This window comes from Fulvivirga sp. M361, from assembly GCF_007097395.1.
Lineage (GTDB): Bacteria > Bacteroidota > Bacteroidia > Cytophagales > Cyclobacteriaceae > Fulvivirga.
The window spans coordinates 115,343-173,013 of record NZ_VKDC01000010.1; the positions used below are offsets into that span (position 1 = coordinate 115,343).

The 57,671-nt window shown below is 41.6% G+C and carries 52 protein-coding genes (2 of these 52 running past the window's edge); 25 read left to right on the top strand and 27 right to left on the bottom strand.

Annotated elements, in window-relative coordinates:
- A protein-coding gene (locus tag FNH22_RS13830) for an arylsulfatase (RefSeq protein ID WP_255518053.1) crosses the window boundary here: on the bottom strand, positions 1-140 show its start. 1,369 nt of this gene lie to the left of the window's left edge; the window shows 140 of its 1,509 coding nt (coding positions 1-140); the start codon lies at positions 138-140; its stop codon lies beyond the left edge, outside the window.
- A 250-nt stretch (positions 141-390) separates the two neighbouring features.
- Complete coding sequence (locus FNH22_RS13835; protein ID WP_221420272.1) at positions 391-1,938, bottom strand: arylsulfatase; 1,548 nt, start codon at positions 1,936-1,938, stop codon at positions 391-393.
- A gap of 356 nt (positions 1,939-2,294) precedes the next feature.
- Between FNH22_RS13835 and FNH22_RS13840 the strand changes: the two genes are divergently transcribed.
- The 13 genes from FNH22_RS13840 (at position 2,295) to FNH22_RS13900 (ending at position 13,264) form a co-directional block, all read left to right on the top strand.
- On the top strand, positions 2,295-2,474 hold the full coding sequence (locus FNH22_RS13840; protein WP_143398992.1) for a hypothetical protein: 180 nt from the start codon (positions 2,295-2,297) through the stop codon (positions 2,472-2,474).
- A 6-nt stretch (positions 2,475-2,480) separates the two neighbouring features.
- Positions 2,481-2,807, top strand: a complete 327-nt coding sequence (locus FNH22_RS13845) for a DUF6686 family protein (protein WP_143398993.1) — start codon at positions 2,481-2,483, stop codon at positions 2,805-2,807.
- Between the two features lie 123 nt (positions 2,808-2,930).
- On the top strand, positions 2,931-5,183 hold the full coding sequence (locus tag FNH22_RS13850; protein WP_143398994.1) for a TonB-dependent siderophore receptor: 2,253 nt from the start codon (positions 2,931-2,933) through the stop codon (positions 5,181-5,183).
- Positions 5,184-5,204: 21 nt separating this feature from the next.
- Positions 5,205-6,575, top strand: a complete 1,371-nt coding sequence (locus FNH22_RS13855; RefSeq protein ID WP_143398995.1) for an HmuY family protein — start codon at positions 5,205-5,207, stop codon at positions 6,573-6,575.
- Positions 6,576-6,583: 8 nt separating this feature from the next.
- Positions 6,584-7,021 (top strand): DoxX family protein, encoded by a 438-nt coding sequence (locus FNH22_RS13860; RefSeq protein ID WP_143398996.1) that lies wholly within the window; start codon positions 6,584-6,586, stop codon positions 7,019-7,021.
- A complete protein-coding gene (locus FNH22_RS13865) occupies positions 7,018-7,953 on the top strand; it encodes a DUF6607 family protein (protein WP_143398997.1) in 936 nt (311 codons plus the stop codon). Before FNH22_RS13860 ends, FNH22_RS13865 begins: the two co-directional genes overlap by 4 nt.
- Positions 7,954-8,301: 348 nt before the next feature.
- A complete protein-coding gene (locus FNH22_RS13870; protein WP_143398998.1) occupies positions 8,302-8,937 on the top strand; it encodes a hypothetical protein in 636 nt (211 codons plus the stop codon).
- Positions 8,938-9,070: 133 nt separating this feature from the next.
- Positions 9,071-9,832, top strand: a complete 762-nt coding sequence (locus FNH22_RS13875) for a helix-turn-helix transcriptional regulator (protein WP_185154223.1) — start codon at positions 9,071-9,073, stop codon at positions 9,830-9,832.
- Positions 9,833-9,872: 40 nt separating this feature from the next.
- Entirely contained in the window at positions 9,873-10,343 is a 471-nt protein-coding gene (locus tag FNH22_RS13880) for a GNAT family N-acetyltransferase (protein WP_143399000.1), read from the top strand.
- Positions 10,344-10,679: 336 nt separating this feature from the next.
- On the top strand, positions 10,680-11,159 hold the full coding sequence (locus FNH22_RS13885) for a hypothetical protein (RefSeq protein WP_143399001.1): 480 nt from the start codon (positions 10,680-10,682) through the stop codon (positions 11,157-11,159).
- 13 nt (positions 11,160-11,172) lie between these two features.
- Positions 11,173-11,826 carry a hypothetical protein gene (locus FNH22_RS13890; RefSeq protein WP_143399002.1) on the top strand — a complete coding sequence of 218 codons (654 nt, stop codon included), beginning with the start codon at positions 11,173-11,175 and terminating at the stop codon, positions 11,824-11,826.
- A gap of 61 nt (positions 11,827-11,887) precedes the next feature.
- Positions 11,888-12,331: a GNAT family N-acetyltransferase gene (locus tag FNH22_RS13895; RefSeq protein WP_143399003.1), complete on the top strand. Its 444-nt coding sequence runs from the start codon at positions 11,888-11,890 to the stop codon at positions 12,329-12,331.
- A gap of 231 nt (positions 12,332-12,562) precedes the next feature.
- Entirely contained in the window at positions 12,563-13,264 is a 702-nt protein-coding gene (locus tag FNH22_RS13900; protein ID WP_143399004.1) for a hypothetical protein, read from the top strand.
- A gap of 159 nt (positions 13,265-13,423) precedes the next feature.
- Here FNH22_RS13900 and FNH22_RS13905 read toward each other — a convergent pair whose 3' ends face one another.
- Positions 13,424-14,410, bottom strand: a complete 987-nt coding sequence (locus tag FNH22_RS13905) for a hypothetical protein (protein ID WP_143399005.1) — start codon at positions 14,408-14,410, stop codon at positions 13,424-13,426.
- Between the two features lie 310 nt (positions 14,411-14,720).
- On the opposite strand from FNH22_RS13905, the gene FNH22_RS13910 reads away from it, so the two are divergent.
- A complete protein-coding gene (locus tag FNH22_RS13910) occupies positions 14,721-15,221 on the top strand; it encodes a DinB family protein (RefSeq protein ID WP_143399006.1) in 501 nt (166 codons plus the stop codon).
- Positions 15,222-16,020: 799 nt separating this feature from the next.
- On the opposite strand, the gene FNH22_RS13915 is transcribed toward FNH22_RS13910, so the two are convergent.
- From FNH22_RS13915 to FNH22_RS13930, 4 genes are read right to left on the bottom strand one after another with little or no spacing between them, the layout of a single operon-like run.
- Positions 16,021-17,355, bottom strand: a complete 1,335-nt coding sequence (locus FNH22_RS13915) for a Gfo/Idh/MocA family protein (protein ID WP_143399007.1) — start codon at positions 17,353-17,355, stop codon at positions 16,021-16,023.
- Positions 17,356-17,415: 60 nt separating this feature from the next.
- Positions 17,416-18,363: an SUMF1/EgtB/PvdO family nonheme iron enzyme gene (locus FNH22_RS13920; protein WP_185154224.1), complete on the bottom strand. Its 948-nt coding sequence runs from the start codon at positions 18,361-18,363 to the stop codon at positions 17,416-17,418.
- 12 nt (positions 18,364-18,375) lie between these two features.
- Positions 18,376-19,005 (bottom strand): YceI family protein, encoded by a 630-nt coding sequence (locus tag FNH22_RS13925; protein ID WP_143399009.1) that lies wholly within the window; start codon positions 19,003-19,005, stop codon positions 18,376-18,378.
- Between the two features lie 4 nt (positions 19,006-19,009).
- Entirely contained in the window at positions 19,010-20,035 is a 1,026-nt protein-coding gene (locus tag FNH22_RS13930) for an FAD:protein FMN transferase (protein ID WP_143399010.1), read from the bottom strand.
- Positions 20,036-20,309: 274 nt separating this feature from the next.
- Here FNH22_RS13930 and FNH22_RS13935 point away from each other — a divergent pair, with 274 nt between their 5' ends.
- Positions 20,310-22,811 carry a LamG domain-containing protein gene (locus FNH22_RS13935; RefSeq protein ID WP_143399011.1) on the top strand — a complete coding sequence of 834 codons (2,502 nt, stop codon included), beginning with the start codon at positions 20,310-20,312 and terminating at the stop codon, positions 22,809-22,811.
- 234 nt (positions 22,812-23,045) lie between these two features.
- On the opposite strand, the gene FNH22_RS13940 is transcribed toward FNH22_RS13935, so the two are convergent.
- Positions 23,046-23,792: a LytTR family DNA-binding domain-containing protein gene (locus tag FNH22_RS13940; RefSeq protein WP_143399012.1), complete on the bottom strand. Its 747-nt coding sequence runs from the start codon at positions 23,790-23,792 to the stop codon at positions 23,046-23,048.
- 66 nt (positions 23,793-23,858) lie between these two features.
- On the opposite strand from FNH22_RS13940, the gene FNH22_RS13945 reads away from it, so the two are divergent.
- The 3 genes from FNH22_RS13945 to FNH22_RS13955 all read left to right on the top strand — a co-directional run bounded on the left by FNH22_RS13945 (position 23,859) and on the right by FNH22_RS13955 (position 27,814).
- Positions 23,859-25,742 (top strand): histidine kinase, encoded by a 1,884-nt coding sequence (locus tag FNH22_RS13945; RefSeq protein ID WP_143399013.1) that lies wholly within the window; start codon positions 23,859-23,861, stop codon positions 25,740-25,742.
- Positions 25,743-26,116: 374 nt separating this feature from the next.
- Positions 26,117-26,473 (top strand): hypothetical protein, encoded by a 357-nt coding sequence (locus tag FNH22_RS13950; protein ID WP_143399014.1) that lies wholly within the window; start codon positions 26,117-26,119, stop codon positions 26,471-26,473.
- A gap of 621 nt (positions 26,474-27,094) precedes the next feature.
- Positions 27,095-27,814 carry a hypothetical protein gene (locus FNH22_RS13955; RefSeq protein ID WP_143399015.1) on the top strand — a complete coding sequence of 240 codons (720 nt, stop codon included), beginning with the start codon at positions 27,095-27,097 and terminating at the stop codon, positions 27,812-27,814.
- A gap of 438 nt (positions 27,815-28,252) precedes the next feature.
- Here FNH22_RS13955 and FNH22_RS13960 read toward each other — a convergent pair whose 3' ends face one another.
- Positions 28,253-28,627, bottom strand: coding sequence for a helix-turn-helix domain-containing protein (locus FNH22_RS13960; RefSeq protein ID WP_143399016.1), 375 nt, complete (start codon positions 28,625-28,627; stop codon positions 28,253-28,255).
- An 86-nt stretch (positions 28,628-28,713) separates the two neighbouring features.
- Between FNH22_RS13960 and FNH22_RS13965 the strand changes: the two genes are divergently transcribed.
- A complete protein-coding gene (locus tag FNH22_RS13965) occupies positions 28,714-29,433 on the top strand; it encodes an SDR family oxidoreductase (RefSeq protein ID WP_143399017.1) in 720 nt (239 codons plus the stop codon).
- An 11-nt stretch (positions 29,434-29,444) separates the two neighbouring features.
- Positions 29,445-30,116 (top strand): SDR family oxidoreductase, encoded by a 672-nt coding sequence (locus FNH22_RS13970; RefSeq protein ID WP_143399018.1) that lies wholly within the window; start codon positions 29,445-29,447, stop codon positions 30,114-30,116.
- A 534-nt stretch (positions 30,117-30,650) separates the two neighbouring features.
- Here FNH22_RS13970 and FNH22_RS13975 read toward each other — a convergent pair.
- The 12 genes from FNH22_RS13975 to FNH22_RS14030 form a co-directional block, all read right to left on the bottom strand.
- Positions 30,651-31,406 (bottom strand): sulfite exporter TauE/SafE family protein, encoded by a 756-nt coding sequence (locus tag FNH22_RS13975; RefSeq protein ID WP_143399019.1) that lies wholly within the window; start codon positions 31,404-31,406, stop codon positions 30,651-30,653.
- The gene (locus tag FNH22_RS13980; protein ID WP_143399020.1) at positions 31,390-32,241 is read right to left on the bottom strand and encodes an endonuclease/exonuclease/phosphatase family protein; all 852 of its coding nucleotides are present in this window, start codon (positions 32,239-32,241) and stop codon (positions 31,390-31,392) included. Before FNH22_RS13980 ends, FNH22_RS13975 begins: the two co-directional genes overlap by 17 nt.
- A 26-nt stretch (positions 32,242-32,267) precedes the next feature.
- On the bottom strand, positions 32,268-33,770 hold the full coding sequence (locus tag FNH22_RS13985; RefSeq protein ID WP_143399021.1) for a sulfatase: 1,503 nt from the start codon (positions 33,768-33,770) through the stop codon (positions 32,268-32,270).
- Between the two features lie 179 nt (positions 33,771-33,949).
- Positions 33,950-36,097: a glycoside hydrolase family 3 N-terminal domain-containing protein gene (locus FNH22_RS13990; RefSeq protein WP_255518054.1), complete on the bottom strand. Its 2,148-nt coding sequence runs from the start codon at positions 36,095-36,097 to the stop codon at positions 33,950-33,952.
- Between the two features lie 125 nt (positions 36,098-36,222).
- Entirely contained in the window at positions 36,223-37,008 is a 786-nt protein-coding gene (locus tag FNH22_RS13995) for a prolyl oligopeptidase family serine peptidase (RefSeq protein ID WP_143399022.1), read from the bottom strand.
- Positions 37,001-38,368, bottom strand: a complete 1,368-nt coding sequence (locus tag FNH22_RS14000) for a glucoamylase family protein (RefSeq protein ID WP_221420274.1) — start codon at positions 38,366-38,368, stop codon at positions 37,001-37,003. The genes FNH22_RS13995 and FNH22_RS14000 overlap by 8 nt, the downstream gene beginning before the upstream one ends.
- 21 nt (positions 38,369-38,389) lie before the next feature.
- A complete protein-coding gene (locus tag FNH22_RS14005) occupies positions 38,390-40,393 on the bottom strand; it encodes a glucoamylase family protein (protein WP_255518055.1) in 2,004 nt (667 codons plus the stop codon).
- Between the two features lie 88 nt (positions 40,394-40,481).
- Positions 40,482-41,603: a LamG-like jellyroll fold domain-containing protein gene (locus FNH22_RS14010; protein ID WP_255518056.1), complete on the bottom strand. Its 1,122-nt coding sequence runs from the start codon at positions 41,601-41,603 to the stop codon at positions 40,482-40,484.
- A gap of 24 nt (positions 41,604-41,627) precedes the next feature.
- Complete coding sequence (locus FNH22_RS14015) at positions 41,628-43,118, bottom strand: RagB/SusD family nutrient uptake outer membrane protein (protein ID WP_143399023.1); 1,491 nt, start codon at positions 43,116-43,118, stop codon at positions 41,628-41,630.
- A gap of 11 nt (positions 43,119-43,129) precedes the next feature.
- The gene (locus FNH22_RS14020; RefSeq protein WP_143399024.1) at positions 43,130-46,144 is read right to left on the bottom strand and encodes a TonB-dependent receptor; all 3,015 of its coding nucleotides are present in this window, start codon (positions 46,142-46,144) and stop codon (positions 43,130-43,132) included.
- A 266-nt stretch (positions 46,145-46,410) separates the two neighbouring features.
- Positions 46,411-48,261, bottom strand: a complete 1,851-nt coding sequence (locus tag FNH22_RS14025) for a 7TM diverse intracellular signaling domain-containing protein (protein WP_143399025.1) — start codon at positions 48,259-48,261, stop codon at positions 46,411-46,413.
- Between the two features lie 154 nt (positions 48,262-48,415).
- On the bottom strand, positions 48,416-49,864 hold the full coding sequence (locus FNH22_RS14030; RefSeq protein ID WP_143399026.1) for a hypothetical protein: 1,449 nt from the start codon (positions 49,862-49,864) through the stop codon (positions 48,416-48,418).
- Positions 49,865-50,089: 225 nt separating this feature from the next.
- Between FNH22_RS14030 and FNH22_RS14035 the strand changes: the two genes are divergently transcribed.
- From FNH22_RS14035 to FNH22_RS14050, 4 genes are all read left to right on the top strand, one after another.
- Positions 50,090-50,458 carry a VOC family protein gene (locus tag FNH22_RS14035; RefSeq protein WP_143399027.1) on the top strand — a complete coding sequence of 123 codons (369 nt, stop codon included), beginning with the start codon at positions 50,090-50,092 and terminating at the stop codon, positions 50,456-50,458.
- A 24-nt stretch (positions 50,459-50,482) separates the two neighbouring features.
- Positions 50,483-50,851, top strand: a complete 369-nt coding sequence (locus FNH22_RS14040) for a VOC family protein (protein ID WP_143399028.1) — start codon at positions 50,483-50,485, stop codon at positions 50,849-50,851.
- 64 nt (positions 50,852-50,915) lie between these two features.
- Positions 50,916-51,587, top strand: a complete 672-nt coding sequence (locus tag FNH22_RS14045) for a DUF2461 domain-containing protein (RefSeq protein WP_143399029.1) — start codon at positions 50,916-50,918, stop codon at positions 51,585-51,587.
- On the top strand, positions 51,588-51,935 hold the full coding sequence (locus tag FNH22_RS14050; protein ID WP_143399030.1) for a TfoX/Sxy family protein: 348 nt from the start codon (positions 51,588-51,590) through the stop codon (positions 51,933-51,935).
- Between the two features lie 33 nt (positions 51,936-51,968).
- Here the strand turns inward: FNH22_RS14050 and FNH22_RS14055 are convergent, their stop codons facing one another.
- The 5 genes from FNH22_RS14055 to FNH22_RS14075 all read right to left on the bottom strand — a co-directional run bounded on the left by FNH22_RS14055 (position 51,969) and on the right by FNH22_RS14075 (position 55,312).
- Positions 51,969-52,844 (bottom strand): ATP-binding cassette domain-containing protein, encoded by an 876-nt coding sequence (locus tag FNH22_RS14055; RefSeq protein ID WP_143399031.1) that lies wholly within the window; start codon positions 52,842-52,844, stop codon positions 51,969-51,971.
- Positions 52,841-53,515: a molybdate ABC transporter permease subunit gene (gene modB, locus FNH22_RS14060; protein ID WP_143399032.1), complete on the bottom strand. Its 675-nt coding sequence runs from the start codon at positions 53,513-53,515 to the stop codon at positions 52,841-52,843. Before modB ends, FNH22_RS14055 begins: the two co-directional genes overlap by 4 nt.
- Positions 53,512-53,910 carry a molybdopterin-binding protein gene (locus FNH22_RS14065; RefSeq protein ID WP_143399033.1) on the bottom strand — a complete coding sequence of 133 codons (399 nt, stop codon included), beginning with the start codon at positions 53,908-53,910 and terminating at the stop codon, positions 53,512-53,514. The genes modB and FNH22_RS14065 overlap by 4 nt, the downstream gene beginning before the upstream one ends.
- 8 nt (positions 53,911-53,918) lie before the next feature.
- The gene (modA, locus tag FNH22_RS14070; protein ID WP_143399034.1) at positions 53,919-54,698 is read right to left on the bottom strand and encodes a molybdate ABC transporter substrate-binding protein; all 780 of its coding nucleotides are present in this window, start codon (positions 54,696-54,698) and stop codon (positions 53,919-53,921) included.
- Between the two features lie 101 nt (positions 54,699-54,799).
- On the bottom strand, positions 54,800-55,312 hold the full coding sequence (locus FNH22_RS14075) for a hypothetical protein (RefSeq protein ID WP_143399035.1): 513 nt from the start codon (positions 55,310-55,312) through the stop codon (positions 54,800-54,802).
- Between the two features lie 100 nt (positions 55,313-55,412).
- Between FNH22_RS14075 and FNH22_RS32925 the strand changes: the two genes are divergently transcribed.
- Complete coding sequence (locus tag FNH22_RS32925; RefSeq protein ID WP_143399036.1) at positions 55,413-55,694, top strand: 2TM domain-containing protein; 282 nt, start codon at positions 55,413-55,415, stop codon at positions 55,692-55,694.
- Positions 55,695-55,721: 27 nt separating this feature from the next.
- Here FNH22_RS32925 and FNH22_RS14085 read toward each other — a convergent pair whose 3' ends face one another.
- Positions 55,722-57,671, bottom strand: partial view of a GAF domain-containing protein gene (locus FNH22_RS14085; RefSeq protein WP_143399037.1) — the 3' portion only. The gene runs 441 nt beyond the window's last position; only the last 1,950 of its 2,391 coding nucleotides appear in the window; its start codon lies off the right edge, out of view; it ends in the stop codon at positions 55,722-55,724.

Genomic DNA, 57,671 nt, shown 5'->3' on the forward strand with positions numbered 1-57,671 from the left:
ACTCTGATAGCGCCATAGGCACCGACATCACCATAACCAAGGTCATCGGTATAAAGCAGAATGATGTTAGGGTATCTTCGGTTTTCTTCCTTTATATGACTGCAAGAGCACCCAATAAAAAGAAATAAAATACAGGGCAACCATTGATAACAGGGCAACAGTATATCGGTGTCTCTTGAATTAATAGCTCTGAAGTTGTTTCTATAGTGTATAAGGAGAAAAACACTATAATGACACCTATCAAAAACCAAAAAATATAAATTTCTAGTTTGGACAGTATAAGTTAGTGACAAGAAGTGCCTTTAAGTACCTTAAAAAATCAATCTGCTGTTTTGCAAGGCTTTTCAAGGTACCTTGCATCCAAAGGCGATGTTTAACCTTGTAACTGTCTTAACGGTTCATTTTCTTTTGCCAATTATCGAATAATCGAACAAGTTCTTTGACTATCTCAGGGCGCTGTTCTGCCAGGTTATTGGCTTCCGTAGGGTCGATTTCAAGATTATACAGGTCCCATTCCTGGTTGTTGTGGGATACCGCCTTCCAGTGATCTTTTCTTACTGCTTTACCATCACCCCATTCCCAAAATACAGGTCGGTCCCGCCTGACCTCTCTTTTATGAAGAATATTTGCGAAGCTTGTTCCGGCAGGTGGTAAAATAGGTTCTCCTTTATATTCTTCAGGATAGGTAATAGCTGCTACTTCCAGTAACGTCGGCATAATGTCAATAAAATGCCCATAAAAATCATCGACAACACCAGGTGTTTTTATGGTTACGGGCCAATTAACTATCATCGGTGTATTGATACCTCCTTCATAGCTATAGTTTTTGTAGTACCTGAAAGGAGTATTGCTCACATTCGCCCAGTCCGCTCCTAAAGAGGTCCAACGACCCATGGTTCCTATTTCCCCTGTTCCTTCCAGGTTGACTACCTCGGCAGAACTTCCGTTATCAGACAAAAAGATAATTAACGTATTCTCTCTTTGACCCATGGCCGACAGCTTTCCCAGTACTTTACCGATATTCTGATCCATGCGATCTACCATGGCCGCATAAACAGCCATTTTAAGATCTTCCTCGTCCCGTTGGACTTCACTGAGCTGGTCCCAACTTTCATACGTCGCTTCCGGTAACTGGTAATTGTCCCCGATCAGGCCGATCTTTTTCTGTTTTTCAAACCTGTTTTTTCTGATCACTTCGTAGCCGGCACTATATTTCCCCCGGTACTTTTTGATGTCATCCGGCCAGGCCATCAATGGATCATGAGGTGCAGTATAGGCGAGGTAAAGAAAGAACGGAGCCTTTTCATCCTTATATTCTTCGAGCCACTGTAAGGCGTACCTGGTATATTCATCCGTAGAGTAAAAATCTTTGTTGGGGGGTGTGAAGGGTTGGTAGCGTGTACTGTCAATGTACCAGGTCCGGACCCTTTTTTGGGCGGGCTTCACTTCACCTTCCCGCTGAAGTCCCGGATTAAAATGATTAGCCGCTCCATCTCTTAAACCAAAATAGCGGTCAAAACCTCGGTCAGTAGGTCGTTCATTGCCATGGTGCTTGCCAGACCATAACGTGCGATATCCACCTAATTTCAGCGCCTCCCCAAGTGTGATCCCATTCACAATAGGGTTTTTGAACGTGGTACCATAGCCTACTTGCTGCGCATAAAGCCCTGTAAGTAAAGCTGCACGGGAAGGGAAACACTTGGAGGTATTGTAAAATTGTGTAAAACGCATGCCTGTGTTCGCCAACCGGTCCAGGTTAGGCGTATTGATCTCACTGCCATAACACCCTAAATCAGACCACCCCAGATCATCGGCAAGTATCACGATGATGTTAGGCTGGCTTTCTTCGGACCCCGGATGTTCCTCCCTGGAACAGGATGACATATAAAGAAGAATGATAAAGAAAACGGCATGTAACCTCATACTATATGATTTCATGGTTAGATCTTATGTATACAAATTTTCCTTCCGGTTTTCATTGCACAGGCATATAACAATGACTCTTAACAATGGTGAAGCATGTACACGCCAACAAACTTATATAGAATTTCCCAGGACATACAAAAGGCAACCTTGGGTAAAACGCTTTTCTGTTGGCTTTTAGAAGCCTGATTCATTAGAACTAGTGAGTCAAATTTCACTATTCATAGCTATTGACAGAAAGGAAAGATGTAGGGACATTTGTATTATTTAGAATTAATCTAAATAGTTAATGCAAGTCCTGACTAGCCCCGGAGGGTTAATACCAAGAGTCGATCCAGCTCCGGGGCTAGTGGGCACTAAAGTTCAGTACTATGGAAATCGAAACTTACGATGAGGTCATGCATCTACTGGATAAAGAACTTGCCAGCGAAAGACCCGATACACAGAAAATGAAGGAGCTGATCAAAAATTCTGAATGTCCATACCTTCAAAAGCTGATCTCCACAAAAATTCAACAATCAGCCAAACATTGTGCTGATCTAACCATCTGATCATTCATGAACTGTAAACCTGAAATCATTCTCGAGAGTGAGCATTATAATGTAGCCCGTTGCGCAAGTTGCGGCCGGATAGGATTGTACTATAAAAATATACTGCTGGGATTCAATCCGGCAGATTTCCATGCATTTACTAAGTCCATCCACTCAGTAGCATTTGATCAATCCGCCGTAGACTTTCCAGACGGGCAAAAGCATTTGGTGATGAATACCTGCCATAAAGACATTCAATTCACTTTTACCCGGAAGGAATTTGAAGAATTACAGGACCTGCTACAGCAGGCTGTTCTATTGCTAGAAACTAAAGTCATTTTAGGTAACTGTTGAAGAAGCATCACTAATTGTAGTGATGCATTCCATAGTACTAGTGATACCAAATTACCTATCTCTAGCGATTGACAGCAGTGGTTTGTACAACGACCTTTGTATTGTTTAGAATAAATCTAAATAATGAAACAAGCGATCACTACTTCCTTACTTTTATTGCTGGCATTGAATGTTCCAGCACAGGTTACACTCCAATTGCGGGATGTAACTACTCAAGAGCCTATTCAGGGAGCGCAAGTGACCTGGCAGGGGCCAAAAGATCGTACATCCCACGTTTCTATTAGTAATGAGTTTGGCATAGTAGAGTTCTCAGCAATTCCAATAAAGTATGAAATTAGCCATATCTCCTTCAATACTATTCAAGATTCATTGTTTACACGCGCTAAAGAAGTGTTACTAACACCAATCGTAGTTGCGCTCAATGAGGTGGTAGTTACCGGGCAATATGCTCCACAATCTGCAAAAAATGCCATCTACAAAGTTAGAACTATCACACGCGAACGGATCAATGGTCAGGGAGCCACCACACTCCGGGATGTCCTGTCGAATGAGTTGAACATCCGGTTCTCAAGAGACAATGCGCTGGGTACTTCAGGGATCAGCATGCAGGGCATCTCCGGGCAAAATGTGAAAGTCCTTATCGACGGGGTACCCGTAACCGGGCGAAGTGGTGTGGCCAATGAAATTGATATTAACCAACTCAATGTAAACAGTATTGACCGTATCGAAATTGTAGAAGGCCCCATGGCGGTTAACTATGGAGCAGACGCACTTGCGGGAGTGATCAACATCATCACCAAAAAAGATGCTGCCGGAAAAGTAAATGCATTGTTATCACTACACGAAGAGACCGTAGAAAATGAGTATACATTTTTCGATGAAGGCATACATAACCCTTCACTTTCACTAGGGTTCAGACCTTCGCAAAAATGGTATCTCCAGGGAGAAGGGCGAATGAATACGTTTGGCGGATGGACAGGGAACGGAACGGACCGCAACCGGCAATGGTATCCCAAAGAACAATACTTCGGCAGTAGTTTGGTTCGTTATGATAATGACGACTTCACCATCTATTATCGTCTCGACTTCCTGGATGAAACGATCGAAAATCTTGGTAGCGTTAATGATACTAATCCATTGCGCGATCCTTTTGCCATCGATGAAGAGTACAAGACCCAACGATGGATGCACCAGGTCCAGGCTGAAGTTGAATTAGGCAGCTTATCCGTCAATCCTGTGCTGGCTTACACAGACTATCAGCGCATCACACGTCAGTTCAACAAGAACCTTGTGACCGATGATGAAACCCCAACTGTGGACAGTGAACAGGACACGATATACTTCAAGACATTATTCTTTCGCAACACCCTTGATGGCATTAAGGGCAATTGGGGAAGTCTTCAATTAGGGGTGGACGGCAACTATGAAAGGGCAGCCGGCACTACGCTCAACGACGGGGAGAAAACCGCTACTGACATTGCGCTGTTTGCATCTGCAGAAATCAAACTATCGGACCAACTTACCTTACGCCCCGGCATACGGTATGGGTACAACAGCATATTTGAGGTTCAGCCTACCCCCTCTGTGAACCTCAAATATAACCTGTCTGCCCGCACCCAGCTACGCGCCGGATATGCCAGGGGCTTTCGGGTACCCTCATTAAGAGAACTTTACCACGAATTCATTGATGCCAATCATAACATAGTGGGCAACGAAGACCTTACTCCCGAATACTCTCATAATTTCAACGCCGACCTCTCCCATGAATTCAATGACCTTAATTTGAAAGCTTCTTTATCCGGTTTTTACAATTATATTGATAATCGCATCACCTTCTTCACACCGGAAGAAAGCAACCAGGCCACATCTTATGTCAACCTGCTCAAGTTCAAAACCACCGGAGTTCGCCTTACCGGACGGTGGGAATGGAATAACTTTTCGCTGAATTCCGGCGCTGCCTATACGGGCAGGTTTCAACGTCTCAGTGATGAATTAGGAGAGGTACCGGCATTTATTTTTGGATGGGAAGCAAATGCCTCTCTTAACTATCACTGGGAAAAACCGGGCCTTAAGTTTGCCACTTTTTATAAATACAATGGGCCATTTAAAGATTATCGTCTCGTAACCTCTGACGGACAAACCGACCCGGAACTTCAACAATTAGATGGCTTCCATCTTATGGACCTCACCATTACAAAATCAATCCGTGAATGGATCACTGTATCTCTCGGCACAAGAAATTTACTCAATATCAATTCAGTCAATAACACATTCAACGGAGGTGGCGCCCATTCCGGAGGTAGCGGGTCTACATCTGTGGCTTACGGGCGCTCCTACTTTCTTACTATGAACATTCGACTTGAATCCAATAAATAATCAAACCTAAATCATTAAACAATGAACCGAGTATATACCTTACTATTTTTATACATATGTCTTTCACTGACAGCATGTAGTGATGACGATAGCGATCCGATCCCCTTTGGTGTGAATTTTAACAATACGGAGTTAGGAATCACCGGCACTGGTACTGAAATAGAGGCCACCATCGTATTTTCCAGACCTGCAACTGCATCCGGAAGTTTGTCCCTTTCTATTGCTCCCGGTAGCATGTCATATGGTGAGACTAACCAGTTTTACACCAAGCCCGAAGCCCAAAACAATAGAGTAATATTGAATTTTGAGCAGGGGGCCGAATCGGTTAATTTTAAGATCTCAGCCGGTAAATCTTTAAATATTAAGCAAGATGAGAGCATTTCCATCAGGCTTGAAGAGAGTGATAACACCATTTTCACATTGGGTACAAACATACAGCTTAACGTACTCTTCACAGAAAACTTTACTTCTCCTGGAGCTACAATAGAATTGGATGCGGGAGGCAGTGATTTCACTAAGCAGGCTTTTGTAGATCTGAGTAAATCCTCTCAAACTACAGTCAATAAATATAGCTGGGATCTTGGTTTTTTCAACGGTGAAGGTCATTTCGTAATTATTAATAATGTTGCTGCAGCCATGGCCAGGCCCCTTGATAAAACGGATCTCACGCAAGTATCAGCAGCTGACACATTGGGGTTTGCCACTTCAATGGTTACCAACGGGTTTAGCCCGAATGCCAATGCTAATTGGGTGGATTCACCTGATGGTAGCCTTGAGAATACTGCGCTGGGACCTATTCAACCGACAGCCACTGACAATAAGGTTTTTATCTTAAAACGAACCGGTTCGGATGAGCATTGGAAAAAAATAAGAATACTGCAATCAGGTTCTAATTATACCATTCAGCACGCTGACATCGAGGACACGGAGTTCTCAACACTTGAAGTCGTTAAAAATACCACGCACAATTTCACATTTATCGATTTGGACAATGGTATGGTGCCTGTAGAGCCCGAAAAGGACCTGTGGGACATTCAATATGGTAGCTATACTAATGTACTGGGAGGCACAATTCCTTACAATTTCAAAGATTATATTATAATAAACAGAAATAGCACCTCCGCTGCTATGGTCATCATAGAGGGGGACATAAATTTTGAAAACTTCACTTTAGCCCAGGCTCAGCAACTTGAATTCTCTAACGAAATTAACAGCATCGGCTCTTCCTGGCGACAGGGTGGAGGCCCGGGCACTCCCCCGTCATTATTTGAAGATAGGTTCTATGTAATCATTGACAGTAAGGGTAATTATTACAGGCTGAAGTTTAATCGACTCTTCAGGTCAGACAACGAACGGGGGTTTCCCGAATTCTCATATGAATTGCTTCAATAAGGAGAAAAATGAGTTTTTTAAAAATAGCTATTGTCGTTATCCGATTTTCACTAGGGACACTCTTTGTCTTTGGCGGCGTCCAAAAATTTGTTCCTAAATCACCTCGCCAAAAAACTGAGGTTGTTCAACAGCTGCCTGACCATGTCATAAAGATCAAAGCTTTTATTGGAGGTCTAAAGCAAACCGGTTACTTCTGGCCCATGCTGGGTGTAGTAGAAATTCTCTGCGGAATACTATTGGTCAGTCAGTACCTGGCACTTTTAGGTGCCATAGTACTCCTGCCAATAACGATAAATATTTTTTTATTCCACCTGTTTTTGGAACCTCACGAACCGGGTGAGCTGCTACTTACCGCACTCTACCTGTTGGCCAATGTAGTGATCATAAGTTATCACTATCCAAAATTAAAAAAGACTTTTCTAACTTTTAACTCGATATATACATGAAACGAATAGTGATACTTATGCTATGTCTGGCTGCTTTTACTTCCCAGGCCCAGAAGAAAAAAAAGCAGGATATTGAAGCCATTAAAGCGATGTGTGGCTGCTATGAAGTGAAGTTTAATTTTGCAGAGACTTTCGCCACTGCTAAAGACTATACTTTTCATGATAACTACCGGTCGGGTGCATTGGAATATGTTTTCCCTGTAGAAGAAACAAAGGATAAAATAGCGTTACAACATCTCCTGGTGATCGGTGACACCATGATCATTAAGCATTGGAGACAGGACTGGGTCTATGAAAACACAGACCTGTATGTGTATGACAAGGATAACTCCTGGAAGTACAAAAACCTGCCGAAAGAAAGCGTAAAGGGTCAATGGACCCAGAAAGTATACCAGGTGGATGACGGCCTGAGGTATGAAGGTTCTTCTTCCTGGGTGCACGTGGATGGACGACATTTCTGGGAGAATACGGCTGATGCCCCTCTTCCCCGCCGTGAGTTCAGCCAACGTGATGATTATAATGTGATGGTACGCAGAAACCGCCAGGAAATCACCGGCACCGGCTGGGTCCATGAACAGGACAATGGTAAAGTACTTCGTAAAGGAAATACTGCAGACCATCTGCTGGCCCGAGAAAAAGGCTGGAATACGTATGATAAAGTGGAAGAATCAAAATGCCGGCTTGCGCAGAATTGGTGGGCAGAAAAACAAGCCTATTGGGCGGATGTACGATACGTTTGGGATGAGCTGTTTGCCTCTAAAAAGACCCTGACATTTAAGAAAAAGGTAGACGACAAGGTACTATTTATGAAGCTCTTTGCCTTACAGGATGAAACACTAAACGGAGATTATGATACCAGTACAGCCAGGAAAAGAATCGCTGAAACCATTCAATCTTATTTAACCTCAAAAGTGACACTGGCAGCACGCTAACACAAATTAAACTTTGAAGTTAACAGATTAAAGGCTGTCCCCCACAGGACGGCCTTTCTTGTATGGGACTAAAAGTTAAGCCCGGCATAAGGTTCCAAACCAGGCATCTGTTAAGCTACTTGATTTTGTTAGGTTTCTAAGGCCGGTTTTATTCGAAAATACGCTTAGGTCCGGGTAGACTGAGCTGCCTATTTATTGGTGTAACACCCCATTCTTTTCATGTCTTTCATTGAAATTGTCAAATAAAGAAGCTTGCACTTTTGACAGGTATTGAGCACATTCATGTATTAATTTGAGATTTCAGGGCAGATAAATGCCACATTTCATCTGTATAATAAATAAGAAAGGATGGATAACATTGACGAAATAAAAAAGAATTACGCACAATTTTCAACAGACAAATTGCTCCTTATCGTAAAGGACATCGATAGTTTAAGGCCTGAGTTGATACCTGTCTTACAGTCTGAACTTATCAAAAGAGGTGAAACAGAGGCTACCATGAAAATCACAGAACACCTGGTCAACGAGAAGGAAAAAAGTGATTATTTGAATTCTTTCGATGTAGAAAAATTCGTTCAGGAACAGCTGGATTCCGGGGAAACCATTGAAAACATCAAATTACGCCTGGATGATTTAGGCGTTAATATGCACGAGATACTAGATCAGGAGCAAAAATCTCAAGAATTAATTTTGGATTATATTACCACCAAAAAGGAAGAAGGAACCAGTAAAGAAAATATTGAAAAAGACCTGAAAGAAAATTTCAATGTAGACGCTCCTACCAGTCAGCTGTTAGATGCAAAATTGAGAAGAAAGGGTAAAATGAACCTGGTGGTAGGTTATACTTTGGTAATAACCATGTCCATTTTTGTAGTTCTCGCCCTGGCTGCTGAAGCACGGATCGGGTTTGGCGCTCTTATATTAGCTGGAATTGGCGTATGGAAAATTAGTGAAGGTATGAAGCAAAGGAAGAAGGTTGAATGACTTTTTCCAATTGTGCAAATGGAGTACGATAGTACTTAAACCCAACTATTTTCAAGCGATATCAAACAATTATAGCTCAATTATATCGACCGGGAGCTAAAATCGTTTGTCTCACTTGTACATGGCCACTCAGATGAAGAAATGGCTTTTCTTAAAATTGGCAACCGCATTGGAAGACATCATGAAAGTATTGGAATTTGACTTAAAAAAGGGAATTTACCGTTTCGAGATCAATGATTTGAATTCAGAAAACCATTCTCATCCGGTGGTAGAAATTATTGCCGCACTGGAAGGCACTTTTTTATTGGAAACTAATGGTAAGAAAGAAAGAAATGTAGTTTTTGCTATTATTGATTCCAACATAGCGCATAAAGTGACTTCTCAGAATTGTACCGCGGCACTAACAATGATAGAAAGCCATAATTCATTATTGAACACTTTTTTTGACCAACTTGGTATTCCACTCACTAATGGTGTATTTGTTACGAAAGTGAATACTCATTTTACTCACTCGCCGGATAAAATAAGATCATTTGCGCTCAGAAGAAATTTAATACACGTAGAAGATGAAAGGATAAACAAATGCCTGCAAATAATTGAAAATGAAGGCATAGAATATGACAAAATGGTGGCGATGCTAACTTCAAAGGTATTTCTGTCCAAAAGTCGACTATCGCATTTATTCAAAGAGCATATAGGCATTTCCATAAAGAAATACCTTGTGTGGAGCAGATTGAAAAAGGCTACGAACCTTGTTCTAAGAGAAGGAATAAACTTAACCCAGGCTTCCGTGCAAAGTGGTTTCTTTGACCAGGCCCACCTGAGTAATGCATTTAAAAACATTTTAGGCATTACTCCTGCCAAAGCATATAACAGCAGAACCTTACAATTCTAAGAGGCTTTATCACAATACTTTTGTCTTCTAATAATCAGATATGGAACAACGGATTAGAAAAGTCAAAAAAGAAGATATACAAGCGCTGAAATCAGTAGTAGACTCAAGCGAATTATTTCCTTCAGATCTGCTGGACGAAATGATCCACGACTATTTAACGAACAGTTCTTCAAAAGATATTTGGTTTACAACTACAGAAAATGGAGTGCCAATATCCATGGGATACTGTGCACCGGAAAGACTTACGGAAGGAACCTACAATCTTTACGCAATTGCTGTTCATAAAGACCATCAGGGTAAAGGAGTGGGTAAAGACATGATGAAGTATATAGAAAACTTACTGCGAGAAAATGGCAATAGAATCCTTATCGTGGAGACATCCGGGAATCCTGAATTTAAACTTACCAGGGCTTTCTACAACAAGTGTAACTATACAAAAGAAGCAACTATAAGAGAGTTTTATACCGAGGGTGAAGATAAAGTGGTGTTTTGGAAGAAACTGGACAGTTAAAAAAATACTTGTAACAACAGATAGCGCCCTACGTACAGTGCAAACCGCTTTCATATGATTTAGTGGCATTCGGTTCAAAATATCTTGCAGGGATCAATAAACTTCTAAAGGCTATTGCGAAAATACTCATCGGGTTAATTGTACTTGTACTTATCGTCATATTTGGCTTCACACTTTATAGGTTTGGCATAAGTCATACCTCAACAACCTTGATTCCAGGTATCGGGATAGGGGCTTTGATCGCCGGAATAACATTGATGTTCATTTTAAGAATGAAAGAAATAATATTAAATTAAAACCGCCGCCTACAATGGCAAACACTGAAAAGGAAAGAAAATGGAGTACTTCACTTTTGCCCGCGTCATTCACGTAATTGCTGTCATTTTGTGGATAGGAGGCGTAGCCATGGTTACCACGGTCATTATTCCTGCTGTTAAAAGGTTAAAATCAAAAGAAGAACAGATAAAAACCTTTGAACAAATAGAAGGAAGGTTTGCGTTACAGGCCAAAATCACAACACTGTTGACAGGTGTAACAGGGTTTTACATGCTACATGTGCTGGAGGGTTGGGAGAGATACTTTGATTACAGGTTCTGGTGGATCCATGCCATGACCTTAGTATGGGTTTTGTTTACCTTGGTGTTATATGTATTAGAACCCTTTGTACTGCATAAATTATTCAGAAAATATGCCGGGGAAAATCCAGCCAGGACATTTTCATTCATGCATAGGGCACATTGGTTTTTATTATTATTGAGTTTGATCACTACAGCAGGGGCGGTGGCAGGAAGTCATGGGTGGTTCATTATAAATTAGTACAACACAAAAAATGGAAATAGACAGGACCAAATACAAGGTTTGGGATAAGACAAATTTCAGCTCAATCCACTGGATACTTAACCCGGGGCTTGCCATTAATGAATTGATCTTAGGCCAGCGTGTTCCAAAGATCACACTCATTGACCAAACTTCGGATAGGCCATTGATGGAAAGAACTTACATTCCTTGCCCTCACTGCAGCACACTACATGAAGCACAAACATGGTCTGTTCAAAACAAAACTGCCTTTAAAAACTGGTTTGGATTGTTCTGCCCAAACTGCCGGGAACTGATTCCATGCCTACGAAATCTTACCTCTGGCCTGGTCCTGTTGGTGACCTATCCGTTCTGGTTTTGGTGGATCAACCAATGGAAACAAAAATGGCTGAAAAGTCAGCCGTCACGTTATTCCAACCTTAATCTCCAGCCTATTGAACACAAAAATGTGAACTGGGTTAAAATGGGCCTGGGTTGGGGGGTTATTATGTTCATTATCATGTCACTATTCATGCCCGTTTTAAATGGTACTGATCATAGCTGGACAGCAATTCTGATTAACTTTCCAATATGGGTTGTGGGAGGCCTATGTTTCGGATACGTCATGAAATGGTGGATGGGGAAACGGTTAAAGAAGGCCAAGACTCCCACTCGTCCTCTTTTATGAGAGCACTAAAAAAAACAATCCTGCAGGGCGGTTGCAAGATCACCAAATTTGACATTTTTTTATGAGTAACCTGATTAGACCCGTACAAGAAAAGGACTTTGAAGCCCTCATTGAATTGTTCAGAGAGTTTGCCCTGTTCGAAAAACTTCCGGAAAAAATGACCAACTCGGTTGAACAGATGATGAAAGAAAAAGAATTTTTCAACGGTTATGTTGCAGAAAGTGAAGAGAAGAAGATCATAGGATATGCCACCTACTTTTTTTCATACCATACCTGGACAGGAAAGTCTCTTTATATGGATGACCTTTATGTTAAAGAGGCCCATCGCCATAAGGGAATTGGAAAAAAATTGTTAGGTGCGGTCATTGAATTTGCCCGAAAAGAAAAATGCCATGAACTGCGATGGCAAGTATCTAACTGGAATAAACATGCCCGTAAATTCTACAAAAAAATCGGGGCTACCATTGACGATGTTGAACTTAATTGTGTACTGTCTTTAAAGTAAAGCCGATCCGGCACCTTTTTATAAAATGTGCCCATTTTCAAAGCGTATAATCATAAAATAGATGTTTCCCATCCAATGCATTTTTAATATAGGTTTTAGTCACCCTATATTTTAACTTTAAAGAAAAGGCGGACTGACCTTTAAATAAGGGGTTATAAACGCTTTAAACTGCAGTAATTAATAGTTAGAGTATCATCACTGATACAGCCGTCCATTGAATCAGAATTTTAAATGAAGAAAATTGTCTTATCGATTTTAGATGAAATAACCTTTTTAAGTATTGAAAAGGACTTAGACGAATTGGGGGTAACATACACTCAAAGGCCACTATCTGACAGCAGTTTCGTTTCCCTTAATGAACTTCAGAGCTTTGGCGAAATCATAATTAAAACGGACAATACAGAAAGCATTCAAAAATTACTGGTAAACCCAGCATATAAGGGGCGACTACAAGTTTCATCATCAGAAATTAAAGTATCTGAGCGACCAAATTATATACAAAGAGGTTTAATCGTCTATTCGATACTCATCACCGTATTTTTTGCCAAGTACTGGCATATCGACTACATAAATAGCTCGGACAAGAACTTCAATATCCATTGGAATTATAGTAATACAAGACTCGATTATGTGGATAAGAAAAGTAAAAAAGTAGTTCATTCATTCTTTGATGCTAATTATGATTTGAATTATGAACTACAGTATGAATACAATCAAGGAAAAGGGCCTGTTTCAATTAGATACGATAACGATGAAAATGGATATTATGAAAAAGTCGAGTTGTTTACATTGAATGGGGAATATTCAGGGGTGTATTTCGATTCTAATCAAAATGGACTGTACGAGTTTAGCCTAACCATTCTTGAAAATGGTGATACACTTAAATTAAGGGATACAAATGAAGATGGATTCATGAAAATAGATGAAAGGTGATAATGACTCCCTAAAGTGGATAAAAAACTTACTACCTTTTTTGCAAAGTCGGCCGAAAGAAAATTCCGCACCTAGAGGCCAGGCATTTTTAATGCGTGATTATGGTGGAATACAGGTTTAGTTTTGTTAGCTCCATAATTGAATGGTTTGGAATCGAGGCTATGTTAGCCATTCGATAAGTAATCCACTTATTACCGGCGCCAGGATACTAAGAGAGAGTTCAAAAGACTCTCTTACTGAAAATGCTGCTGAAGGTTTTTGGCCTTCACTTGTAGCTTCTTCTTTCTTCTTAGCGATCAGTTCTCCCAGCAAAACGTTTGCCGGGCCATAAAATATGAGCAGAAAAAAGGTGAAGGACAGTGAATAGGCAAGAACAAATTCAAAAGGAAATAAGTAATCATGTGCCGGACCTGCTGCCGTTAAGATCGATTCTCTCAATAAGGATGATGTAACAATACCCATCACCAACATTACTGAAGAAGCTGTAAGCAACCAGAACGAATGTCTTTTCAACTTCAAAAGCTTCTTTAAAGAAGCTCTCTTTTTACTGACATAGTATCGTGTAAGTACATTGGTGATCATAAAATTCCCTGCTAAGGCAAATAATGAGGGGATCAAATAAATGGAAACAAGCAATTGTAGTATCCAATCATTAGAGTAAAATAGAAGTCTGCCAAGTGTCATGATCCTTGGAGGTAAAAGTGATAAATTGGACGTACTGTAGTGCGCAAAGTAAAAAACTACGGATATACTTAAGAACGATGCCAAAAGAGCCAGCCATTTTTTGTTGTTTTTCATCTGTAAGAAATAATGAAGTAAATGTGGTAGCATAGCCAATGCAAAAGCTATTCCCACAGCCATGAAACCAATCCATAGGAGTAACTTAGGATTATGGTTAAAATAAAACTCCGTATATAAAGCCAGTTGCCCATGCCTCGTTTCCAGTTGTCTTCCTGTTGTTTGACTTACTTCCTGGAGTCTGAACTTTAGGGGTTTATTGCTAAAAATAAGTGTATCTACATATTTAATAGCAAGAGAATCATTGACCACATAAACTGGCCTGTTCACCGGAGGGTTGACATTCAATAATTCAGGGATTAGCATTACCGAAGTAGCAAAGCCTACTACTGATAGTAATATACTCAAGGGTAGCCTTAAAATCATGGTCTCTTAGTGTTCCGGGTTTGAGTAATACGGATGGTCTATAATCCTGAATAAGTTACATAATTAATTTCAATTATTCTGAAACAGAAAATGCCTTCTGCTTGATAATCAGAGTTCTTTTAGATTGGCCAAGACAAAATAATAGTATTAATCTAACCGGTTGGATTTCGGGGCATAATTCTATAGATAATCCTACAACGAAATGACAGCCGAGATCGTTGGCAATAACTGTGGTAGCAACATCAAAAACCAAAAGAGAATTTCAAGATAACTTCATGTAACAAATAATCACATGCAAAGCACTACATATACACCGGAAGACGGTTTCCCATATTATTTTGACCTGGCAAAGAGCGACGACTTGCCTACCTTGTTTTCTTCATTGACCTCCTATATATTTCTGAATTCACTGGATGAAGAAAAAGCGGCGCATCGTTATGCTCCTGATAAATGGAGCATTAAGCAAATTGTGGGGCACATTACCGATCATGAAAGAATAAAAATGTTCAGAGCATTTCAGTTGAGTAGAAACCAGATGATCCAATTATGGGGTTATGATCAGAATTCCCTGATCGAAAATAGTCGTTTTGATGAGCTGACAATGCAACAAATAGTTAAGGACTTCTATAATGTAAGAAAGGCATCTTTAAGTTTTATAGACACCTTATCTGAAGATCAATTGAAAACAAAAGGTTGGGCCCGGAAATATGAAATTACACTGGAAGATTTTCTCAGATCAATTATTGGTCATGAGATGCACCATGTTAATATCATTAAAGAAAAATACCTGTAATGCTTACTTAGAGTATAAAAAAAAATTAACCCTTCTCGAGCGCATTTAGCAAAGTGTAATGCGTTCCCATTTTCTTTTAAGATGAACATTCCGCATTTGTAATGCGAATATTCTTGATAAACTTATTTTTATTAGCTCTTATGGTAAAATGTTGAGGTATCATACCCAAAAAAAGCTGCCTTTAATGTACACCCGGAATACAAACCCTATTTTTAAATCAGTACACATGGCGCTATCGCTATATGCGGGCCGGGAGGATGTCCACAAAACAAAAAAGCCCTGAACTGGTCTTTAAAACTATTTAATGCAGGTTTCACGCTGGTCGTAGGATGTCCTACGACCTATTATTGGCTTAGGGCGTCCGCCCGGTTGGTATGAAGAGGTTTAGGTTATATCGGAATGGACATAGCAAACTTTTGCTTTCCAGTTTCCCCTCTCTGGCCGTGAATTAACCCTGCCACACTACCTCGTTATTACCAAGAGCATTCGTTAAGGCTACCTGATAACGGACAGGCATTATTGAAATAAGTGAATCTCCAATGCATACCTATAGCGATCTCATTCCCGACATACTATCTGCTTAGAGAGGTGCTAGAATATTGACCAAAGTCCATAGGATACAAAATATAGTAATGATTAAAGCCCGAGCGGACGCTCTATCCTATTGTAGGTCGTTGGAGCGCTGCGCTTAACCGACGACCAGAGTGTGTAGACTAAGTTAATGTCAGCTTTAAAGCTTTTTACCATTCAATTGCATTCTTTCTTCTTCCAAATTTTTGATTGCGGCGTCCTTTTGAAGTTAAACTTTTGTTTTTCCGGGAATGGGTACCGGGTAATATTCGGATTTGTCAGGTAGAATTGGGGGAGCGCTATTGAAGTTGGTTTCGTCGGTATAGTCGAAAAGCTTTATTTCCGATTGAACAGCGTCCTCCCAGTTTAATCGCTTACCTGACCAGGCCGACATTCGACCAAATATACCGGTCATGGATGAATGGGCGGCATAAAATGCATCATTGATATAATTGTCGTTATCAGCAATTGCCTTCAGCAAGGTTTTTTGAACTTCAGGATGAGCATTATGGAAAGGGTTTAAGTCTTCCATTTTCTTTTGGAGATCTAACATTACCTTTCCTTTATGGTTGTAAGCAATAGCGTTATTTCCCTTGATCTCAAACCGGCCTTTTGTACCAAAGAAGATTTCTCCATGCTTATTTGAACAGTTGGGTAGATTCCTGCTAAAGCTGTAAACGGGCACATTGTTTTCATACATAAAATGTGAGCTTACGGTATCAAAACCCCCTAACGAACCTGAATAAAGCTTCTCTGCTACTTTACCACCCGAAGCCAATACCGTTTGCGGATGCTCCTGTTTCAACGCCCAGTTGATGACATCCAGGTTATGTATGTGATATTCTATAATATTTCCGCCACCGACCCATGCAAAAGAACGCCAATGCCTGTTTTGAAACTCCATTTCCGTCCATTCATCTTTACGCGGACGGCTTAAATCACCAATAGGACCACCAAACCAGTAACATTCGGCAGAGGTAATATTACCAATAATTCCATCATGGAGGTAATCAATAACAGCCTGGTATTCTTTACCATACCTGCGTTGAAGTCCCCCGGCCACGTATAGCCTGTTCGTCTTGGCAATTGCCGCCGCTTCCAATACTTTCTTATATCCAAAAGCATCTACACAAACCGGTTTTTCCATAAAAACATGCTTCCCCTGCCTTATGGCTTCTTCGAAGATAACCGGTTTATATACTGCCGGTGTTCCTATAAAGGCAACATCACATAATGCTATGGCTTTTTTGTACCCTTGAAAGCCTAAAAATTTTGTTTCTTCCGTAACCTTTATCTTTTTTGGGTCCTCAATACGCGAGTTAAGTGCTGTAAAACTTCGTTCTATTGGCTCCGGAAATAAATCAGCCATGGCTACCAGTTCACACGGTATTTCATAGTTTAATGCCGTAAGCGTTGCCCCCGTACCCCGGCCACCACAACCAATTAAGGCTATTTTAAGTGGTTGGTCAGCGTTAGTTACTAAACTATTGCCCAAAACACTGCCTGCTGCCAATACACCTGTGCCGGCAGCTGTGGCAGATTTAACGAATTCACGCCTTTTCATATCAATATAATTTTATCGTTAGCTATTTTCTTAATGATGATTTTCAGACACCCTCCTGATCTACTCCAGGAACGAAACAAAAAACGCTTCGGCTTCCGTTTTAGTGGGTTGTTTATAAGGCCGTACCAATCTGAATCCCACGAATTCCGAATCGGTATTCCACCAAAAGCTTTTTGGGATCTGGGGGTCTCGTATTTTCCATTCATCCGTTGATGAAATTCTGTTGGAACTACGGCATCCCTCTGCATCATCAATAAACGAGCCCCCCCTGGCCGAGCGGGGATTTAATGCTGTAGGTTTTCCCAAAGGACCTTTTTCATTATGTTCGATATCACTGTAGAAATCAGGATAGTACTGGTCTAAACACCATTCAGCCACATTTCCATAGATATCATATAAGCCATTGGGGCTTGGTTCCTTTAAACCCACGTTGTGTATTTCACTATTGGCATTTTTAGCGTACCACGCATACTTATCAAGCAACTTTTTTTTCTTGCCAAAAAAGTAGGGTTCATTAACTCCGGCTTTAGCAGCAAACTCCCACTCGCACTCCGTTGGAATTCGATAAAATATACCTGTGCGATAATATAACCACCTGCAGTACGATAGCGCTCCATATTGTGTCATACCCACTGCCGGTTTTTTGTCATCCTCGACCAGCCCCTTTGATGGATCTTCGTAGGGGCTGGATGGCCTCGATACCACCATATCGTAGGGTATTCCATCTGGCGTCAAGTCTCGGGTTGCATCCCTGAATATCAAATACTCAGCATGCGTTACCTCAAAGGCTCCCATCCAGAACGATCCTATTTTGACTTGTTTGTTTGGCAATTCGTCGCGCTCAGCATTTTTATCCTTTGCTGATGCCCCTAAGGTAAACTCTCCTCCCTGAATGGGAACCATCTTGAACGACACTCCTGTCCCCTCGATTTCTTGTTCATAAGCGTTAAAATCCGTCTGACCCAGGACGGTAGTAGCCAACAGTGACAGTGCACTGAAAATGTTCATTAGCTTCATATTTTATTTCCCCTCTTCTTCTGTGGTTTGCTTAAATGTCAAATTGAAATTCAGCATTATGTCGTCGTTAGTTGTCAGACTGCCGTAAAAAGCTGTAGGCCTCTCCACTTCAAACGTTGACATTTTTAAAGCCTTGCTCCCGGAAAAATTCAGTGTTTCACGATCTTCACTTATACTACCTTCAACCTGTAAGTCAATCTCTTTCTCTACCCCCGCAACTGATAATGTGCCCCCGGATTCGACGATTACTTTGTCTTCCATTACCCTGGTGATCACATTTGATTTGGATTTGTATTGAACAAAGGGATGTTGTTCATATTTAAGTGCTTTTTGGATCTTGCCATCCATTATAGGTCCACGCCCACCACTCATTTTGATTACCGGAGCAGTAAAGATCAGCTCTGATATTAGTGTTGCTCCGACTTCTAATCTCGCGCTGTCTGCTAAAACCATCGTACAGTTATACTCCAGGAAGTCCAGTTTCCAGTCACTTACATTAGAAGAGCCATTTACCACTAGTGTTGATTCCTTTTTAAGCGTGTAAGGGGTTTGCCCAAATGCATAAACACCATACAACAAAAGGCTATATAGCAATATGATCTTCTTGGTGCTTATTCTATTACTTCTATCCATTACATCAATGTTTGTTTATACTGTCGGTAATGTTGTGAACCATAGGGAATGCCCTCGATTTACGAATGACCTGGTCATTGGAAAAAACCATGTATTCCACGGGAGTGTTCTTACGTACTATCGCTTCTATTTCTATTGAATCAACTACAATATTTAGTGTCGATGCTAAAAAATCAGCAGTGGTAGCATCTCCGGCAATTACGGTAGATGTGTAGTTGTGTGTTACCGGCAGGAGTGTTTTCGGGTTGATGATGTGTGAATACCTCCTTCTGTCAATGGTGAAGTATCTATACGTCATACCGGAGGTAGCTATAGCCTGTCCCGATTGTAACTTAACCCTGTACATGGGCTTATCATGTGAAGAAATCCCAAGGACCCAGCTTTCTTCTCCCGGAGGAGTCCCAAAAACCCGAATATCTCCGGCAGCCTCCACTAAATAGGCCGTGCAGTTTAACTGCGTTAAAAAATCATACACCTTATCGACGATATATCCCTTGGCAATGCCTCCAAAATTAATTTCTGCCTTCTTCTTGATTTGAACAGTATGGGAGTCAAACCGGACCAGTGCATGGTCAAAGCCTGTAGCCTTTTTTCTCAATGCCTCAATTTCCCGGTTTCCCGGTAATCTATTATTCTGCCCGGCTAATTTCCACATATCTATGGCAGGCTGAATGGTAACATCAAAGTATCCATTACTTTTTTCAAATGCCTCTTGAGACTTATCGAGCATAGCAGCCAGTGCTTCGGATGGGCGGTTAAGCACTTTAAAATGGTTCAATTGAGATATTTCACTATCCGACGTGTAGCTGCTAAAGATCATGTTAAGCGAATCAACCAGGTGATAGGCTTCTTCCATTCTTTCCCGGGCCTCTGTTACATTTTCCGTATAAATTATAATTCGGAAGTCGCCTCCCAGCTTTTTACGATTGCTTTCTACTGCCTCCGCACTCACCTGGAACAGGAATGCACCGGCCGCCTTTATGCAAAAAAGAAAAAGGATCGGTTTCGTATTTGTTAACTTTAATCTCAAGATCAGGAATGGATTCAATCTGTCCTAAAAGCTATGTCAGCACCCCTAATTTTTACTTTCAATTGGCTTACAAAAGCCTTACGAAACATAAGAGTATGGGAGGTTAAATATTGATACTGAATAAGATAAGTGTGTCAAGAAAAATTATCAAATACTTTTTTTGGTGGATTGAATTTGAATAAGCAAAATTGATAAAAGCCTTGAGAAGTATTTTTATCGAAAGTCTAAATGTCATGAATTTTTCTATATCTCTTCTTTAACCTGGAAAATCAGAATGAGTATAAAAAAATATAAATTTACGGTTACACCCCACCGGCTTTTACTACTCTGTTTTGTTACGTTAAGTATACTTTTGAAAGTGTCCTTCGCCGATGCAAATCCGGCAGACGATTACACATTTAAGATAGGTGAGTTTTCTAACGTTACCAGTCTACAATACTTTCTTCAAAACTTAAAACAGAACACTTACCAGGACCAAGGGCTTTCCATACGTTTAAAAGAAGATACTGTCAGCCAGCTAATACATGTGATGCTAGCGGATGATTTGTCCATACCCTTAAATCATGTACTGGAAGAAATAGGGCGTTACTTGAATGACCCCGGAAGATTATTTGTATTGATCATTAATTACCAGGGAAAGGAAGAAACACTTTTAGCACATTTAAATCATTATCAACTACTGACAAGAGCTTATCCTTTGACTTCGCCTGACCTTCCTCCTAAAGGCAGCTTATTAAAAGCCGGTAAACCGTTGTTGATATTAAACAATACCGACAGGACTTTTACTAGTAATTTGCTAAGTGATTATCATAACAATGTTATAGAGTACCCTGTAGAGGATGCCAGTTTTAGAAATAGTAAACAAGCAAAACGATATATTTCGGGTAATTATCATTTTTTGGCTACTAAACGTTTTACAGACGAATTTGTAAGCGATGAAGCGGCATTAAGCGATAAATACAAGCTTAATACAAGCACTTTTATCTACGATTATGTTCTTGACTGCTGGAAAAACACAGGAAAGAAACCAAATTTTATTTTTTACTCTTCACCCAATATTGCCTATCACATTGGAACGCTAACCATGTTATTGACCAGGCAGCCTCTGATTCAAGGAACTGTAAAGGCCAAGGGTGTCCCGCTATCAGGCATTACCTGGAAGCACAGCAAGGAATCGCTTACCAAGGGAACCTTCACCTTTCCGGTAGAAGAAAGCGGTAGAATAACACTGGCGCCTGAGCTATCAGGTTATAAGTTCATACCCGGCAGCTATGGCTCAGACTTTGAGGGAAAGATACAAACGGTAGCGTTTGAAGCTAATAAATATGATATCGACGATGGAATTACCGCCTATTACTCTTTTGATGATAAGGTTGAAAATGAAGTGACATCGACACAAGAGTATGGTAGCGGCATATTTACAAATGATCCTATAAGAGGGAGTGTATTGAAGTTCGAAAACGAAAACCATATAACGCTATCTTCACCGGAGAAATATAACATTGCAAATAATAGTTTTACGATAAGTATTCATGTTAAACTCAATAAGAGTGGCATGGATAAAGACAATTGTATCCTTGGAAGTAGTATAGCTGAATACCGTAAGGGCTTACACATTAACATCCGCAGAGGCAATCCGTATTTCGGGTTTTATACTAACGATGTGGTCTCATCAAAAAAGGTACAGCCACAGCAATGGTACCATATAGTGGTAAGGTATAACATTGAAAATGGGGAACAAAGCATTTTCGTAGACGGTGAAAGTGTGGCTCAGTCTTGGAACCACCCCTCCTTTGTCGGTGGAGGGTCCATCCTCCTGGGAAACGGTATCCAGCAAAATAATTTCCTGGACGGTCTCCTTGATGACTTATATATATGGGATCGAGCTTTAAGTGATACCGAAATTAAATCGGTGAATATAAACGGAATAGAAAACATAGATCGTTTAAAAAATCAAAGAATAGTAGCCGCACTTATACTGTCACTTGCTGCCGCTATTACTGTCTTTTTTGTGCTGCGATTTAGAAAGAGAAAAACTACACGTCAGACTGTTTCCAAAAAAAATGCGATAGAACTTTTGGGAGGTTTTAAAGTTGTGAATGAAACCGGAACCGATATCACTCACCTGTTTGCACCCAAAACGAAGGAGCTTTTCTTATTACTTTTGATTTACTCTATAAAAAACCCAAAGGGAATTTCTAAACAAGAATTAACTCATGTTATTTGGAGCGATATAGCTGACGAAAAGGTTTCCAATAACAGAAGCGTTGCCTTTAATCGACTAAAAAAGGCAATGAGTGCATTTGGCGGTGTCGAATTATCTTTCGAAAAGAACTTTTGGAAAATGATACGCCACGAAGATGTTTTTTGTGATTATGAGTTTGTGAATACCTTAATACAGGATGATAAAAGTAGTCTGACTGACTTCAGTCCCTTTATCAGGAAAGGTAAACTATTACCTAACGTTAAAAATGAATGGTTACTGGACTTCCGCACGGCCTTCAATTTTGAGCTTATAGATAAACTATTGTTAATACTCAATAAAGGCGGAAATGAGCCCCACTTAATCGCGTTCACTTGTAGCTACATCTTAAAACTGGATGATCAAAACCAACCCGCTTTACACCATCTGTTACATCAAATGATTAAAACGGGTAATAAGCATAAGGCTAATTTTCTATTTAATAAGTTCATAGCAACATATTGGGCAATAAACAAAAGTAAATTTCCCTATGATCTAAATGGTTTTTTAAACAAGGACATCAATCTTATGTAAAACCAACGGTGGGTTTTATGATAAGATCGTTGAACTCGATCAAAGAATGGATGCCAACGGATTATCTAAATAGAAGTTAATTAATAGCAATACTTGTTCTATAGCCAGGCATGTGAATGATTGGATTTATGATGAGAAGAAGGAGCAACCTTACCGTAGAACAGTGTAGAACGGATGATACCAGGCCAATCCACTTTTTAAAAATTGACCATCCCCAATCCCCCAAAAAGGAAGTTAAGAAAGGTGCTCGATCAAGGTCATCAAACGAGATCTGTTTCTTACCGAAACCATTACCCGGCTATCATTTTTCATAAGTATCGTTTTATCCTTTTTAATAGATGCAACGTTGGTCAGGTTGATGAGTGTAGATCGGTTTGCCCTGAAAAAACCTTTTGGCGCTAATAGTTCGTCGTAGTACTTTAATAAGTTAGAGGCCATATAATTTTTCTTATTCTCCATATGGAAAATGGTGTAGTTGGCGTCCGCTTCGCATAGAATCACCTCATCCAATTTTATCGTTACATATTCCTTGCCTATGTCCAGGAGTAGCCTTGACTTTTCATCATAAAAAAACCTTTTGAACTCCTCATATTTCTTTAAAGAGAACATGGTTTTACTTTTCATGAAGTAGGTGTCGACTACTTCAATTAATTTTCTCTCATCAAATGGTTTCAGTAAAAAGTAAAAGGCATAATGTTCCATGGCTACTTCCATGTACCTCCCATGAGAGGTAGTGAAAATCACCTCGCAGTCATGTGTGTCAACTGCCTTAAGGATATCAAAAGCTGTACCTCCGTTAATTTCAATGTCCATAAAGATCAGGTTCGGCTTAAGGTCATTAATGGCATCTATGGAAGTTCCCACATCTTTTAAGCACGCCAGTATTTCTATGTTCTTGAAGTTTGTCTTTAGGATATTGGAAAGATAGCTGGCAGATGCTTCCACATCTTCTACAATAAGGCACTTAATTTGATTTTGCATGTTTTGGCGGCTTTGCGAAACCCTTTGATCTTCTATGGTCGAAAAAAAATGTAATTATTGTGATTGATGAAAAATTCCCCCATCTCTTACCTGATCATTTTGATCGTCGGAATAACGAGGGTACTGTATGGTCAATCCCATGAAGGAAACTTCATTCCTCCCCATTTTTATTTAGCTAAAACCGATAGTTCGGCTATTCCTGGCTTGTTGAAAGCTATTGAAAAGAATGTTGAAAAAGAAAAAATAGCCTATTTTCATTTAAAGGCAGGCACTTATTATTTTGAGGTTGCGGATGATCTTACTCGTGCTATCCATCATTTCAATACAGGTCTGAAAGTCACTGATTCTACCAACATCGCAAGGGATAATTTACTCACTATATGTTATTTACATTATTCCAGAGCCAAAGTGTTTTTTAAGGAAAAAAAGTATAAAAATGCTTTAAAAAGTCTGTATCGTTCTTTGGATGCCGTGGAAGATATAAACCCGGGTATAATAGCATTGATCAAATATGATCTGGCTCAAAATTATCATCACTTAGGCGAGTATGACCATGGTTTGAATTATTTCAAACAGGTTTTGAAAGAACCTTTGTGTAAGGACAGCCTGATGTTTCAGATCTCAACGAATTTTCAAATTGGAATCATTTATGCGCACCGAATTTTCATTTACGATTCGGCCAGAGTGTATTTAAGACGGGTGATCACCTTATCAGAGGGGTCTTATGAAAAAGAATATGTTCCGAAAGCCTATAAAAGCCTGGGGTCCGAACATTACGAACTCAAAAACTGGGATTCTCTTCAATACTATTTTGATAAAGTAAGGGAGGCATATCAGCAGTATAACATAACGCTGTCACCCGGAGAAAAATTTGTCAATCGGTTGCAGGAAACTATTGTTCTCTCAGAAGTGGGGATCATAAACGATGAAGAGGAGAGATACCGCCAGTTACTGGTGGATATACGAGACTTAGACCTTAGTCCACATAATATAGGCGAGTTATATCACAGTATTTATGTTAATCTCATACTATACTATAAGCGTATCGGTAATTACAAAAAAAGTACCGAAGCTCTGGAAGAAAGAAGTACTATAGTAGATAGCATGCGGGACGAACTGGTCAAAAAAAGAGCTATCGAACTTGAAGTAGAATATGAAACCAAGAAGAAAGAAGATGCCATTGACGCATGGCAACTGCAAGCAGAGAAGCAGCAGACTATTAACTTGCTACTTATCTTTTCCATAGGGCTGCTCATTACTCTTATTGTTCTGGGCTTTCTTTTTTTCAAGCAAAAAGCCTTACAGGCCAAATTTGAAAAGGCGAATTTGCAACAACGGTTACTACGAGCCCAGATGAATCCTCATTTCCTGTTTAATACATTGAGCACCGCTGTGGCCATGGTCCATAAAAAGTCAGACAATGCCATTGCTTACCTTACCAGGTTTTCCGAATTACTGAGAATGATATTAAATAACTCCCGGGAAGAGTTCATTTCCCTGGATACTGAGATTGAGGGATTGACTAATTATTTAATGATACAATCTGAATTTTCCGCCGCTTTCCGGTACCAGATCGATGTGGACCCTGCGATAGATCAAACGGAAATACTTATTCCACAAATGCTTATTCAACCATTTTTAGAAAACGCCATTGAGCATGGCATCCGGAAAGAGCAGGGAACAATCATATTGGCAATAAGGAAAGAAAACCAAAACTTACTCCATTGCAGTGTTGAAGATAATGGTGTAGGCTGGAAAAACAGAGTCAAAAAAGAATCAATAACATCCGGGGAACATTTTTCAGTATCAGGAGATATCGTAGAAGAAAGGCTGGCCATCTTCAGTAAGAAACTAAAAGCAGACGCCCGAATGACCATCTGCTCACCGGTAAATGAAGCAGGGAACGGCACAAGAGTAAACCTCTATATCCCATTCATAGAAGATTTTTAACCTGTATTACGTATGTAACTCATAACAAACAGACCGGCTCATCCCTGCAACTTCCGTGTTCATCGTTTTAAAACCTTTCTTATAAATTTTATCTGGGTGATAAGGCACGCCGTCTGGTCTGGAGTAATGAGGCATTAGGATTCGTGGTGTAGATCCAAAGTACAAAAAGACCGCGTATTTTATATCGTTTTGATTTGGAGGAAGTTAAGTATCGCAGGCCTTTCACTGTCAGCGGATTTTGTTACAGCAAACGCTTATTGCTAAAAGAGTAACGCTCTTTGATTCAGATGTATCACTGGTCATTTGGGGCTTGAGTCATAAAACTACTTATGGTACATTGTCCTTTAACCTTTTTCACATTAAACACAAAAGCAATGAAAATTGTCCTCCTTACAACCGTATTAGCCATGTGTTCCATGGCCTTTAAACCCGTAAATGCACCTGTCGTTGAGCAAACCTTCTCCGCCCCATATGAGATTACGATCACCAGTGGCGAAGGCTATTTATATTTGAACAGTGGTGTTCAATTGCTAACCGCAGGTCAGAGTTACATCGCATCTCCGGGTGAAAGTGGTGCAATTGCCGGTAAATGTGGTAACTCGATCAGTTTTTGCGTGTCATATGGCAGTAGCATTATAAATACTTCTGCTTTGGCAGGGCCTTGCTATTCCTACACTCAGGGTTCAGGGAACCCGTCTCAAGCTGCTTTTACCTTCCAGGCAGCGCCTTAAGACACTGCTGGTCTTCTTTTATCAAGAGGGCTAAATGGTAATTCCAAAGCAAAGTAGCCAGCATTTTTAATGCAGGTTTCACACTGGTCGTAGGATGTCCTACGACCTATTATTGGCTTGGGGTGTCCGCTTGGTGGGCATAAAGAGATTTAGATCGTATCGGAATGGGCATAGCAAACTTTACAGGCTTTCCCATTTCTCCCCCTAGCCGTAAACCCTGACACACTATCTGCTTAGAGAAATTCCAGAATATTGACCGAAGTCCATAGGGATACAAAATACAGTAATGATTAAAGCCCGAGCGGACGCTCTATTTAGTTATAGGTCGTAGGAGCGCTGCGCTTAACCGACGACCAGAGTGTGGGAAAGTTTCTATTCGAAGGATCAGAGGGCGGGATTTGTAGTACAAGTAGTATTCGTAAGGTTTTGAAGCACGCTTGTTGTAAGGTTGGAATAAGGAAAAAAGTTACACCTTGCACCATGCTCACCAATGCTTTAGGTTCATATCATGATGTTATCCCAACTAATTACAGTTATTATTATACCGTTTAGAGAGGGTTTGGAAAGGGGCAAACTGGCATATTTTTTGACCATGAATTTCCTAAAACATAAAAGTAGAATATGAAAAAAGAATGGCTAAAACTTAGTTTGGTGTCCGTGCTTCTGTTAACCGGATGTGCAGATGACGACAATCAAGTGGAAGAGAGATACACACATGATCCCGTTTTTTTTAATCTCACTATGGATAATTCACAATACATTTTAGAATCTCCTGACTACACAGTGCGCCCGGGAAAAGTCCGATCGGGATGTATTGAAAGTACCCCATGGGTAGGCGGTTTTACCTATGGTATGAAACCTACCCGTTTGGAAGCTCATACAGATAGCGACAATTTCATCGCGGGTATTCAATTTAGTATTACGGAAAAAGTAGGGATCATTGACCTCAATGTCGATGAACTTAACTACATGCAGCACGTGATGAACCCACCGGGGGACAGAGGCTTTCCAACCCACGTGGAGGGCTTTGAACCGACCAGAAATGGTGTTGACTTTCCTACATCCGAAATATATCTTGAGATATATACCACAGACGGTGACTTGTATATTTCTACTTTACCAGGATTAACATCACGGGATGAAAACTCTTTTTTTGATGATACAAGGGTTTTAAAATTAGGGACGTCTTCACCTGAAGAGTATTCTTATATTTTAGAAGCCAATTTTAAAGTAGACATGTATAAATACAACTCTTCGACTGAACCGGTAATTGTACGGGGTAATTTTCGTTTGCCTGTTTATACTTTCAAAACGACAGAAGCCAGGTCGCAGTGTAATTAAAATGGTGTCTGTAGGCAACCACTGAGGTTTTCAAAATCAATCAACAGCCCCCACTGGTCCTCTTTGGAAAAGAGGACCAAACGGTGATTCCGCACCGAGATCATCGGCATTTTTAGTACGGGTTTTAGAACCTCCGTAGTTATTTAGAAAGTACCACCCGCGTGGTCTCAACAGTCTCTCGGGTTAAAATCCCGAGTAACGACTATTTCTGAGGCCTCCGGCCGGCTTTACGAACTAAAACTCCCCGAAGTTCTCTACAAGAGACTCTTAGGAGGGAGAAATGTTAAGCAAATCTGTTTGTAAAAGACAATAAGCAATTATAAAATGGTTAAATCATACGGTTAAATCAGCTCAGGTATGCACTTATGGTTATTTTAGTGATCTGATAACGCTATGGTTGTCATTGACTGGTTAACAGCAATAAACTTCTATTCTCTTTCAAGGACTTCTTAGCTCCCCAACTACCTCGCCCTGGACCACACCCCAATTTCTAATCTCCCTGAGAACAGGAATAAAGGTATTACCAAATTCAGTGAGTTGATAATCAACTTTCCGTGGCCGCCCACCATGGTCTGTTCTAAGCAGAATCCGATCTTCAATCAAGGATTGAAGCTGAAGACTCAACATTTTTTCGGTGATATCCGGGATAAATTTCTTGATCTCTCCGAACCTCATCGGGCCTTTATTCATGTGGATATACCATAAAATGATCGCTTTCCACTTTCCTCCAATAAAATTTATAGTCACACTTAAAGGACAGTGAAATATCTGACTGTTAATATGATACACCAATTCTTTACCGTCTACCAACATTATCTTATTGTTAAATTCTAATTACTGTCAATAACCACAGTATTGATCCTTTTCGTTGTTACTGTAAAAATCGTAGTAATGAAGTTATGATATCATTCAAAAACAAAAAAATCGTAATTGTAGGTGCTTCTTCGGGGATAGGTAAAGCAATTGCCTCAATAGTATCCGTTCAGGGAGCTATTATTTATTTAGTTAGCAGATCCAAAGAAAAGCTATTGAAAGTCCAGGAAGAACTTCCGGGAGAATCACATGTATTCAGCATGGATATGCTGGATGATGACTCAGTGAACCAAACCTTTGCAGCCATTGGCTCCTTTGACTTTCTAACCTTCACAGCAGTAGCAGATGAAACCAAATTAATGACTCCCATTAAGACTATGAGTAACGAGACAGCACAACGAGGTATGGAAAAGTTTTGGGGAACTTTTAATGTAGCGAGAGCAGCATCAAACTACATTAATAAGGATGGGGCTATGGTCTTTACAAGTAGTATGGCCATCTATCGTCCTTCAAAGAATGGCGCATCTATGATGAATGCTGCAAGTGCAGCCGTAGCTGTTTTCTCAAAGGCATTGGCTTTAGAAATCGCTCCTGTGAGGATCAATATTGTAGCCCCTGGAGTAGTGGCAACTGGAGTGTGGACGGAAGATCAAAAGAAAGGCTACAAAGACTGGGCTGCCAAAACACTCCCAGTGGGTCATTTAGGCTCAGCAGAGGAATTAGCTAATGCATATTTATCTCTGCTTACCAATCCATACATGACTGGTAGCGTTGTTACTGTGGACGGAGGATTAACACTAGTTTAAAAAAATGTGGTATGAAAGCTGAAAAAGTATTAATTGTAGGAGGAAGCAGTAGCATGGGGCTGGCAACCGCAGTGCAAGCATCATCAAAAGGATTTCGTGTGGTAGTAGCAGGGCGTAATGAAGAAAAACTAAGGCAAATTGCTAACAATTTAGGAAATCAAGCATCGTACTACCAGGTAGATGCAATGGAAGAGAAACAAGTAGTGGAAATGCTTCGTGAACTAGCTCCTATCGATCACATTGCTATGACGGTAAATGCACCTGGAAGCGCCACCAGTATATCCAATACGAGTACAGAGGAAGCTAAATTGGTATTTGAAAGGTTCTGGATGAATTATCGAATCCTGAACCTGGCACGAGAATGTATGAGTCCAAATGGGTCTATTTCGCTGATCTCGGGAAGTAGTAGTAAAACACCTGTTGCCCAATACAGTTTTTGGGGGACATTACATGGATCTATAGAGGCATTGGCAAGAAATGCCGCTTTAGATTTAGCTCCTTTAAGAGTAAATGTTGTTTCTCCCGGTGGAATAGGTCTGAAACCGGATCGACAGCTAGTCGAACATCTAGGTATGCCTGAAGATATTGGTAAGGCGATAGTATCTCTGATTGAAAATCCAGCCATTTCAAATGCTAAATTAGATGTTGATAGCGGAGAAAGACAGGGAACATGGAGCGGCTAGTAATAAAACTGCTAACAAACGATGAATAATCCTTTGGGAGACAATTCTACCAAAAGATACTAAAACTCACCTATTTTCCTCTTCAGGTTCATTTTATCTCACACTGGTCTTAGGATATCCTTCATTACTGGCTTAGGGCATCCGTCCGGTGGGTATAAAGAGGTTTAGATGGTATCGAAACAGGCGCATAACAAACTTTTCAGGCTTTTCAATTTTTCCACCATAATCATAGTATTAGCCTGGTTGTACTTCAACCCTGCTATTACCAATACCACCCGTTAGATCTATCCACATGATAACATACAAACAGTATCGAAAAGAAGGAAGCTCCCATGGCGTACCTCTGGTAATCTCATTATAAACACGACCACTACTTAAAGAGATATCCAGAATATTCACCTTATTCCATAGCTATAGAAAATACTGCCGTAAATGAAGCCCGAGCGGAAGCTCTATCCGGTTATTGGTCGTAGGAATGCTGCGCTTAACCTACAACCAGAGAGTTATAAAAACTATTAGCCACCTGTACTAATACTAAAAAGCCCATATCTTCAACAGCGTAATAACGATCATCAATACAGTAATCCACTTCGCCCAGGACCGGGCATTGGTTTTTACACTGATAAAAACCGCAGCCAGGTAAGCGCCTATGATCTGCCCTAAGGCCAGCAATAGTGCAGGCTTCCATAAGATCTTATCGGTAAGGGCAAAATATAGCGTGGTAGGTAGCGTATATATGGTGATGATAATGAGCTTATACGCATTGGCGCTGGCATAGGGCATGGCCAGGTAGCGAAACAGGATGGTGAGGATCAAAATACCGATGCCTATCTGTATAAAACCGCCGTAAAAACCTGCCGCAAAAAACAAGGCATAATGAAAGGTATGTTTCGACTTGTCTGATAGTGGTGTGGTAAAGTTCAAAAACTTTAGCGGCAGTAAGTATTGAAGTAACAGCAGCAGCATTACTGCTGAAGCAATCAGGTTAAAAAAGTGCCCTGACACAATTCCGGCACAGACGGCCCCTAGCATGGCCCCTATACCGGTGTAGACAATGGGCCATAGCTTAATATCATTTTTAGTAAATTGACGATACTTGCGCAGCACATAAATACCCGTAATATTTTGAAAGAAAACCCCGGGGCGTGTGGCAATATTTGCTGTTACCAACGGTATATCCATCAGGGCCATCACACCCAGGCTGAATAATGTGCCACTGCCGGAAATAGTATTGATGATACCGGCAAAGGTGCCTCCACCGATCAAGAGCCAATCACTCAGCTCCATCATGTATGTTCAGGTCGACCATTACGGGAAAGTGGTCCGACGGATAGCTCAGGTCTTTGGAGTCGGACAGCGTGCTGTATTGGTTTATTTCCACACCTCCGCTCACGAAAATATAGTCTATTCGCCGGGCAGGCTTTTTATGGAAGTTAAATCCGTTAAAGGTAGCTTCCGGGCCATAGGGTATTTTTTTACTTACCTGCCTGCTGTCTTTAAGACTTTCTGTAGCTACAGGATAGGGTGGGGCGTCAGGTCTAAAGTTAAAATCGCCCATGAGTACGGTAACACTGTTTGTGGGGAGTTGATCTATCTTTTGCAGCAATAGTTTCACACTCTCCAGGCGGGCCGCAACCCCGACATGATCGAAATGGACATTAAATACGAAAAAAGACGTACGGTTATCTTTGCACCTGAATTCTGCCCAGGTACAAATTCTTGGAAGGGCGGCATCCCAGCCTACGGACGGCTTTTCCGGGGTCAGGGAAAGCCAGAAGGTGCCTGACCTCACCACTTCGAAATGGTTTGTGTTATAGAATATTGCGGTGTACTCTCCTTTTTTGTCACCATCATCTCTGCCTACCCCAACGTAATCATAGCCCGGCAGTCCATTTTTGATATCTTCCAGCTGGTGCCAAAGCCCTTCCTGGGTCCCAAAGATATAGGGTGCATAAAAGCGCAACAGCCCGATCACGGCTTCTTTTCTTTTCGCCCAGTTGTTGACCGTATCACGGGTATCATCAAATTTTATATTATAACTCATGATGCGCAGGTCATCTGCACGCTGGGCCACCGTTACCGCTTCAGCAGAGACACATACTAAAAAGACGAAAAACCATTTCATATCGTCAAATCTACGTTATTCGTACCTTAATAAGTGCCCCTGAAACCATGATCAAACCGCGCGCCTTTGCCATCGGTTTTAAGTGGAATTTGCATGCCCCCGGTTTCATCCAGCCATTTGAACAAGTCCTGACGGAGTTCTTTGGCCAGCTCCTTATGATCTGCACTACGGATAAGGTTGTTCATCTCCCATGGATCATTTTCCAGATCGTACAATTCGTTGACGTCCCAGATACCATAATAGCGAATGAATTTATATTTATCCGTTCGCACAGCATGCACCGTAGGCGTCTGTGGAAATGGGCGCTCCCAGAAATATTCGTAGTATATCCTGTCTCTCCAGGGTATATCTTCTTTTTTTAACAGAGGTACAAAAGACTGCCCGTCCATATTTTTTGGTTTTTCTAACCCGGCCATATCCAGTATAGTAGGGGCAATGTCAATGTTCTGTATGAGTTGTTTTACCTGTTGTGTCTTTAACAGGTCTCCTCCTCCATAGGCCAGCAAAGGAACACGAATGGATTCTTCATACGCATGCCGTTTATCGATCAGGCCGTGCTCTCCAAATGAAAAACCGTTGTCACCCATATAAAAAACGAGTGTGTTGTCCAGTAGTCCCTCTTCTTCCAGCTTCTTAAGCACACTACCGATACTTTCATCTATGGACAGTAGCGTCTCCGTATATCTTTTGTAGAACTCATCGAATTTCAACGCCCCGTGATACATATAATCTACGCCATGCCAGCTATAACGTTGTTTTTTCACCCATTCAGGCACATCTTCATAATTGTAGTCCTTTTCCTTTTCATCCGGGAACATGGTAGGCGGGTAAAAGGGGGATTCATTTTCATAGTCCTTTACATGACGCTGTGCCGGGGCAAATTCGGCATGCACGCCTTTATGCGATAAATACATGAAAAAGGGCTGAGTTTCATCCTGCTCGTCAAGCCAGTCGACAGCCATATCAGTCAGTAAGTCCGTGATATAAGTGCTGTCCTGGTAGGCTTTCTCCTGCCCGTTAATGTTCAGCAATGGATTATAATAAGCCCCTTGTCCTTTGAAGCTCACCCAATGGTCGAACCCTTTCCTGGGGTCTGCGTGATGCTCGCCCATATGCCATTTGCCAAAAAAGGCCGTCTTATACCCGCCGGACTGCAGGTACTCAGGGAAAAACCGGGTAGTATCTGACACCAGGGATTGGTTATCGATCACCTGGTGGCGATGAGAAAACTGGCCGGTAAGAATGGACGCCCGACTGGGGGAGCACAACGAGGTAGTGACAAAGGTGTTTTGAAAGTGGGTACCCTCCAGGGCCATTTTATCCATGTTGGGCGTTTTCAGGAACGGCACTTTGCCGGTAAATCCCATAAAGTCATAGCGATGGTCATCGCTCAGAATAAAAACTACGTTGGGTCGTTTGGGCCCGGCTGCATCAGCGGCCTTTTCTTTTTTCGGCTGCTTTTCTGAGCATGAGATCAATAAACCTATGACACAAGGAAGTATAAGGGTATTTTTAAAAGGTAAACGCATAATGGATCATGTTATGTCAATAATTCTTACTAAGGAGAAAGGGATGTGAACGTATTCCATATCCCTTCTCCAAAGAACATTCCTGTTAAGTGTGACCTTATTCAAACCTAACCTTGTGCTTATGATTATAGAGCAATACGAAGCACGATCAACCTACAAGAACGAATAGCATATTCAACCTAGTTGAAATCAAAGTCTGCCTCCAACCCTTCCATGGCATTAGGCCCTACAAATACTTTGAATTTTCCTGGCTCTGCCTTAAAGGACATATCACGCGTGTAAAAGCAGAGGTCTTCATAGGTTAGCTTAAAATGGACCGTCTCACTCCGGCCCGGTTTAAGGTTGATCTTTTTGAACCGTTTTAACTCTTTCACAGGCCGGGTCACACTCCCCACGAGATCACGTAGGTAGAGTTGTACTATTTCTTTGCCTTCATACCTGCCTGTATTAGTGACCTTAACCCGGACCGAAAGTGTATCGGTTCGGGCCAGTTCCTCCGTACTCAATGCAATATTTGAGTAATCAAAGGAGGTATAACTAAGGCCATAGCCAAACGGATAAAGCGGGTCATTGGGTATGTCCAGGTATTTACTGGTGTATTTATTAGATTCATCAAAGGGCCGGCCGGTATTTTTCATGTTGTAGAAAACCGGGATCTGCCCTACGTTCCGGGGAAATGTCATAGGCAGCTTTCCCGACGGAACATGATCGCCAAACAATACTTCAGCCATAGCTTTTCCCGCCATAGTACCCAAATGCCATGCATTGACAATGGCTGGAATATTTTCTTCCATCCAGGTCATGGATAAGGGCCGTCCCGCCATTACTACCGCTACCATGGGTTTGCCTAACGTGTGGACCTTCTCCATCAACAACTGCTGTGATTTCGGCAGCCCGATATCTGACCTACTGGCCGCTTCACCGCTTTGCTGGTAGTTTTCACCCAACGCCATAATGACAATATCTGCTTTGCTGGCAGCACGGACGGCTTCATCCATACCGGTCATATCGGAGTCACCGAACCCTGCCCCCGAAGCATAGTGGACAGTCACTTCCGGCGCTGTTTCTTTTATGCCTTTCAGTAACGTAACTACTTTAGAGGCATCTCCCGACATATGCCAGGTACCCAGCATATCTTTTTGATTATCTGCCAATGGGCCTATAAGCGCTATAGACTTTACAGACTTGGAGAGTGGCAACAGTTTAGCTCCTTTGACCTCCTCATTTTTTAACAGCACGATAGATTCTTTTGCCGAATGCAATGAATGGTCCATAAGTTCTTTTGAAAACAGTGTCTGTTCTTCACGTGCTTTATTGAGATAGCGGTACGGATCTTCGAATAACCCGAGTTTATATTTCATTTCAAGTATACGTCTCACACACTGGTCCAGCATGGATTCTTTTATTTTTCCTTCTTTGATCAGTTCAGGCAAATAGCGACTGTAAAGTCCTCCCTGCATGTCCATATCTACCCCGGCTTTGAACGCCAGCTCTGCCGCCTGCTTTTCATTTTCCACTACGCCGTGCGGTACCATCTCATTAATGGCCGTGTAGTCCGTAACCACGAATCCTGTAAACCCCCATTCATCTCTTAATATTTCTGTCATCAGGTATTTGCTACCGGAAGCCGGCACACCATCAAGCTCGTTAAAAGACGTCATAAAGGTGGTGGCTCCTGCATCCAACGCCGCTTTATAAGGTGGCAGATAGGTCTCGCGTAAAACACGATCAGACATATCTACCGTATGATAGTCTCTGCCGGCCTGGGAAGCCCCGTAGGCAGCGAAATGTTTTACACAAGCCAGGAGTGTGGAAGGGTCTGAAAGGTCATCCCCCTGGTAACCCTTTACTTTGGCAGCTGCAATCAACCCACCCAGGTAGACATCTTCGCCAGAGCCTTCTGCTACACGCCCCCAACGTGGGTCGCGCGAAATGTCTACCATTGGATTGAACGTCCAGTTCACACCCGCAGCTGTGGCCTCCCTGGCAGAAAGGCGCGCCGTCTTTTGTATAAGGTCCATGTCCCAGGAAGAGGCTTCTGCCAGTGGTATGGGAAAAGTGGTTTTGTACCCATGGATAACATCCAGGCCAAATAAGAGTGGGATCCCTAACCGGGTTTCTTCCACAGCCATTTTTTGAAGTTTTATGGCATAGTCCACCGTGTGGGCGTTGAACAGGTTGCCTGCCCGGCCGGCCTTCAATTCTTCCAGGTAATCGTCACGCAGTTGCGGGCCCGTCACTGCCCATCCACTGGTATACAGGGTAAGTTGACCTGCCTTTTCTTCTACCGTCATATCATCGATCAGTGAGTCGATAAAAGCGCTCATCTTGGTAGAAGGTTCAGAAAGGTCAGCAGATTTTGAGGTACAACCGAAGCTAACTGTTATGAAAAATATAAAATAATATATGGGATATCGGGAAGATTTTTGCTGGATCGATAACATAGAAAAGGTTATTTTTTTTGTGAAAAAAGCCAGGGTAAAAGCTCCGGCTCGCCGAAAGCTTTATCCCAACTATTATGGTTGGCTTCGGGGTATAGTGAAAATTTGACGTCCCCTCCTTTTGATCTGATGGCCTCTACCATTTGTTCTGATTGAATGGGAGGAACTACATTGTCTTTCGCACCGTGAAAAACCCAGAAAGAGACTTTTTTTGCATACTTTTTAACGCTTTCAGGGTTACTGCCTCCACAGATGGGTATGGCAGCCGCAAAGGTATTAGGCCGGCGACAGACCATTTCGAAGGTACCCATACCGCCCATGGACAACCCACCGACATACATTTGTTTTTTATCCACTACACCAGACGAAGTAAGAGAGTCCAGAAGCGACAGCGCTCCCTTCATGGCCGGGGTGGGCTTGCCGCCAGGATTAAAAGTAAATGACCGCTGCCCATCTTCAACTTTGGTCTTTTCCACGTTGGCCCAAAAATCTTCGGTAGCACACTGTGGCATAACTACAATAGCAGGGTATTTTGAGCGGTTCGAAGCATCCAGGAATAGTTTACTCCCATGCACCAATTGCTTCTTGTTATCATTACCACGTTCACCGGCCCCATGGAGAAAGAAAACCAGCGGGTATTTTTTCGAGGTATCAAATTCAAGCGGGTATAAGATGCGGAAGGGAATAGCCCCTCCCTTATACTGATGACGGGCTGATTTGAACTCTGACTTATCTTGTGCCTTCACTTTGCTGAAACAAATGCTTATGATGACGATAAGGAAAAGGTATTTATTCATAGGTGAAACCAAGTTTATTCAATCCATTTTTCACTTCCGGAGCAGACATAAAGAGCTTCCAGATAAGCCCTGTTCTCTGGTTTTCGATCATCACAGGTATAGGGCCCTGGTCTATAGCAAGGTACCGGGGTAAATACCATTTATGTTGAAAACTGAAAGCATCGTAGGGTCCGTACTTTCCTACAAGGGTATCTGCTTCCTGGTAAAGGAATTTTAGCATCTCTATACTCTCCTTAGGAGTATAGGGAAATGATGAAAGTGCAGCAGTGGGTGAAATAACGCCCAAATCACGATCTGGCCGGTGGGATGAATACCCTTTCATAGAATAACTTGAGGTCATGCCCCAGCATTTTTCACCATAGCCTTCATAATCATTCGGGTTTTCCACACAATGCCGGTAGTGTATCCTGGCATGGTTCTCATTCAGTTTCCAGTAGTCCCCGTATTTATCCTTCAGAGTAGTCGGATTCAATCCGAGGTAAGAATAATGCGCCCAAAACAACGGACCGACGGGAGAATCATTGGTCTCATAGTGATTCAATATAGTTCTTAGCCCATAGTATGTAGTGTCCCTGGCAATGATACCGTCTCTGGCCCACCCTTCATGATATACAGCCTCACTTACGGCATGCGTAGGAGAGGCAGCTGCCAGCACGTACATGATCAGGCACTCATTGTACCCGCGTACGTCAAAATTCATGTCCCAACCATAGTTGGGTGACCAATGCCAATACAATACATTTTCACCGTCACGGGTGTGCCAGTCAAATTCCATATTCTCCCACAGGGTGTTGATGCGTTTTATCAGTTCGGTCTCCCGGTCATCTTCTTCGTTCAGGTATTGGCGAACCGTTAACAGACCTGCCGCCAGGAAAGAGCTTTCCACGAGGTCACCACCATCGTCTTTCTTACTGAACGGTTTTACTTTACCTGTGGTACCGTCCCACCAGTGGGGCCATACGCCATGAAAAGTATCCGCTTCTTCCAGGAAGCCAACGATCCTTTCAAACCGTTCCAGTCCTTCCGCCCGGGTTACAAACCCCCGGTCAATACCTACCACCAGGGCCATTAAACCAAACCCGGAACCGCCGGAGGTCACTATGTTTTTGTCATGGTTAGGGTAAATATTATCCATGTGTATCCTTTCTCTGGCCATGCCACTGTTCGGCTCGGCACCCTCCCAGAAATACTGGAAGGTCTGGTACTGGACCAGGTTGAGCAGAGAGTCTGAGGAGATCACCTCACCCTGATCGTGGGAAGTATTTGCAGTACCTTCGGAAGTATTACAGGCATACATCCCCATACTTATCAGTAATAGGCTGACGCTGGAGGTGAGAGATGTTCTGATCTTATGTATCATATTTACAGGTTGGGTTTTTAGTTAAAAAATTTCAAATTTTAATTTTTCTAATCCGGCTGTTATTTCTTCATTGCTCATAAAAAGGTCCCACAGCAATGCCGTACGATGATTTTCTATCATTAGAATGATCGGACCCTGGTCTATGGCCAGGTAAGAGCTCGCAGTCCAGTTTTCGGTAAGGTTAAAAGCATCGTAGAAGCCGTATTCACCCCACAAACGGTCTCCCAGGAGATAATAAAAATGTTTGAGAGCAGTCATCGATTCTTCCGGGGTATAGGGCATCGCGGAGAGCGCCGCGGTAGGTGTGATCACGCCCAGGTCATTATCAGGAGCGTGGGCAGAATATCCCAAATGGTTATCACTGGCTGTAAGCCCCCAACAGGAGGAGCTGTATCCTACATAATTTAATGGGTTATCCACTACATAAGCCCTGTTGATCAAGGTATGATTAACATTCTGTTGCCAGTAATCAGCGTACTGATCTTTTAGCTTTCTGGGATCTAACCCCAGGAATGAATAGTGACTGAAGAATAAAGGCCCTCCAAGGTCAGGACCCAGTGGCAGGTCTGTAGTGTAAAAAGTCCCTCCATTGGCCATACCTCCGCTACGTGCCCATCCGTTATGATACACCTCAGCGCTAACCGCATGGGTGGGTGAGGCCGCCGCCAGCACATAAACGATCAACGATTCATTCCAACCCCTGATGGGAAGGTTTTTCTGCCACCCTGCATTGGGCGACCAATGCCAGTAAAGCAGCTCCTGTCCTCCCTGGGTAAACCAGTCCCATTCCACTTCTTCCCATAACCGGTTGATAGCAGTAATTATGTTTACTTCTCTCACATTTGTCTTGTCCAGGTATTGCCTTACCGTGAGCAATCCCTGGACCATGAAGGCCGTTTCCACCAGGTCTGCGCCATCATCATTGTTACTAAAAGGGATGGTTTCACCAGTAACGCCATCCATCCAATGCGGCCAGGCTCCATGAAACCGATTGGCGGAGCTCAAAAAATTGACGATGGTCTCCAGCCGGTCTATGCCTTGCTCACGAGTGATAAAACCTCTTTCGATACCTACTAAAACAGCCATCACGCCAAACCCGGAACCTCCTATGGTCACCAGGTTTCCTGAGGTATTGCGCTCACGTATCAGGCCGCTGTTGGGGTGGGCAAAATCCCAGAAGTATTTGAAGGTCTGCTGCTGGACCAACGTGAGCAATTCTTCGTCGGTGACTTCGGGAAATTTGAAGGTAGAATCCAGCTGAGTGTAGAAGTCAAAAGAAAAGCCGGAAAATGAGTAGTCCCTGGCATTGGTTAAAGTGGAGGAAATATCAAACTTATATTTAGTTAAATAGTCCATCTCCGATCCTGTGCTAACAATTAAAGATCTACGATTCTCCAATAAATCAAAGTCCAGTACTTCTGAAAATGTGGGTCTTTTTAGGGTAATTACTTCCGAAAAATCAGTGGATAGATCTAATTCTTCCGAAAAATCGATTTGAAAACTTGCCATCGTCGGTATATTTTGAGCGATAAGTGACGTATTAAAACTTTCCCCATTTAATAGAATACGTTCCACTTTTATTTCACCGTTAGCAGTCATAAATTCAAACGTTTTGGCAGCGAACTTTTCTGAGTTTTCCCCCATGAGTTGATCGGAAATGATCAAACGGTAGCTTGTCAGGAAATCCAACACATCATGGTCTATGGCTACCGACCTTTTATCAGATGAAAAAGTAAACGTTAGATCTATTTCTTTCTCGCCTTGCAACAGTGTGACAGCGCTTGCAACCGTATTCGTATCAATTTGCTGTGTGAATTTTACATTAATGGTCCTGTCAACTGGTATCAGGGTATTTTCATTTGAAGCACTGAGAGGTATACTCCCCACCAGAACCTGCTCAATTTCTATTTGGACAGATACCTCGGGTGATTCGTCATCGGAACATGCCAGATGGAACAAAGCAAAAACCACAACCAGTATTCTAACCATTTCCGAAAAATAAACTGTAGTTATCAAAAAATTCATTTTTAGCGTGGTCCTGACCCAGGTGGCTACAAGGACCAGGACCACAAACTAACTTTAAATCAGCCTGATCTTTTGATCAGGAATTAATCTATTCCATCATTTTTTGTATTTCAGTTTGTGGTAATGCCACATCAAAAATCCTTAACTCATCAATAAAGCTTTCATCTGACAGGTGACCCCATTCCACAAAGCGAGGTGATCCGGAAGCAATGGACAGCACATCACAGCCGGTCCAGTCTACGCCGGAAAAGCTTCCTTGCCTGGCCACTTCACCGTTAATATAGACCACACATTCGGTGGAAGAAATAGTGAAGGCCAAAAATGCCCAATCAGCATCAGCAGGCAAATCGGCAGCTTCACCACCGTCAAACCAGCTGTCCCCGGTCCCATGACCTACGTTTAATTTAAACCGTTGCTCTCCATTCGCATTTTCACGAAAAAACCTGAATCCATTATCACGGTTGTTCATCGGCGGGGTATCGTCAGGCGGGCCCATGACCAGGATACCTGCGCGGTCCGGAGAAGCATTTACTTTATACCAAAAAGTGGCGGTAAATTCGCTGTTTGTGAGTTCAGTGGTAGGAAAAGTCAAGTAAGAATCAGTAGTACTGGCCAATGCATTAGGTCCCGCTGCACTGGCATTTGCAAACCCCGGAGTCCCTACCTCAGTAGCCAATGTGCCACTTATTTGCTCTTTGTAGTCAAAGTTAAACGACCAGTAAGCTACCTGCCCGTCCGGCACATAGGGAGGTGGTCCAACGGTATTCAGCAACCTGTTTACTCCACTGAAGTTACCAGCCTCTGCTATTTTCCCTCCGTCAGTTGCCTGGATGTCTTCAGACAATACCAAATTATAAGAGCTATTGTTTTCCAGCATACTGGAAGGGGTAATGGTCACTACATTGTCAACCAAATTAATGGTAGTTGGGATCTCATCGTCTCCATCAAAAAGCTTTATACTTTCTGAAGTGATACTTGCTGCATCTACCGTCTTGGAAAAGGTAACCGTAAAGAAAACTTCTACCGGCACATCTCTTGCATCATTCGCAAGTGTGGCAGTAAAAACAGTGCCCGATCCAAAATCAACTCCTTCATATATAATCTCCGAGACCAACAAGGGTCCCGTATTAACTTGCACATCTTCTTTATCGCAGCTTACCATAACACTCATAGCAAGCAGTACAAATGATATTTTTTTTAGTACATTCATTTTTTAAGTCTTTTTATCCTCTAATTAATAGCCTGGGTTTTGCATCAATACATTGCCCGACAAATCAATCTCACCTTGAGGGATGGGTAATAATTCATGTTTCCCTACCGTATAATTTGTTTTTCCGGCAGCATGTAATACCTCGCGTGCTATGCCCCATCGTACAAGATCAAAAAAGCGCTCATGTTCCATGGCCAGCTCTATCCTGCGTTCGTGCTGTATGGCAAGCCTTAACTCGTCCTTATCAGTGGTAGTCACTTCCGGTAAAATGTCTGCCGTTCCCCTGGCTCTCGCTCGGATCCATTCTAATTTCTCCAGGGCCTCTCCGGTCTGCCCAAGCTCATTGGCCGCTTCCGCAGCCATAAGTACCACATCGGCATACCGAAGCAGCCTGATGTTCACCCAAACCCCGGCCTGTGCATTGGCGGCCAGTCTAAAAGCAGGATCAGTATATACTTTTTGGTTATACCTCGGATTAGGCAGGTCATCGGGTACCGTTTCTCCATATGGCGTGGTTTCCCCGGCAAATAAAATGGTAGCATCTCGCCTGGGGTCTCCATCTTCATAGGCATCTACAAGGTTTTGAGATGGCGAATTAAATCCCCAACCTAAGTTCCACTCTCCGGAGCCCCTTACACCTTGTACCTGGCCATATTGACTACCAAAATCATTGGTTTGAAAATCTGCATTACGTAATGCCTGCACTTCAAAAATAGAGCCGCTGTTATTCTCACCGTCTTCAGTAAAAATTTGATCGTAAGAAGTGTTAAGGTCGTGTAACCCTGACGCGATAACACTTTGTGCCAAAGGCAGCGCCTCTCCCCATCTTTTTTGGTACAAATACACCTTGGCCAGCATACCTTCTGCCGCTGACTTTGTTACCCTGCCCATAAAAAACTCATCCCAGCTTACCGGCAAGTTCGCTATAGCCTCAAGCAGGTCTTCTTCTATCAACTGGTAAATCTCTGCCTCTGAAGACCGCGGGGTTACAAAATCATCATCCACATCGATCACATTAACGATCTTAGGAACTCCACCAAAAGACCTGACGAGGTTGAAATACAGATAGCCTCTGATAAAGTGCGCTTCGGCCCGTGATGTATTATATTCTTGCTCGTCTAATTCATCTCTTAATTCTTCTGCCAGTTGCAGCACAAGATTCGCCTGGGCAATAGTTTCATAATGTGCACGATAAAAGCCTGATACCAGTCCATTGGTAGGTAACAGGGTAAAATCATCCATCTCTTTTTGTGCAGCGCCATCTGCCGGTGTACTGCCCTTATCAGCATCATCAGACCGAATACTGGTAATGCCGACGAAGGCAAAGGTATGCAGATTAAAGGCCCTCAGATCCGAATACATACCAAATACAAAGTTAGATAAGCCTCCTCCTTCAGGATAAGTATCTTCCGTAAACCTGCCCAACGGCTCTCTTTCCAGATAGTCTTCACAGGAAGTGACCAACGTACCCAGCGTCAATAAGAGAATAAATTTATGTTTTAAAAATTTCTTCATGACTTCGCTGTTTAAAAGTTAAGATTAACACCAAGTGTATAGGTAGCCGGCACCGGATAAACTCCATCATCTATGCCTGACCGTATGGGCGTACCTCCACTGACTTCCGGGGAGTAGTTCCTGGCTTTGTGAAACGTCAATGGGTTTTGGGCATTGATATAAACTTTGGCGCTGGTCATATTGAGTTTACTGAGTATGGCAGAACTCAAATTATATCCTAAGGATATGTTCCTGATCCTGAAGTAATCCCCTGGGTCCATGAAGTAAGTGGAATGTAGGAAGTTGTTGTTCCTCGTATCATCCATGATCGGTTCAGTATTGGAAGTACCAGGCCCTACCCATCGGCCCAGGCGCTCTTCTTCATAGTTAAGTATGGCAAAGCGTGACCGGGACCTTTCTCTATAAATATCATTACCCGCTACCCCTTGCATTTCAATATCCAGATCAAAATTTTTGTATGATATGCCAAAGGACAACGCATAGATAACTTCAGGAATTGGCGAACCGATGAATGTGCGGTCTTTTTCTGCGTTGAATACACCGTCTCCGTCTACATCTTTGAACCGTATATCTCCCGGCTCAGCCATGCCGGCCTGTGGAGACGCTGCGATCTCTTCTGCTGTCTGGAAAATACCTTCCTGCACCAATCCAAAGAAAGACCCTACCGTCTGGCCTACTTCGGTCACGGAGTTTTGACGAACAATCTGAAATGTTATATCATCTCCAATGGATGTAACTTCATTATCTACTGTGGTGAAATTACCTCCTATTCTGTATCTTACATCAGGTGTCAGGTTCTCTTCCCAGTTGGCACTTAGCTCTATGCCTTTGTTCACAATACTTCCCAGGTTCGTTAATAGGTTAGGCGCCGGACTTCCACTTGGAAGATCAACTAGTACCAGTAAGTCTTGTGATTCACGATTATAATAGGCAAAGTCTGCCGATAACCTTTCGTCTAAAAGCAATATTTCAAATCCTACATCAATTCCCTTGACCGTTTCCCATTTCAAATTGGGGTTGGCCAAATAGCTTGGAGCTACGGATGTGAACACGTTTTCACCAAATACGGCAGATTCTGCATTACTCAAAACGGGAAAGAAGCGATAATTACCTACTTTATCATTTCCTAATGCCCCCCATGATCCTTTGATCTTCAGAAAATCAACTAAGGGAATGTCTTTCATGAAACCCTCTTCTGAAATGACCCAGCCTACGCCTACTGAACCGAAGTTACCCCAACGTTCATTCGGTGAAAATTTGCTGGTACCATCCCGACGATACGTAAGGTTTAACAGGTATTTGTTTTGATAGCTATAGTTCAGACGCGCCAGGAAAGAAAGGAACGATTCTTCAGACGGCAAGTTTTCATTGGGGGTAAGGATCCGTTGCGAAGTGTTATCATCACCAATGGATAAATACCAAAAGTCTTCATCGTCGGGAATGTTGATAGGACTCGTAGTCTGCCTTGTGGCTTCAATTGTCAGTCCTTTAGAAGCATACCTGGAAATAATACCTCCTACTGCCGTTAGATCATGGTCTCCAAAAGTTTTATTGAATGTAAGGATATGGTCCGTTTGGTAAGTGGTGAATCTTACCATTTCCTGCCTTACACTTGTGACATCGTTGAACTGCGCGCGTTCATCGCCCGTACCTATTTCAAATATGGGCTGAAAGGCCCTTTCCTCATTAAAGCCCCAATCCCCATAGGCGGTGGACTTCCAGGTGAAGTTTTTCAAAAATTTTACTTCTACCCAACCTGAAGCCACAAACCGAAAGCCTTCGCTGATGGTGCGGCGATCGAAAATTTCTGTTAAGGCCACTGGGTTAGCCACCTGTGCTCTTTGAATAGTAGGTGTCGGGTTCCAATTGCCCTCTTCATCTGTTGGTTCTACCACTGGAGCAGCCCACAGTGCATTAGTAATACCGATGCGTGTAGGATTTCGCTCCCAACGGTAGCCGTTGATATCAGCTCCCACCTTCAGATGATCATTTATGGTCAATTCATCTCTTAGTCGAGCCGTATACCGGGTATACTCGTCGTACTTCTGGACACCATCCTGCTTCAAATAGCTGAGACTAAAACTGGCCTGGTTGTTTTCCGTCCCTGAACGAAAACTGATGCTATTATTCGAGATAAATCCTGTACGAAGTATTTCATCCTGCCAGTCCGTATCCGAATTACCGTATTGACTAAAATCAAAAGCCGGCCCTCCAAGGTTTGCCAATTGCTCATTATACAAAGTTTGAAATTCAGCCGCGTTGGTGAGTCCAATTCTTTCATTGACGCGTTGAAAACCGGCATAAGAGTTCACATTGACAGTAGTCTGACCTTTCTCTGCCTTTTTGGTGGTGATAATGATAGCGCCATTCGCCCCTTGCACTCCAAATACGGCAAGGGAAGAAGCATCTTTTAATACTTCTACTGATTCTATATCCGCCGGGTTAACAAAATCTATATTATCGGTGAATATGCCGTCAACAATAAATAGAGGTGCCACTCCATTAATTGAGCCCACACCCCGTATACGTATAGTAGGCGCAGCTCCGGCCTCGCCACTGTTAGTGACCAGCACACCTGACGCTTTGCCCTGAAGAGCATTTAATGCATTAGGTACAGGCTGTTCGGCAATATCGGTACCATCAATAGAACTGATGGAACCAGTCACATCACGCTTACGCTGTGTGCCATAACCCACCACCACAATTTCCTGGAGCTGGCTTACGTCCAGTACCAGCGCGACATCAATGACCGACCTCCCATTTACCCTTACCTCCTGGGCAGTAAACCCAATGTAGGAAAAGACAAGAATATCATCGGCATCTACTTCAAGGGAATACCTACCGTCAATGTCTGATGCGGTACCTTTATTGGAGTCTTTCACAAGAATATTCACTCCAGGCAAAGGATCCCCGTCACCTTCGGATACCACGCGACCCGTTACTATACTTTGTGCCTGTACCTGGCCAAAAATTAAGAAGTACAATGGCACAAATACGGTAAAGAACGATTGTAAAATTTCTTTCATACCATTTTAGTGTTTAGATGTTTGACTTGATCTGCCCGCTCACAAGGAGCGTGCAGGTAATGCTAATCCAGTATTTAGGGGGCAACAAGTATTGAAGGGGTATTTCTATTAAAACAACGCCTGAATGGCCCGTTTTTCAGAGGGTATTATGACGCTTTAATCACAACAAAAAAGCTCTTTCCAGTACTTTAAAAGTCCGAAAACGTTTGCACATATCGCTTTATTGGCAACATGTGTAATGGGACAGCTGAATTACCCGATCTCACTCAATTAACATGTGCTGAGAACAGGTTTTGTATGGATATTGGGGAGGTATCTCCATCGCCGTTTAGATAGATCTCTTCTATTTTCTTTTTAAAATTCCAGACTGTATTTCTTCTTAGTTGTAGCATTTCAGAAAGTTCATCCAATGTAAAATCATTGGGTTGATTATTGGTTACATATAAAATGTAAAACGCTTTTTCAATGGGGAATTTGATACGATGGAAAATGGTATTACTGGTAATTGATTCATCATAACCACACTTTGAGCATCTACGTGCAAATTTGGTATGTCCTTCTGAGAATTTCGTGTTATTGCACTTGGTACAATGGTATCCATTAGCCCATTTAAGCCTGTCCAAAAATCGGTAGCAGGTCAGTTGGTCAGGAAATATATTCCTGAACTGATCCAATGTCAGATTCTTGTTGATCAGCCGGTCACGAAGTACCTCTTTAATGTTATTTTTTAACTTCCAGTTATCCAGGTCTAACATAGAGTTGATCTTATTGATCTCTCTTGTCTGTTCGAAGAGCTTCTGGTTGGTTTCAGCCAGAAGAAGATTTTTTTCTTCCAATTGCCCGGTACGTTCTTTTATTTTTCCTTCTAATTCCTTGTTTACTTTATCCTTGAGCATCGCATTTTCCTGGTGCTGAATGATGGTCCTTTTTAATGCCCTGTCGCGATTAGACTTTAATATCCTCACCCTGTCACTAAGGGCAAAGGTCAGAAACAGCATTTCCAGCAGGAAACACACGTGAAGACTATAATAGGACAGTATAACAAAAGGAATAACAGACAGATACAAAAGTGCCTTTATTAAAAAGCCTAAGAACAAAATGCCATATGCTAAAACGAAAAACCGGGCCGGCTTATATCCTCTTAACCAAATGTATATACTGGTATAAAAAATAAGTGTCAGAGGTATTATCTCAATATTCCTATATTCAAAAAACTTATGGTCAAACAACAGTGCGTATAAGAAAACCACTGTCCTCAAAATAAGCGCCAGTTTCAGCAGTTTATCTAGTTTCGGTGACCTTACGGCAGTACTCAGAAAGCGCCGGGAAAACAATATAGACCAGAAGATCAAGGAAAAAAGAGCGGTCCCATAAGCAAACTGGTTCCATTGGGGAGAGTTAGGCCAAAGGTATTGGAACGCTATACCATCTACACACATCGCATATATGCCAACACTCAAAATATAGAAGGTATAGAATAAGTATTTTTCCTCTTTAATCGCGAAGAAAATGAGGAGATTGTATAACGTAATAATGAAGATCATCCCATAGAACAATCCATATAAGAAGTACTCATTCAGTGAATAGTGAATGAAACGGTTGACCGTCCTGAGGGCAATCCGTATATCGGCATAGGAGTGGGAACGAACCTTAAAATAAATATCTTGCCTGTCTTTCATCACCGGATTGATCAGCCATTCAAAATTTTTGTGTGATAATGCTTTTTTATCGAACGGGAAGTGGTCTCCTACCTCATCGCGGGTGTATTCACCATTATCTTTTGGAAAATAGGCCGTGATCTCATCAATAGTTTGATCGTAAAACTCTATGATCCACTGCTTTTCGCTGTTTTCACTGATCAACAGAGGTACTTTAATCCAATATGTACAGGAAACACAGTAGTCTTTAGGTATGAACTGTGTATAAATGGTAAATTCACCCTTCTTCTGAAGGATGTCTTCAAAGTCCATATTTCCTACACTGTCTACCAGGATAGGCAATGAGTTGATGGGCAACAAAACCTCATCAACAGAGTCGTCAACGTAAATTTTTTCTCTTTCCGGGTATGAAAATAGTGAGAATAAAAGAATATATGATAATGTATTGATACCGATCATAATTTTAACACTTTCGGCTTTACATCCCTCTAATTTACAGATAATTACGATCTGTAGCACGCAAAAATCAGAACCAGGAAAATGTTATGGTCAGCATTTTGTCAAGGTCAATACCCGATAATATTGGTAGATACCTTAGCAAAGCAAACCGCTACTACCCCTTTAGCAACTTTGCATTGATCCAGGATTCAAAATCCAGGTAGTCAAGTATATTGGACCGTTGCTTCTCCGAATGACCCTGAAAGAGTGCAGAAGACAATTTTTCAAACCTCTCTTTATATTCATACGGCAGAGATGTACTCAGCTGAGAGAAAAATTTAAGTAATACAGACTCAAAGGCGAATAACTTACTCCTTCTCTTTCTTAAAAATCTTCGGGTATTTTCCACTGCATATTTTAATAATGTGATATTCCCCAGCTCAAAATGGATCATTAAAAATAAAAATCTTGCATACGTCTGCAGATCCATGCGATCTGTTCCAAAATTGTCATTTATGATACGATTGATCCCAGTTAAGGATAATGAGTATTCTTTACACTGAAAATGAATGTAAGCAAATTGATAATAAAAAGACAGGAGATAATTGGTAGGGATAATATGAATGTCCAGAAAGCGTTGTATTTCTGACATTAGTGCTCTTGCCTTATCCCAGTCTTTCAGGTCCCGGTAAAGTTCAAGTTCAACGTTATAGGTTTTGATAAATATTTTTAAGGTGTATTGCTTTTGTTTCAAGTGATACCGCTCCGGTATCGTTCTGATCTTTTTCAGGACCTCCACCGCTGCCCCGGCTTCTTTGTTGTAAAGCATCATGCCCATCGAATTATTCAATGCCGTGACGTAAGCTGATGGGTCTTCTTCTATTCGAAATGGGACTGATTCCATTGTTTCAATCAAAGCATCTAATGCTTTCTGACCGTTTACAGGGTTTGAGGTCACTATATGTAACATATAGATGAGGTGATAATAGATAGTAAGTGCACCAAAGCTTTTAGCGCAACTATTATCTTGCAGCAGAGGATGGTCAAAATAGTCTAACATCGATTTTCGATCGGAAAAATCCTGGTCCATAACTTCGTAAAGTAGCCTATTATACTGGTCCAGGTTATTGAGCTTTTCCAAAGTCTGCTGTTCTCTGCTCATCACCTCTTTTATTTTCGCATGCGCAGATGTAGCATGTAGGGCACTTAACAGTCTTTTTTTCCAGCCGAACAGCTCTAAGAGCATGGTATAATTTTCATACTTCAGTGCTATTTTCTCAGCTTTTTTTATTCTATCTAAACATGGATCGTAAAGCTCTTTGTGAAAAAGAATTTCAATTTCAAGCAATAGGTGAAGAAGCTCAGACCTCTTTGTTTTTCCTTCATTGTATCCCTTGAGACTCTTAAGGATCAATTTCCCCAAGTAATTTTTTGTCACACTGATGTCAGCACAATTAAGTTGCCGTAGGTCCTTATCAGAGCCGTTCATCCTGGCTTCCAGGATATTAAAAAGTTCAAGGTACTTTTTATCCCCCTGCTGAAGTTCACTGAACAAGCGGAAATATCGCTTCTCGGCCTTGGTAAGGGACCCAATCATACTTTCCATTGCTCCCTTTTTTGCCATAGGATTTTAATTTATTCGCCTAAAAAGTCCTATTCTAGTTATTTATCATGCCCTCAAATATATTAATACTCTTTATAGGATTATAAGTTTTTGAATTTTTTGATAAGCATTTTGTTTAACCTTATTCTATCTTACACCGTCTATTGTTCAACAACGCGCGTAAATTGAATAGCTGAATAAGTCAGTCAGACTCAAAATTTTACATCACTATTAAACAACACGACTATGGCAAATGCAATTAATTGGTTTGAATTACCTGTGGCCGACCTGGAAAGGGCCAAATCCTTCTATGAAACAATACTGGATATAGAGATCAGTCTTACTGAAATGGGTCCAAGTAAGATGGGCTGGTTTCCCGGTGGGCCTGACCAGTCCGGCGCCACTGGAACCTTGATGAAATCCGAAGGCTACAAGCCTTCACATGACGGTACGCTGGTCTATTTTTCTGTACAAGATATAGAAGGTACTTTAGGCAAGATAGGGGCCAGCGGGGGTGAAACTCTCGTACCCAAAACCAGCATAGGAGACTATGGCTTTATTGCTCATTTCCAAGACACTGAGGGCAATAGGGTAGCATTACATTCTATTAAATAATTTTCAACTCAACTCTATTACAACATGGCAAATGCAATTAACTGGTTCGAAATACCAGCAAACAACTTCAAAAGAGCCTGCTCATTTTATGGAAAGGTGCTAAACCAGGAGATCCACGGACAAGAAATTATGGGCACGCAAATGGGCTTTCTCCATAATGGTCAGGATGGCGTAGGTGGTGCTGTGGTGCAGGGTGACGGCTACAATCCTTCAGAAGGAGGTGCATTACTCTATCTCAACGGTGGTACCGACTTAAGTGATTCTCTTTCCAGGGTGGAAAATGCGGGGGGTAAAGTATTACAGCCCAAAACCAAAATCTCTGACGAAATAGGATATATGGCAATCTTTTTAGATACGGAAGGAAATAAAATAGCTTTCCATAGCCCTTCTTGATACATCAAATCATACAGCCGCCCAAGATCTCACTCTGGGCGGCATTTTTAAAACATGCCCTTTTATGAGTTATTTCACTAAAGACTTTACGGCCTTTTTTAAAGAGCTAAAACAACACAATACAAAAGATTGGTTTGATGAAAACCGAAAACGGTACGAACAATCCGTCAAGAAGCCTTTGTATCGTTTTATAGACGAAATGATAGGACGTATCAATGCTGAAGAACCTGAGGTTACCCTTCAGGCTAAAGATGCTGTTACCCGTATAAACCGTGACATCCGTTTTTCTCCTGATAAAACGCCTTATAATACCCACATAGGCGCTGTGATCTCATCAGCAGGGCGTAAGGATAAAAGTGTGCCTGGAATATTTTTGCGCCTGGATACGGAAGGGGTACATGTTTTTGGCGGTGCACACGGCATAGATGCCAAACAGGTGGCCAAAGTCCGTGCAGCCATAGCGGCTGATCCTGAAAAATTTATGGACCTGATCCAGGATAAGGCATTTGTCGATAGGTTCGGAACGATCAAAGGAGAAGTAAGTAAACGGATCCCTAAGGAACTGGCGGAAGTCTCTGCGAAGTATCCTGTAATTATGCAGAAGTCGTTTTACTATGTAGGAAAAATTGCTTCCGGTAAAATTACCCATGACGATCTGCCGGAATTGGTTATGGAATACTGGTATACTGCCAAACCCGTGAAAGATTTTCTAACTGAGGCTTTAAATCAAAATTAAATGGCATTTGACGAATTTTTAGCTGATCGGGTCAGGACCTTAATACGACAGAAAAACGTAGTGTTCGAAGAAAAGAAAATGATGGGCGGACTTTGTATTATGGTGAATGATAAAATGTGTGTAGGCGTGATAAAAAATCAATTAATGGCAAGGATCGATCCGGACGTTTACGATGAGGTACTGGACACCCGGGGCAGCAAAGAAATGGACTTTACAGGACGGGCTATGAAGGGCTTTCTCTTTATTAAACCGGAAGGGATAGATATGGATAGTGACCTGGAATACTGGGTGGACCTTTGCCTGGAATTCAATCCAAAAGCAAAATCAAGTAAAAAGAAAGCGAAGTAAAACAGTCCTTTCAACCTTACGGTAAATCAGTCATTACCGGATCTTACGAATGATGGGGTTAAAAGCTTTGGAGGCCACTAATACCTGATCTCCTACGGAAATGTTCTCCAAATCACTTCCTTCTACAGCCACTTTCACAAGGTCTCTCCCTATTAGAATAGTAACTATGTACAGAAAGTCTTGCTTTTCAATAGACATCACTTCACCTGAAAACTGAAATTTGGCGCTTATGTTTTTACGGGTAAATATCTCCTTAGAATCACCATAAGCTATTTGCTTGCCATTATCGATGATCAACATTTTATCCGACATCTTTAAAATCTCTGAGATATCATGACTTATGAGCAATGTGGTGAGATCGTATTCACGATGTACCTGAATAATGTATTGCTGTAGTTTCTGCCTCATATCATAATCAAGCGCTGAAAGAGGTTCGTCTAACATAAGCACTTGCGGCTTACGCACCAAAGCACGCGCCAACGCCACGCGCTGTTGCTGCCCCCCGGACAATAAACCTGGCCTTCGATGCTGTAGATCACCAAGCTCTATAATATCAATAAGCTGTCTTATTCGTTTGCTATCCCCGGTTTTATCTTGTGCAAATAGCAGGTTCTCTTTGACTGTCATGTTTGGGAATAATGCATAATCTTGAAAAACAAACCCTACCTCACGCTTCTGCGGTGGTAAGTTTATCCCTTTTGTGCTGTCATACCATATTTTCCCATTTATGGTGATGTTCCCCTTCTCCGGAGTCATCAGCCCTGCTATCATTTTAAGGAGGGAGGTTTTCCCCGCCCCTGATTTGCCATAAAGTGTGGTAATACTTCCATGATCAATGTCCAATACAAGTTCTAATGCTGCTTCTACTGTGTCAAAAAGTAATTTTTTTTGTAAGGAAAGCTCTATCATCGTGTCAAACCCGTTATATCTTTCCCGTTAATCAGGTATACAATCAACAAAATAGTGAAGGTGATACTAAATAATATCAGGCTGTAGGTATTAGCACTACCATATTCCAGTGCTTCCACGGCATCATAAACCGCTACAGAGGCCACTTTGGTTTTCCCCGGAATATTACCGCCTATCATCAATACCACCCCAAACTCACCGATAGTATGTGCAAAGGCGAGCACTATACCTGTAAGTAAAGAAGATTTCATGTTAGGCAATAATACCCGAAAAAGCGTGGTGACCCTGGATTTACCCAATACGTAGGCAGCTTCTTTAAAAGAATTAGGCAAATTAACAAAACCCGCCTGAATGGGATGGACCATAAAAGGTAAGCTATAGATAACAGAAGCTACTACCAACCCTTCAAATGAAAAAGCCAATCGTATTCCAAGATAGTTATCCAACCATCCACCAAAGGTCCCCGAAGGATTGAAAGCAATAAGTAAATAAAACCCTAGTACCGTAGGAGGTAATACAAGCGGCATACTCACCAGGGTAGTTATCAGTGGCTTTAAACGGACTCTTGAAAAGGCCAACCAATGGGCTAAAGGTATAGCTATGATAAGTAAGATCAGCGTAGTAATGCACGCTAACTTAAACGTTAATATAAGGGGACTCCACTCTATCATACGGACAACATTATGTCACTGGTTTTAATCAATCCTGTGATAGGTGATCCTTTTTCCAGGTTGAGGCTTTTAACGGCTTCTGTGTTATTAATAACTGTTATTAGGCCTACTTCCGTTTCGAGTAATAGCTTACTCAACAATTCACCATATTCAATGGATCCGACGGTACCTTTTACCTGGTTCAAAACACTTACGCGATGCCCATCCCCTTTTCCCACGATCACTTCAGTCTCTTTAAAAACTACTTTCACCTGGTTGTTCACATGGAGATAGTCAGCTGTATTAGGTGTATCAATAACTACTGCTGATAAATAGGACGACCCCACTTTAACTTTAACAAGTGAAAGATGATCACTTACCGTGACATGGTCTATTTCTCCGCTCAGTGTATTCATCTATAATGTCATTGAAATGTGGATAGCTGATCACCCATAGTACTGTAACCATATCTGTTAAGTACCTTCTGACCTTGATCAGAAAGAAGAAAGTCATAAAATTGGCGTGCCTCCTCGCTGAAGGCGCTTTCATTATTGATCAATACCACGCCTTGTTCAATTTTGTCATACAATCGTTCATTGATCGGAATCCATTTGCCTTTGCCTTTCATCTTTTCGGATAAAACTACAGACATCGCCGTGAAACCAATTTCAGCAGCTCCTGACACAATGAATTGATTAGTTTGGGAGATACTTTCGCCATATATTAGCTTTTCCTCAACTAGTCCGTAGATATTACTGTTTTTCAACACAGTTACAGCAGCTCGTCCATATGGAGCAATTTCAGCATTGGCTATCGCTATGTGTCTGATATGACCTTGTGTAAGAGCATTAATATCAGGCTCAAAGCCATCGGTCATACTCCATAACACCAATTTGCCGTAGGCATATACACTGGGTTGTGTCGTCGTAAGACCCAAATCGAATAATTCCGTTGGATATTTCATATCTGCTGACATAAATACATCATAAGGAGCGCCCGCTTTTATCTGTGCCATTAATTTCCCTGATGAACCTGTTACCAGGGCACAATCTATTCCGGTGGAAGCTGAAAAGACCTGAACCAGTTCGCTCATCACAAACCGCATATTAGCTGCGCTGGCCAATGTAAGTTTTTGAGTTTCCCGGGTGCCACAACCAGATAGCATCACCAAAAGCAGCAATCTCCACATCAGCTTTTTTCTCATTGGCTTTGTACTTTGCTAATAAACCTAATAGAAAAATATTATATGTTTAAAGTGTTGTCTACAATACTTTTTCAAGCAAACGGACACATTGAATCATCATTTCAAAAATCGTTGACAATATCTTCAACTACTTGTTTTTTTTCCTCCTTTACCCGTTTTACCATAAGATGCGAAAAATAGATCATTTCAATCTTACTTTTCGAGTGAGATCCATAAGAGAGCGTTAAATTATCTGTAGTCCAATAGTAGTTTTTCGACCCGTAAGAATAAGAAGGCTCACCAAAGGCTTTTTTAAATCCTTTGTATAGGTTAGGATCTTTTTCTGTAACAACTCTTATCTCATAAATGGAGTCCTTATAGGTCATAACCTGCAGGTCGTGGATCTTAAGGTTTCCGATCCGTTCATAGTGTTCTTTTTTTGGCACGTACATTTTTGCCCCTATGAATATGTCGTGCGATACTTCTTTTTTAAACTCTAGCCCTTCATAAGAAGAAATAGCGCTCGTCATTTTGATGTCCTTAAAGCCATTACGTCTGTCCAATTCCTCAACGCCTTGTGCAATCGAAGGTACCGCCACGCTCGAAACCAAAGCAAAAACAATTATTTTGACCATGTGGATACAGGTTTTTTTATGATTCATTCTGGCATGAAATTAATGAATACACTGAAACTTTTTAACTCCCATCAAAGTTTATGCCTATATTTAGAAAGGCATGATCAACGACGATTTATATAAAAAAACAAAAGTTCTCCTTAAGCAATTGAATTACTTTATCATTCATGTGCTCGTTTTCATGTTATTTAATGCGCTGTTAGTAAGTGCTTTTTTCAATCGTAGTACTAACAGCCGATGGTGGGTACTCAGTTTCGTAGTGTTTTGGGCAGTTGCTTTAATCTATCACGGAATGCGGTTGAATGGAGTTGATCCATTTAACCGTAAAAACAAAAGAACCAAGTTACTATGGAGCTTGGTCCTTAAGCTTTCAGGGATATAGTTTAACTCCCTTCGCAATAAAATCTATTTAGTTCACGGTCACCACTTCCATAACGTTCTTGAGCATTTCATTGCCAAACTCTTTCTGGATGGCCCCTAAGTTAACGCTTACTCGTATGGCCTTCAGGCCTTGTGCCCCTTGTAGCTCTTCTAACTCTACATGCTCCACCTCTTCACTTAAATAACCGATAGATTGCAGGTATTTAATGTACTTGTCATATTCCGTTGCTTCACGTTGCCCCGTGTAAACAATGGCAATTTTCCCCGGCTGCGTAAGCCGTTCTTTGCGATTTTTAATATAAGCCTTATCTATACGTTTCTTTACAATCTCATAACGGATATTATACGCCCCATCTACATCAAAATGCTTCTCATCTTTTCTAAAGCGAATAGCCAATGGCTCACCGTGCACCAGTATTAACTGTGCTATATCCAGTTTTTTAGGTAGGTCATTTTTTAACTTTTCCACCTTTATGGCTATTTCACACATAATAAAGAGCTGCCAAAGCCTGAAATTACGCAAATAGATATGATCAAAGGTCTTGCCCTTAACCAAAGATTGTCCGAGATACATGTTATACTCGACACCATCTGTCTTATACTTTTCAAAATAGTGCGGAAAGATCTCTTGTGCCTGTTGCTCTACATTATCTAAATGAGTAGATATACATTCATTGATGGTCATAAGGCTTGTCTCAAAATTCCTCCTTTTATCATAGACCACACCCAGCAATGGATCAAGCTCGCCCTCATATTCATCGATCACCAGCTTAAGCATATCATCTTCGTTTTTGAAGTGATTAAAAGTAGGTTGTATTTCGTTTTTCAGAAAGTTGAGTACTTCGGATTCATCTCCTGAATTCAAACCGGACGATATTTTGTCTATCTCCGTATCTACACGGTAGTTGATCTCATCGAGAATAGGCATTTTTTTATATTCCAGGATAGTAGAGATCACTCTTTTAGCCTCTCTGAGGTTCCGCATAAGATCTTGTTGTATTGCTTTACTTCGTTCTACGGAGGAATTCCGTATGTCTGCCATACCGAACAGCGGATATACTTCTTTGAAAGTAATGTCATCCAACGTGGCTCTGGTACCTAATCTCCTGGCATTAAGTATGTCATAGCCCGCTTCCAAAAACTTCCATTCTACCGTTGGATGAATGGCAGTACACTCTTTCTGGATCAGGGCCCTTACCTCTGTTTGCATTTCCCCTAACACACGCTCCACTGCTGAGGTGAACATGGGTAAAATGTTTTCTAACCTGCCTGCATTCACGGGGTTCAATTTACCGGGATAAGGTGTTACAAGCTCCAATATCCCTACTACATTATCTCCGGTCATTAAAGGCGCAATGGCCACGTTTTTAAATCCCTTTTTCAGTATTTGTTTTTCGATATGGGTTTTTTCCTTAATGCTTTCCAGGTTTTCTATGATTACCGGTCGCTTCGTTTTACGTACTTTTTCGTAAATGGAACCTTCAAAGTAATCACAGGTCAATCCACAGTTGTCTTCCGGCATGATCAGGCTTTTCCACTCACTGGCGCCATAATTGGTAATGATGTTGTTATTACTATCATAATAGGCAATACCCAACTCCATTTCCGGTAAGCTGAAAATAGACCGAAGACGCTGCTGAATAGCCAAAAAATTGTGCTCACAGGTAATAGCATCTTTTCGTAACAGGTAGTATTTGATATCGGAAAGCATTTCTTCCGTGGTAACATCCACTAGTTTGAAAATAGTAAACCCTTGGAATTCAAAATTTTCAGGACGCAAATGCTTTAACCATAGTTCCGTATCATAAAGGTTCTCCAATAGGTGTTGCACTGTTGCTCCATCAATAGGATCCAACTCACCTTTAGCTACCACATCGGTAAACTGAGTATTCATGTCCACTTTGTAGATCTTTTTAAGACCAGTGTCTTTATGAGGTACGGTGATGACAATCGGTACGTCAAGATCAATATGAGTACC

Coding starts and splice junctions, on each gene's coding strand:
- FNH22_RS13940 (WP_143399012.1), bottom strand. CDS start 23,792: ATGCAAAATCAAATTAAGTGCCTTATTGTAGAAGATGTGGAAGCATCT.
- FNH22_RS13875 (WP_185154223.1), top strand. CDS start 9,071: ATGAAGAAATGGCTTTTCTTAAAATTGGCAACCGCATTGGAAGACATC.
- FNH22_RS13835 (WP_221420272.1), bottom strand. CDS start 1,938: ATGAAATCATATAGTATGAGGTTACATGCCGTTTTCTTTATCATTCTT.
- FNH22_RS13870 (WP_143398998.1), top strand. CDS start 8,302: ATGGATAACATTGACGAAATAAAAAAGAATTACGCACAATTTTCAACA.
- FNH22_RS13915 (WP_143399007.1), bottom strand. CDS start 17,355: ATGAAAAGGCGTGAATTCGTTAAATCTGCCACAGCTGCCGGCACAGGT.
- FNH22_RS14040 (WP_143399028.1), top strand. CDS start 50,483: ATGGCAAATGCAATTAACTGGTTCGAAATACCAGCAAACAACTTCAAA.
- FNH22_RS13945 (WP_143399013.1), top strand. CDS start 23,859: ATGAAAAATTCCCCCATCTCTTACCTGATCATTTTGATCGTCGGAATA.
- FNH22_RS13990 (WP_255518054.1), bottom strand. CDS start 36,097: ATGAGCGCTTTTATCGACTCACTGATCGATGATATGACGGTAGAAGAA.
- FNH22_RS14005 (WP_255518055.1), bottom strand. CDS start 40,393: ATGAATTTTTTGATAACTACAGTTTATTTTTCGGAAATGGTTAGAATA.
- FNH22_RS13895 (WP_143399003.1), top strand. CDS start 11,888: ATGAGTAACCTGATTAGACCCGTACAAGAAAAGGACTTTGAAGCCCTC.
- FNH22_RS14045 (WP_143399029.1), top strand. CDS start 50,916: ATGAGTTATTTCACTAAAGACTTTACGGCCTTTTTTAAAGAGCTAAAA.
- FNH22_RS13910 (WP_143399006.1), top strand. CDS start 14,721: ATGCAAAGCACTACATATACACCGGAAGACGGTTTCCCATATTATTTT.
- FNH22_RS14035 (WP_143399027.1), top strand. CDS start 50,090: ATGGCAAATGCAATTAATTGGTTTGAATTACCTGTGGCCGACCTGGAA.
- FNH22_RS14025 (WP_143399025.1), bottom strand. CDS start 48,261: ATGATCGGTATCAATACATTATCATATATTCTTTTATTCTCACTATTT.
- FNH22_RS13965 (WP_143399017.1), top strand. CDS start 28,714: ATGATATCATTCAAAAACAAAAAAATCGTAATTGTAGGTGCTTCTTCG.
- FNH22_RS13925 (WP_143399009.1), bottom strand. CDS start 19,005: ATGGATAGAAGTAATAGAATAAGCACCAAGAAGATCATATTGCTATAT.
- FNH22_RS13845 (WP_143398993.1), top strand. CDS start 2,481: ATGAACTGTAAACCTGAAATCATTCTCGAGAGTGAGCATTATAATGTA.
- FNH22_RS14055 (WP_143399031.1), bottom strand. CDS start 52,844: ATGATAGAGCTTTCCTTACAAAAAAAATTACTTTTTGACACAGTAGAA.
- FNH22_RS32925 (WP_143399036.1), top strand. CDS start 55,413: ATGATCAACGACGATTTATATAAAAAAACAAAAGTTCTCCTTAAGCAA.
- FNH22_RS13975 (WP_143399019.1), bottom strand. CDS start 31,406: ATGATGGAGCTGAGTGATTGGCTCTTGATCGGTGGAGGCACCTTTGCC.
- FNH22_RS13885 (WP_143399001.1), top strand. CDS start 10,680: ATGGAGTACTTCACTTTTGCCCGCGTCATTCACGTAATTGCTGTCATT.
- FNH22_RS13900 (WP_143399004.1), top strand. CDS start 12,563: ATGAAGAAAATTGTCTTATCGATTTTAGATGAAATAACCTTTTTAAGT.
- FNH22_RS14065 (WP_143399033.1), bottom strand. CDS start 53,910: ATGAATACACTGAGCGGAGAAATAGACCATGTCACGGTAAGTGATCAT.
- FNH22_RS14030 (WP_143399026.1), bottom strand. CDS start 49,864: ATGGCAAAAAAGGGAGCAATGGAAAGTATGATTGGGTCCCTTACCAAG.
- modA (WP_143399034.1), bottom strand. CDS start 54,698: ATGAGAAAAAAGCTGATGTGGAGATTGCTGCTTTTGGTGATGCTATCT.
- FNH22_RS14020 (WP_143399024.1), bottom strand. CDS start 46,144: ATGAAAGAAATTTTACAATCGTTCTTTACCGTATTTGTGCCATTGTAC.
- FNH22_RS14000 (WP_221420274.1), bottom strand. CDS start 38,368: ATGATACATAAGATCAGAACATCTCTCACCTCCAGCGTCAGCCTATTA.
- FNH22_RS13935 (WP_143399011.1), top strand. CDS start 20,310: ATGAGTATAAAAAAATATAAATTTACGGTTACACCCCACCGGCTTTTA.
- FNH22_RS13865 (WP_143398997.1), top strand. CDS start 7,018: ATGAAACGAATAGTGATACTTATGCTATGTCTGGCTGCTTTTACTTCC.
- FNH22_RS13995 (WP_143399022.1), bottom strand. CDS start 37,008: ATGAATAAATACCTTTTCCTTATCGTCATCATAAGCATTTGTTTCAGC.
- FNH22_RS13855 (WP_143398995.1), top strand. CDS start 5,205: ATGAACCGAGTATATACCTTACTATTTTTATACATATGTCTTTCACTG.
- FNH22_RS14050 (WP_143399030.1), top strand. CDS start 51,588: ATGGCATTTGACGAATTTTTAGCTGATCGGGTCAGGACCTTAATACGA.
- FNH22_RS14015 (WP_143399023.1), bottom strand. CDS start 43,118: ATGAAGAAATTTTTAAAACATAAATTTATTCTCTTATTGACGCTGGGT.
- FNH22_RS13840 (WP_143398992.1), top strand. CDS start 2,295: ATGGAAATCGAAACTTACGATGAGGTCATGCATCTACTGGATAAAGAA.
- FNH22_RS13980 (WP_143399020.1), bottom strand. CDS start 32,241: ATGAAATGGTTTTTCGTCTTTTTAGTATGTGTCTCTGCTGAAGCGGTA.
- FNH22_RS13920 (WP_185154224.1), bottom strand. CDS start 18,363: ATGAACATTTTCAGTGCACTGTCACTGTTGGCTACTACCGTCCTGGGT.
- FNH22_RS13880 (WP_143399000.1), top strand. CDS start 9,873: ATGGAACAACGGATTAGAAAAGTCAAAAAAGAAGATATACAAGCGCTG.
- FNH22_RS13950 (WP_143399014.1), top strand. CDS start 26,117: ATGAAAATTGTCCTCCTTACAACCGTATTAGCCATGTGTTCCATGGCC.
- FNH22_RS14010 (WP_255518056.1), bottom strand. CDS start 41,603: ATGAATGTACTAAAAAAAATATCATTTGTACTGCTTGCTATGAGTGTT.
- FNH22_RS13890 (WP_143399002.1), top strand. CDS start 11,173: ATGGAAATAGACAGGACCAAATACAAGGTTTGGGATAAGACAAATTTC.
- FNH22_RS13860 (WP_143398996.1), top strand. CDS start 6,584: ATGAGTTTTTTAAAAATAGCTATTGTCGTTATCCGATTTTCACTAGGG.
- FNH22_RS13955 (WP_143399015.1), top strand. CDS start 27,095: ATGAAAAAAGAATGGCTAAAACTTAGTTTGGTGTCCGTGCTTCTGTTA.
- FNH22_RS13850 (WP_143398994.1), top strand. CDS start 2,931: ATGAAACAAGCGATCACTACTTCCTTACTTTTATTGCTGGCATTGAAT.
- FNH22_RS14075 (WP_143399035.1), bottom strand. CDS start 55,312: ATGGTCAAAATAATTGTTTTTGCTTTGGTTTCGAGCGTGGCGGTACCT.
- FNH22_RS13960 (WP_143399016.1), bottom strand. CDS start 28,627: ATGTTGGTAGACGGTAAAGAATTGGTGTATCATATTAACAGTCAGATA.
- FNH22_RS13970 (WP_143399018.1), top strand. CDS start 29,445: ATGAAAGCTGAAAAAGTATTAATTGTAGGAGGAAGCAGTAGCATGGGG.
- FNH22_RS13985 (WP_143399021.1), bottom strand. CDS start 33,770: ATGCGTTTACCTTTTAAAAATACCCTTATACTTCCTTGTGTCATAGGT.
- modB (WP_143399032.1), bottom strand. CDS start 53,515: ATGATAGAGTGGAGTCCCCTTATATTAACGTTTAAGTTAGCGTGCATT.